This window comes from Undibacterium sp. Ji42W (genome assembly GCF_049340405.1).
Taxonomy (GTDB): domain Bacteria; phylum Pseudomonadota; class Gammaproteobacteria; order Burkholderiales; family Burkholderiaceae_D; genus Undibacterium.
In genome coordinates this window covers 1-57,326 of the sequence record NZ_JBMPOV010000021.1, presented here as the reverse complement: position 1 = coordinate 57,326, position 57,326 = coordinate 1, and the positions used below count along the sequence as shown (strand labels likewise).

The 57,326-nt window shown below is 51.0% G+C and carries 57 protein-coding genes and 1 pseudogene; 23 read left to right on the top strand and 35 right to left on the bottom strand.

The features are described 5' to 3' along the window. The 4 genes from ACO0LG_RS28540 to ACO0LG_RS28525 all read right to left on the bottom strand — a co-directional run. Window positions 1–445: hypothetical protein (locus ACO0LG_RS28540; RefSeq protein WP_423031873.1), on the bottom strand; the 445-nt coding region annotated here is incomplete at its 3' end. 132 nt (window positions 446–577) lie between these two features. Then, window positions 578–1,192 (bottom strand): DUF4337 domain-containing protein, encoded by a 615-nt coding sequence (locus ACO0LG_RS28535; RefSeq protein ID WP_423031871.1) that lies wholly within the window; start codon window positions 1,190–1,192, stop codon window positions 578–580. 66 nt (window positions 1,193–1,258) lie between these two features. Continuing rightward, entirely contained in the window at window positions 1,259–2,233 is a 975-nt protein-coding gene (locus tag ACO0LG_RS28530) for a hypothetical protein (protein ID WP_423031869.1), read from the bottom strand. Then, window positions 2,230–2,565, bottom strand: coding sequence for a PadR family transcriptional regulator (locus ACO0LG_RS28525; RefSeq protein ID WP_423031867.1), 336 nt, complete (start codon window positions 2,563–2,565; stop codon window positions 2,230–2,232). Before ACO0LG_RS28525 ends, ACO0LG_RS28530 begins: the two co-directional genes overlap by 4 nt. 239 nt (window positions 2,566–2,804) lie before the next feature. On the opposite strand from ACO0LG_RS28525, the gene ACO0LG_RS28520 reads away from it, so the two are divergent. From ACO0LG_RS28520 to ACO0LG_RS28500, 5 genes are all read left to right on the top strand, one after another. After that, on the top strand, window positions 2,805–4,058 hold the full coding sequence (locus tag ACO0LG_RS28520; RefSeq protein WP_423031865.1) for a sensor histidine kinase: 1,254 nt from the start codon (window positions 2,805–2,807) through the stop codon (window positions 4,056–4,058). After that, window positions 4,051–4,821, top strand: a complete 771-nt coding sequence (locus tag ACO0LG_RS28515; protein WP_423031863.1) for a LytR/AlgR family response regulator transcription factor — start codon at window positions 4,051–4,053, stop codon at window positions 4,819–4,821. Before ACO0LG_RS28520 ends, ACO0LG_RS28515 begins: the two co-directional genes overlap by 8 nt. A 3-nt stretch (window positions 4,822–4,824) precedes the next feature. After that, complete coding sequence (locus ACO0LG_RS28510; RefSeq protein ID WP_423031861.1) at window positions 4,825–6,243, top strand: DUF4407 domain-containing protein; 1,419 nt, start codon at window positions 4,825–4,827, stop codon at window positions 6,241–6,243. Between the two features lie 50 nt (window positions 6,244–6,293). Continuing rightward, window positions 6,294–7,337, top strand: coding sequence for a WD40/YVTN/BNR-like repeat-containing protein (locus ACO0LG_RS28505; protein WP_423031859.1), 1,044 nt, complete (start codon window positions 6,294–6,296; stop codon window positions 7,335–7,337). A 206-nt stretch (window positions 7,338–7,543) separates the two neighbouring features. Further along, complete coding sequence (locus tag ACO0LG_RS28500) at window positions 7,544–7,867, top strand: hypothetical protein (protein WP_423031857.1); 324 nt, start codon at window positions 7,544–7,546, stop codon at window positions 7,865–7,867. 72 nt (window positions 7,868–7,939) lie between these two features. On the opposite strand, the gene pcp is transcribed toward ACO0LG_RS28500, so the two are convergent. The 11 genes from pcp to ACO0LG_RS28445 all read right to left on the bottom strand — a co-directional run bounded on the left by pcp (window position 7,940) and on the right by ACO0LG_RS28445 (window position 19,069). Further along, a complete protein-coding gene (pcp, locus tag ACO0LG_RS28495; RefSeq protein WP_423031855.1) occupies window positions 7,940–8,593 on the bottom strand; it encodes a pyroglutamyl-peptidase I in 654 nt (217 codons plus the stop codon). A gap of 17 nt (window positions 8,594–8,610) precedes the next feature. Beyond that, on the bottom strand, window positions 8,611–9,597 hold the full coding sequence (locus ACO0LG_RS28490; protein ID WP_423031853.1) for a DUF979 domain-containing protein: 987 nt from the start codon (window positions 9,595–9,597) through the stop codon (window positions 8,611–8,613). Further along, a complete protein-coding gene (locus ACO0LG_RS28485) occupies window positions 9,594–10,337 on the bottom strand; it encodes a DUF969 domain-containing protein (protein WP_423031851.1) in 744 nt (247 codons plus the stop codon). Before ACO0LG_RS28485 ends, ACO0LG_RS28490 begins: the two co-directional genes overlap by 4 nt. A gap of 159 nt (window positions 10,338–10,496) precedes the next feature. Continuing rightward, complete coding sequence (gene pssA, locus ACO0LG_RS28480; RefSeq protein WP_423031849.1) at window positions 10,497–11,846, bottom strand: CDP-diacylglycerol--serine O-phosphatidyltransferase; 1,350 nt, start codon at window positions 11,844–11,846, stop codon at window positions 10,497–10,499. A 103-nt stretch (window positions 11,847–11,949) separates the two neighbouring features. After that, window positions 11,950–12,972: a patatin-like phospholipase family protein gene (locus tag ACO0LG_RS28475; protein WP_423031847.1), complete on the bottom strand. Its 1,023-nt coding sequence runs from the start codon at window positions 12,970–12,972 to the stop codon at window positions 11,950–11,952. 286 nt (window positions 12,973–13,258) lie between these two features. Next, window positions 13,259–13,867: a methyltransferase domain-containing protein gene (locus ACO0LG_RS28470; RefSeq protein WP_423031845.1), complete on the bottom strand. Its 609-nt coding sequence runs from the start codon at window positions 13,865–13,867 to the stop codon at window positions 13,259–13,261. A gap of 21 nt (window positions 13,868–13,888) precedes the next feature. Continuing rightward, a complete protein-coding gene (gene ubiB, locus ACO0LG_RS28465) occupies window positions 13,889–15,454 on the bottom strand; it encodes a ubiquinone biosynthesis regulatory protein kinase UbiB (RefSeq protein WP_423031843.1) in 1,566 nt (521 codons plus the stop codon). Then, a complete protein-coding gene (locus ACO0LG_RS28460) occupies window positions 15,451–16,032 on the bottom strand; it encodes a ubiquinone biosynthesis accessory factor UbiJ (RefSeq protein WP_423031841.1) in 582 nt (193 codons plus the stop codon). Before ACO0LG_RS28460 ends, ubiB begins: the two co-directional genes overlap by 4 nt. 250 nt (window positions 16,033–16,282) lie before the next feature. Beyond that, complete coding sequence (locus ACO0LG_RS28455; protein ID WP_423031839.1) at window positions 16,283–17,194, bottom strand: Tim44 domain-containing protein; 912 nt, start codon at window positions 17,192–17,194, stop codon at window positions 16,283–16,285. Window positions 17,195–17,279: 85 nt separating this feature from the next. Then, window positions 17,280–18,014, bottom strand: a complete 735-nt coding sequence (gene ubiE / locus ACO0LG_RS28450; RefSeq protein WP_422954125.1) for a bifunctional demethylmenaquinone methyltransferase/2-methoxy-6-polyprenyl-1,4-benzoquinol methylase UbiE — start codon at window positions 18,012–18,014, stop codon at window positions 17,280–17,282. Between the two features lie 143 nt (window positions 18,015–18,157). Beyond that, on the bottom strand, window positions 18,158–19,069 hold the full coding sequence (locus ACO0LG_RS28445; RefSeq protein ID WP_423031837.1) for a LysR family transcriptional regulator: 912 nt from the start codon (window positions 19,067–19,069) through the stop codon (window positions 18,158–18,160). Between the two features lie 141 nt (window positions 19,070–19,210). Here ACO0LG_RS28445 and ACO0LG_RS28440 point away from each other — a divergent pair, with 141 nt between their 5' ends. Then, on the top strand, window positions 19,211–20,245 hold the full coding sequence (locus ACO0LG_RS28440) for an NADP-dependent oxidoreductase (RefSeq protein WP_423031835.1): 1,035 nt from the start codon (window positions 19,211–19,213) through the stop codon (window positions 20,243–20,245). 4 nt (window positions 20,246–20,249) lie between these two features. Further along, entirely contained in the window at window positions 20,250–20,945 is a 696-nt protein-coding gene (locus tag ACO0LG_RS28435) for a hypothetical protein (protein ID WP_423031833.1), read from the top strand. Window positions 20,946–21,613: 668 nt separating this feature from the next. Here ACO0LG_RS28435 and ACO0LG_RS28430 read toward each other — a convergent pair. The 9 genes from ACO0LG_RS28430 to ACO0LG_RS28390 all read right to left on the bottom strand — a co-directional run bounded on the left by ACO0LG_RS28430 (window position 21,614) and on the right by ACO0LG_RS28390 (window position 30,480). Continuing rightward, entirely contained in the window at window positions 21,614–22,033 is a 420-nt protein-coding gene (locus ACO0LG_RS28430; protein WP_423031831.1) for a gamma-butyrobetaine hydroxylase-like domain-containing protein, read from the bottom strand. After that, on the bottom strand, window positions 22,030–22,458 hold the full coding sequence (locus tag ACO0LG_RS28425; RefSeq protein ID WP_423031829.1) for an HIT family protein: 429 nt from the start codon (window positions 22,456–22,458) through the stop codon (window positions 22,030–22,032). Before ACO0LG_RS28425 ends, ACO0LG_RS28430 begins: the two co-directional genes overlap by 4 nt. Next, the gene (locus tag ACO0LG_RS28420) at window positions 22,458–26,432 is read right to left on the bottom strand and encodes a DUF3683 domain-containing protein (RefSeq protein ID WP_423031827.1); all 3,975 of its coding nucleotides are present in this window, start codon (window positions 26,430–26,432) and stop codon (window positions 22,458–22,460) included. Before ACO0LG_RS28420 ends, ACO0LG_RS28425 begins: the two co-directional genes overlap by 1 nt. 291 nt (window positions 26,433–26,723) lie before the next feature. Beyond that, on the bottom strand, window positions 26,724–27,035 hold the full coding sequence (locus ACO0LG_RS28415; protein WP_423031825.1) for a helix-turn-helix domain-containing protein: 312 nt from the start codon (window positions 27,033–27,035) through the stop codon (window positions 26,724–26,726). After that, window positions 27,022–27,408 (bottom strand): type II toxin-antitoxin system RelE/ParE family toxin, encoded by a 387-nt coding sequence (locus ACO0LG_RS28410; RefSeq protein WP_423031823.1) that lies wholly within the window; start codon window positions 27,406–27,408, stop codon window positions 27,022–27,024. The genes ACO0LG_RS28415 and ACO0LG_RS28410 overlap by 14 nt, the downstream gene beginning before the upstream one ends. Window positions 27,409–27,566: 158 nt before the next feature. Beyond that, window positions 27,567–28,868 carry an HAD family hydrolase gene (locus ACO0LG_RS28405; RefSeq protein WP_423031821.1) on the bottom strand — a complete coding sequence of 434 codons (1,302 nt, stop codon included), beginning with the start codon at window positions 28,866–28,868 and terminating at the stop codon, window positions 27,567–27,569. A gap of 213 nt (window positions 28,869–29,081) precedes the next feature. Further along, the gene (locus ACO0LG_RS28400; RefSeq protein WP_423031819.1) at window positions 29,082–29,453 is read right to left on the bottom strand and encodes a hypothetical protein; all 372 of its coding nucleotides are present in this window, start codon (window positions 29,451–29,453) and stop codon (window positions 29,082–29,084) included. After that, window positions 29,422–29,982, bottom strand: a complete 561-nt coding sequence (locus tag ACO0LG_RS28395; RefSeq protein ID WP_423031817.1) for a metallophosphoesterase — start codon at window positions 29,980–29,982, stop codon at window positions 29,422–29,424. The genes ACO0LG_RS28400 and ACO0LG_RS28395 overlap by 32 nt, the downstream gene beginning before the upstream one ends. Window positions 29,983–29,988: 6 nt before the next feature. Further along, window positions 29,989–30,480: a YqaA family protein gene (locus ACO0LG_RS28390; protein ID WP_423031815.1), complete on the bottom strand. Its 492-nt coding sequence runs from the start codon at window positions 30,478–30,480 to the stop codon at window positions 29,989–29,991. A 92-nt stretch (window positions 30,481–30,572) separates the two neighbouring features. Here ACO0LG_RS28390 and ilvA point away from each other — a divergent pair, with 92 nt between their 5' ends. The 7 genes from ilvA to rapZ all read left to right on the top strand — a co-directional run bounded on the left by ilvA (window position 30,573) and on the right by rapZ (window position 39,100). Further along, the gene (gene ilvA / locus ACO0LG_RS28385; protein WP_423031875.1) at window positions 30,573–32,162 is read left to right on the top strand and encodes a threonine ammonia-lyase, biosynthetic; all 1,590 of its coding nucleotides are present in this window, start codon (window positions 30,573–30,575) and stop codon (window positions 32,160–32,162) included. A gap of 69 nt (window positions 32,163–32,231) precedes the next feature. Then, complete coding sequence (gene queF, locus ACO0LG_RS28380) at window positions 32,232–33,077, top strand: NADPH-dependent 7-cyano-7-deazaguanine reductase QueF (protein ID WP_423031813.1); 846 nt, start codon at window positions 32,232–32,234, stop codon at window positions 33,075–33,077. A gap of 54 nt (window positions 33,078–33,131) precedes the next feature. Beyond that, a complete protein-coding gene (locus tag ACO0LG_RS28375; RefSeq protein WP_423031811.1) occupies window positions 33,132–33,725 on the top strand; it encodes a hypothetical protein in 594 nt (197 codons plus the stop codon). 179 nt (window positions 33,726–33,904) lie between these two features. Further along, window positions 33,905–36,583 (top strand): EAL domain-containing protein, encoded by a 2,679-nt coding sequence (locus ACO0LG_RS28370; RefSeq protein WP_423031809.1) that lies wholly within the window; start codon window positions 33,905–33,907, stop codon window positions 36,581–36,583. A 102-nt stretch (window positions 36,584–36,685) separates the two neighbouring features. Next, complete coding sequence (locus ACO0LG_RS28365; RefSeq protein WP_423031807.1) at window positions 36,686–37,159, top strand: PTS sugar transporter subunit IIA; 474 nt, start codon at window positions 36,686–36,688, stop codon at window positions 37,157–37,159. 117 nt (window positions 37,160–37,276) lie between these two features. Then, entirely contained in the window at window positions 37,277–38,218 is a 942-nt protein-coding gene (gene hprK / locus ACO0LG_RS28360) for an HPr(Ser) kinase/phosphatase (protein WP_422954109.1), read from the top strand. 18 nt (window positions 38,219–38,236) lie between these two features. Beyond that, window positions 38,237–39,100: an RNase adapter RapZ gene (gene rapZ, locus ACO0LG_RS28355; RefSeq protein WP_423031805.1), complete on the top strand. Its 864-nt coding sequence runs from the start codon at window positions 38,237–38,239 to the stop codon at window positions 39,098–39,100. A 50-nt stretch (window positions 39,101–39,150) separates the two neighbouring features. Here the strand turns inward: rapZ and ACO0LG_RS28350 are convergent, their stop codons facing one another. Further along, on the bottom strand, window positions 39,151–39,720 hold the full coding sequence (locus ACO0LG_RS28350; RefSeq protein ID WP_423031803.1) for a hypothetical protein: 570 nt from the start codon (window positions 39,718–39,720) through the stop codon (window positions 39,151–39,153). 83 nt (window positions 39,721–39,803) lie between these two features. Here ACO0LG_RS28350 and ACO0LG_RS28345 point away from each other — a divergent pair, with 83 nt between their 5' ends. Then, window positions 39,804–40,433 (top strand): hypothetical protein, encoded by a 630-nt coding sequence (locus ACO0LG_RS28345; RefSeq protein ID WP_423031801.1) that lies wholly within the window; start codon window positions 39,804–39,806, stop codon window positions 40,431–40,433. A gap of 234 nt (window positions 40,434–40,667) precedes the next feature. Then, a complete protein-coding gene (locus ACO0LG_RS28340; protein ID WP_423031799.1) occupies window positions 40,668–41,636 on the top strand; it encodes a phosphotransferase family protein in 969 nt (322 codons plus the stop codon). A 123-nt stretch (window positions 41,637–41,759) separates the two neighbouring features. On the opposite strand, the gene ACO0LG_RS28335 is transcribed toward ACO0LG_RS28340, so the two are convergent. Beyond that, window positions 41,760–42,872 (bottom strand): HAF repeat-containing protein, encoded by a 1,113-nt coding sequence (locus ACO0LG_RS28335; protein WP_423031797.1) that lies wholly within the window; start codon window positions 42,870–42,872, stop codon window positions 41,760–41,762. 582 nt (window positions 42,873–43,454) lie between these two features. Continuing rightward, on the bottom strand, window positions 43,455–44,498 hold the full coding sequence (gene purM / locus ACO0LG_RS28330; protein ID WP_423031795.1) for a phosphoribosylformylglycinamidine cyclo-ligase: 1,044 nt from the start codon (window positions 44,496–44,498) through the stop codon (window positions 43,455–43,457). Window positions 44,499–44,664: 166 nt separating this feature from the next. On the opposite strand from purM, the gene ACO0LG_RS28325 reads away from it, so the two are divergent. The 7 genes from ACO0LG_RS28325 to panB all read left to right on the top strand — a co-directional run bounded on the left by ACO0LG_RS28325 (window position 44,665) and on the right by panB (window position 50,430). After that, window positions 44,665–45,750 (top strand): AI-2E family transporter, encoded by a 1,086-nt coding sequence (locus ACO0LG_RS28325; protein WP_423031793.1) that lies wholly within the window; start codon window positions 44,665–44,667, stop codon window positions 45,748–45,750. Further along, complete coding sequence (gene hda / locus ACO0LG_RS28320) at window positions 45,747–46,442, top strand: DnaA regulatory inactivator Hda (protein WP_423031791.1); 696 nt, start codon at window positions 45,747–45,749, stop codon at window positions 46,440–46,442. Before ACO0LG_RS28325 ends, hda begins: the two co-directional genes overlap by 4 nt. A 10-nt stretch (window positions 46,443–46,452) precedes the next feature. Then, complete coding sequence (locus ACO0LG_RS28315; protein ID WP_423031789.1) at window positions 46,453–47,142, top strand: HAD family hydrolase; 690 nt, start codon at window positions 46,453–46,455, stop codon at window positions 47,140–47,142. Then, window positions 47,139–48,494, top strand: coding sequence for a polynucleotide adenylyltransferase PcnB (gene pcnB, locus ACO0LG_RS28310; RefSeq protein ID WP_423031787.1), 1,356 nt, complete (start codon window positions 47,139–47,141; stop codon window positions 48,492–48,494). The genes ACO0LG_RS28315 and pcnB overlap by 4 nt, the downstream gene beginning before the upstream one ends. After that, window positions 48,491–48,988: a 2-amino-4-hydroxy-6-hydroxymethyldihydropteridine diphosphokinase gene (folK, locus tag ACO0LG_RS28305; protein WP_423031785.1), complete on the top strand. Its 498-nt coding sequence runs from the start codon at window positions 48,491–48,493 to the stop codon at window positions 48,986–48,988. The genes pcnB and folK overlap by 4 nt, the downstream gene beginning before the upstream one ends. A gap of 28 nt (window positions 48,989–49,016) precedes the next feature. Next, a complete protein-coding gene (locus ACO0LG_RS28300) occupies window positions 49,017–49,364 on the top strand; it encodes a DMT family protein (RefSeq protein WP_423031784.1) in 348 nt (115 codons plus the stop codon). Between the two features lie 253 nt (window positions 49,365–49,617). After that, window positions 49,618–50,430 (top strand): 3-methyl-2-oxobutanoate hydroxymethyltransferase, encoded by an 813-nt coding sequence (gene panB, locus ACO0LG_RS28295; RefSeq protein ID WP_423031782.1) that lies wholly within the window; start codon window positions 49,618–49,620, stop codon window positions 50,428–50,430. Between the two features lie 140 nt (window positions 50,431–50,570). On the opposite strand, the gene ACO0LG_RS28290 is transcribed toward panB, so the two are convergent. From ACO0LG_RS28290 to ACO0LG_RS28255, 8 genes and pseudogenes are all read right to left on the bottom strand, one after another. Beyond that, window positions 50,571–51,104 carry a hypothetical protein gene (locus ACO0LG_RS28290; protein WP_423031780.1) on the bottom strand — a complete coding sequence of 178 codons (534 nt, stop codon included), beginning with the start codon at window positions 51,102–51,104 and terminating at the stop codon, window positions 50,571–50,573. A gap of 624 nt (window positions 51,105–51,728) precedes the next feature. Next, on the bottom strand, window positions 51,729–52,271 hold the full coding sequence (locus tag ACO0LG_RS28285; RefSeq protein WP_423031778.1) for a leucine-rich repeat domain-containing protein: 543 nt from the start codon (window positions 52,269–52,271) through the stop codon (window positions 51,729–51,731). 168 nt (window positions 52,272–52,439) lie between these two features. Next, complete coding sequence (locus tag ACO0LG_RS28280; RefSeq protein WP_423031776.1) at window positions 52,440–52,745, bottom strand: hypothetical protein; 306 nt, start codon at window positions 52,743–52,745, stop codon at window positions 52,440–52,442. 29 nt (window positions 52,746–52,774) lie between these two features. Further along, complete coding sequence (locus ACO0LG_RS28275) at window positions 52,775–53,329, bottom strand: hypothetical protein (RefSeq protein ID WP_423031774.1); 555 nt, start codon at window positions 53,327–53,329, stop codon at window positions 52,775–52,777. 615 nt (window positions 53,330–53,944) lie between these two features. Then, entirely contained in the window at window positions 53,945–54,253 is a 309-nt protein-coding gene (locus ACO0LG_RS28270; protein ID WP_423031772.1) for a hypothetical protein, read from the bottom strand. A 129-nt stretch (window positions 54,254–54,382) separates the two neighbouring features. Next, a pseudogene (locus ACO0LG_RS28265) lies at window positions 54,383–55,510 on the bottom strand (IS3 family transposase). A gap of 131 nt (window positions 55,511–55,641) precedes the next feature. Beyond that, window positions 55,642–56,073, bottom strand: coding sequence for a hypothetical protein (locus ACO0LG_RS28260; RefSeq protein WP_423031770.1), 432 nt, complete (start codon window positions 56,071–56,073; stop codon window positions 55,642–55,644). 3 nt (window positions 56,074–56,076) lie between these two features. After that, window positions 56,077–57,326 (bottom strand): RHS repeat-associated core domain-containing protein (locus ACO0LG_RS28255; protein WP_423031768.1); only part of this gene is annotated, 1,250 nt, incomplete at its 5' end.

Genomic DNA, 57,326 nt, shown 5'->3' with positions numbered 1-57,326 from the left:
CCTTCAAGGTGACAGGAAACTGGGCAAGTTTTATCGGTGCACGCTCAGACTTGCTATACATACCGATGATGCCTTTTCCATCTGGCGATAATATCAAACTCCAGTCTGCCTGCAAGGTGATGGGGTCAAGGTATAGTTGACGTATATGGCGCCGCGGCATGGGGTAACGCGGGTCGCGCAACAGGTCATTGAGTGTGGCCGGAGCGCGCAGCGCGCCGGGTGGTGATGCACTGGCATAGCTTAACAAGGCTTGCTGGTATTGTTGCCCGATAAAAAGCAAGTCATCTTCTGCAGCACGTCTTTGCATAAGACTGTGTACTTGCATGGTGGCGAGCGCAGCGATCGACAATAAGGCCACATTCAATAGCAAACCAAGATAAGCCATGCCATTTTGATGGCACGGCGTGTCGTGTGTGTTGATACTGATGTTGATATGCTTTTGCACGCGCATGTACTCAAAGAGATTGATAAGCAGGATGCATGAAATACCCGCCAACAAACCTCAAAGACAATAGCATAATATCAACTTTAAAAATTGAAATTTACTCGTCTGGCTCCCGCGTCTTTCCCAGATATTTCAAGACAACAAAGCCACCAGCGCGGTTGGGTGAATATGCCACCCCATCAACCCGGCGAGCCCCATCAGCACACCAAACCCGGTAGGCACCAGCGTCACAAAATACAGCCAGCGCTGTTTGGTCAGGGCAGTCACTGCCAACAAGGAGATGGCAATCGCCAGCAAGGCATCTGACAAGTCGAACTGGTCATCTTTGTAATTGGCGTTATCATAATCAACCTGGTCTTGCTCTGCCTGCTTTTTCAATTCTTCCTTTTTGTCATGCTGCTCTTTGCCGAGCTTCACATAACTGTCTATTGCCGCCTGATATTCTGCCTTCTGCTCAACAGGCACATTTTTGGAGGCCAGGCGCAATTGCAATTCTGTTGATTTAGCCAGTTCTTCCCGCATATTCCTGGCCTGGTAAAACGCCCAATGATCTATCTTGTTGGCCTGCGATTGCTGCATGGCCTGGACGATATTGTCGTCCTTGACCTTGCATATGCCCATAAAGGTTGCCAGCAAAGCGACCGTGATGGCAACCCAGATGTTCAACTGGTTGGTCGCCTTGTTTTGTTTGGCTTCTTCCTGTTGCTCGGTTAATTGCTCTACGGTTTCCACGGGATCAATATCCATATATTGCTTTCTGAAGTTACTCTAAAAAATTAAAAACCAAAAATTTATCAGGTTTATTTACCATGCTTACTCAGTCGGACTGACATCGGTCGACCTGTTGCCGAGTTGCAGAAAACGGCGTCCATCGCGAACACACTCATACAGCAAGTACAAGGCATAAGCAAGACAAGCCAGGCGTATGCCACGATCCAGCCTTTGCAAATCCAGGATGGCTGGCCAACCTATGTTATGTATCACCGCATCAAGCTGGCTGAACAAGAAAAACAAGGCAGCATACAAGACGTTTTGCACTATATTCAATTGCAATTTCAGTTTACTCCATACAGGCTGGACCGCGCACCAGATGCAAAATGCGATGGAAAATAATAGCAGTACGCTCATCCATGGCAAGTAGCTTGCCATGGATGGCGAAAAATCTACCCGCAGTTGTTGCAGGCTGGCTTCAGACATCCATGATGCATGCCAGATCAGCAGCAAGATAAAACCACATGAAGATAAATCCGTGAGGACGTCACTGCCACGTATATTTTGCCAGTCATACTCTTGCTCAGACAAGTCCTGTGCCCGCCAGTTCCTGTTGTTGCCCCAAATAGGCAACATACCGCTTTTGGAAACCAGATAAAACGCAATTGTCACTGAGGTAAAAATCATCGTTGCCTGATCAAAAAATCCGGCAATTAATTGCATCAATGCCTGCCATATCTTGTCATGCTCTGCCTGTAAAAACACAGTGCCACTTTTCAATGTTTGCAACAACAGCGCAATCCCCAATGCATAGTTGGTGACCAGCTTGTAGGAGGGCATCAACTCACTGCTGACCAGAGGTGTGACAGGTATATAACGCGCTGCAACCTGTGCAGGATGACCCAGCTTTTCCAATATGCGGGCGACTTCTTGTTCGGTTGCCTCCCTGCCGGTTTGCTCCTGGAGGGCATCAAGCTGATCAAGAATGTTGGCCTGCAATTCACGACCTATGTCTTCTCTTTGGGCCAGCGGCAATACTTGTTTCACCGCATGTATGTATTTTTGCAGCAGAGTCATTGTCCTGTCTCCAAAATAGTCGTCAGCGTACCATTCAAGGCTTGCCATTCCTGCGTAAGTTTTTGCAGCAATTCAGTACCTTCTTGCGACAGCGTGTAATAACGCCTCTCGCGGCCCTCACCCTGCTGCCACTCACTGTCCAGCAAACCCTGGTCAGCGAGCCGCCGGACCAGGGGATACAAAGTGCCCTCATCTATATCCAGCCCATGATCGAGCAAGGCTTTGCGCAGGGAATAGCCATACTGCGCCTGTCGCAATGACCCCAGCACAGCCAGCACCAGCGCCCCGCGCCGCAATTCCAGTCGCATTTTGTCCAGCCTGTCTTCAGACATGTCTTTTATTCCTTTGTTGCCAATACTGTGTCACACACAGCATAATACTATGCGCCACACAGTAAAAATACAAGCACTATTTATGGCCTTTGCGATCAACCCTGCGACCACGCTGCGCCAGCTTTGATCCAGTGTTTCCCGTATTCATCAGATTTTTTTTGCTTTCGTCGGAAAATGCGAGACGAAAGCCGCGCAGGCAATTATTCTTGGCAGCAATCGCAAATAAGAAGGAAATAATCATGTTCACGACTATCTGGTTTATCTTACGTGCCAGTTTTGGCTGGGGACTGCTGATCCTGTTCACGACGATCTTGATCGTGAATGGCATTTTCAGGAACCACATGCCGGGAGAGTTTATCCTCATCCCTTTCAGCCTTGTGGCCCTGGTCATGGGCATCAGTTTCTCGCATGTGCGCCGGGTGCGCTTGATTGCCAGCAAGGTCGATACCAATACGCTGGCCAACCGTCAGCGCCGACAGATAGAAATCCCGCTGGAAGCCAGTGAAGCTTTTGAACTGGTCGATGCCGCCATCCGCGAACTGCCAGGTGCCGAAGATACCGAGAGCGCTAGGGACAGCCTGCAAATACGCGCCAAGATCAAGCGCATAGACCCTTACCAGGCTAACTTCATTGATGAATTGAAGGTACTCGATTTTCTGACGACCAAGCGCAACCAGATACTCGCCACCATAGCGCCTGGTGATGGCATAGGCAGCCTGACCCTGATTTGTGAACCTGAACGCCCAGCCTGGACAGATTTTTTCCTGGTCGATAATGGCACCAACCTGGAAAATGCAGAAGCCATCACCCGCGCCATCACCCGCCGTATTGCAGAACGCAGGCGAAAGGAAAAAGCCAGCGCAGCGCAATCTGTGACCGAAAAAGAATTGACGGTCGCCAAACTGAACTTGCTGCACGCCCAGGTAGAACCGCACTTCCTGTACAACACCCTGGCCAGCGCGCAATTATTGACACGCGCTGATCCGGCAGCGGCTGACCAGATGCTGGGGAACCTGATTACCTACTTGCGCCACTCCCTGCCACGGACCGAAGATACTGCCTCTACCGTAGGTGAAGAACTGGAAAGATCCATCGCGTATCTCGACATCATGAAAATACGCATGGGCACACGCTTGAACATACAAATACAAGTGCCGCCAGAATTGAAGGCCCTGCCTTTCCCTATGATGATGTTGCAAACCCTGGTCGAAAACGCCATCAAACACGGCTTGGAACCCAAAACTGGAGGCGGCACGATATGGATCATCGCCAGACAGCATGAAGGCAATGTCGCCGTCACTGTGGCTGATGATGGTAATGGCCTGGGGGCAGAAATTGGCGGCACAGGCATAGGCTTGAAGAATGTGCGTGAACGCCTGCGCCTGGCGCATGGCAATGCGGCAAGTTTTGTGCTGGTCGGTAATTTCCCCAGCGGAGTTGCTGCGACCATCACAGTACCTGTCGTCGTCAACAAAGGAGAACAACATGCCTAAGTGCGTTGTCGCCGAAGATGAGAGTTTGTTGCGTGAAGCCTTGTTGCAACAACTGAGCCTGGCCTGGCCAGATCTGGAAATCGCCGCTGCCTGCGATGATGGCGGCAGTGCGCTGGAAGCCATTGCCATGCACCAGCCAGATGTGGTGTTCCTCGATATACGTATGCCGGGTCTGAGTGGCCTGGAAGTGGCAGCCGCCATGACAGAAGTCAGTCCTCAAAGCCAGATCGTATTTGTCACTGCCTATAACCAGTATGCGATTGATGCCTTTGAAAAAGGTGCAGTCGATTACCTGCTGAAGCCGATTACCCAGGACAGGTTGCTCGCCACAGTCAAACGTCTGCAGATGCGTGCACTGACTGGCACGGCTGATTTGCAGGCCATCAGCACACTGGTACGCCAGCTCAGCGGCGGACCGGCAGACATGCCCAAACCTGCGCCGCTGGTGTGGATCACCGCCAGCGTGGGTAATGAAACCCGGCTCATCATGGTCGATGATATTGCCTACTTCCAGGCTGACAGCAAATACACGGTGGTCATGACCGCTGAGGGTGAATCACTGCTGCGAAAACCCATACGCGAATTGCTGCAGGTGCTGGACAACAGCATGTTCAAACAGATACACCGCTCCACCATTGTCAACCTGCGTGCGATTGCGTCCATCAGCCGCGACGATAGTGGTAAAGGCCTGGTCAAACTCAAGACCAGACCAGAAATGCTGAGTGTCAGCCAGCCATTCATGGTCTTGTTCAGGAATATGTAAAACATGCGCACTCTCAATGAACATACTTTTATGGCGGCGTTGGCACATGCACTGGTAAACGCAGCCAAGTCCTTGCTAGCTCTGTCGGCCGCAGTTAGCCTCAAGGTGCTGGATGCACAAGACAGCAATGGCAATTACCTGTATGCGCGTGGCCGCCACAAGTACTTTGGCATGGGTGCGCTGGTGATTTTCTTTGCCGTGTTTGCCGGTTATGGCATGGCGCACATGCTGGCCAGTATGGTAAATGTCAGCAGCACCGGTGCCATTATCGCTGGTTGCCTGTGGGCGGTATTCCAGTGGTGCCTGGAGCGGCAGATGATCATGTCGATACAATCAGATGCCGGTTGGCGGGCAAAGAGCATGGGCCTGTTCTGGCGCAGCCTGCTGGCACTCTTATCTGCAATTACCATGGTCTACCCTTTTTTTGTCGATAGCAACCGGGCTGAGATCACAGTAAAGACTGGCGAACTGGAACGCACTCGTCTGATCCAAAACCTGCAAAGCGCGCAACTCGCAACCGGCTTGCCCACGCTTCAACAGGACGTGGCAGCGCTGGATGACAAACTGCAAAAGGCAGAAGATAAACTGCACAGCGAACCACCGCACATGGCAGAGATGCGCCAGCAATTGCAGACCCTGCGTGAGCAGGCAAAAACCGAGGAACGCCGCACCAACGGTCAGATTGCCAACTGGCGCAAAGCCATGACGATAGCTTTGCCTGAGCAGACCGTCCTGCTGGAACAAAAAATCAGCGCCGCACAAAACCGCATCAACGCTGCCAAAGCCAGATGCCTGCGGCAAGAGCAAGACATCAACACGACGTTGATCGCCTGGCGTAAAGAAAAACTGGTCGAGAAGGCGCAAGTCGCAGAAGAACGTCATGAGGCCAATGCCATCGCCAGCAAAGCCAGGGCCGACGCGCAATCACTGGAAAAAATCCAGACTGAGCATATACAGGCAGCATCCCATGCAGGTTTTGCTGCCGACTTCGCTGCCACCTGGGACATGCTGCAAAACGACATGCACAGGCGTCTGCAATTCATCTGGTGGCTGTTGTGGTTTTTGACGATAGAGCTGGTCGCCATTATCGTCAAGTTCACCAGCCATACCGATGTCGACGCCAGGCTGAACGCGGATGAACATTTGCTCAAGGTTGACATCAGCAGCAACTTCACTTTGCGCCGGGAGCAAATTGAAGTGGGGCAATTGCGCGAGATGACGGCACTCAAGGGTGAACGTGCGGCCCTGCAAGCGGACGATGGCATCACTGCAGCTGCACTGGCGACCATAAGGCAAATGCGGCAACTGGAGCAACAGGCAGAGCTGAGTTCCAGCAATGTCCCATCAGGCTTGCGGTCTTTGTTGCAAGAAACCCTGAACACCATGAATGCGAATTTTTTACGCCTGCTGGCGAATAAATAAGGAATGCAAGGATTACAATAGCGTCACGATTATTCCTGGTTCATCTCCTCATGAAACTTGCTCGTATCAGCTATGCAATCCTGTTCAGTATATTAAATACCGCCTATGCAGCCAATGCTGCCGATGCCTGGGTGCCACAAACCAGTGGCACTGAAGTTGAATTGCGCGGCCTGTCTGTCGTCAGCCCCAAGATCGCCTGGGCCAGCGGTGCCAAGGCCACAGTCCTGCGCACTACCGATGGTGAACACTGGCACGCGATAGAGGTAGCAGGCGCAGAAGGCCTGGACTTTCGTGACATCCATGCTTTTGATGCCAAACATGCGATCATTATGAGCGCAGGGCCAGGTGCCCTGTCGCGCCTATATGAAACCAGAGATGGTGGCAACAGTTGGCAATTGCTGAAAACCAATGAAGCCAAGACCGGCTTCTGGGATGCCATCTCCTTTTCTGACGCCAAACAGGGCATCTTGTTTGGCGACCCTGTCGATGGCCTGTTCCAGATCATGGTGACGTCAGACGGCGGCCTGAACTGGCAGGAAAACAAACACCCCGGCTTGACTGCACTCCCCAACGAAGGCGCATTTGCCGCCAGCGGCACCTGTGTGGCCACTTATGGCAACCAGCATGCCTGGATAGTCACGGGCGGTGCCAGCCAGGCGCGGGCATTTGCCAGTGCAGATGGTGGCATCAGCTGGTCAGCCGCAACTTTACCCTTGCCTGCCAATGCAGCCAGCAAAGGTGCGTTCTCGGTGGCTTTTCTGGATGAAAAAAATGGCATGGCAGTAGGTGGGGATTACAAACTCCCGCAACTTAATAGCCTCAACGGTACACGTACTGAGGACGGCGGCCAGACCTGGCAGCCAGCCCAGGTATTGCCGCAAGGCTTCATGTCTGTCATCGTCACTGTTCCAGGTTCCGCAAAAACCTATGTCGCAGCAGGCCTGGCAGGTTCGGGTATCTCACATGATGCTGGCAAGACCTGGAAGGTGCTGGATAAAACTCCGGTCAATGCCGTGGCCTTTGCCAACGCCAAAAACGGCTGGGCAGTCGGACCCAAAGGTTTGCTCATGAAATTTAATTACGTGTCAAAATAATATTGATTAATAAATACCAAAGTGTCCGCAGTGTCCGGTGTGTCCGGGTAGTGTGCAATAGCGGACAGTCTGCTGCTGAATTTGCAGCACATGCCATACTGAAATTGGCATTCGTATTGGCTTTATGCGCTGGCACGTTCTTTGCAATTGATTCTGCCAGACTGTCGTTCTGCAAAAGCTGCGCTGTCGTAAAAAGGGATATAAAAATGAAAACGAGACTGAACTTGCTGATCAAACTGTGCCTCACCGTTTGCATGCTGGGTATGATGCTATCGGCCAGCGCTGCACCTTTGGCTGTATCCAATCTGGATGCGCAACTGATTTCCTACTTCCGCCCTTACGCACCTGCGGCTGAAGTGCTGGTCAAAAAAGTAGAGAAAAACTTGCCAGCCGAGAAGACCGATTCTACGGCCAAGTCCAGAAACAAAACAGTCAATGACACGCAAGTGTGTGTTGATAGTGAGGCCGACAAGAATCTGGAAGCAGAAGGCTTACAAGGCAAACGGTCTGACATGCCGAAATTGCGTTAAGGCATTTCCCTCTTTTTAGTACCAGGCTAGAAAACGCCAAGTTACACCGCCGTTGGAGCTTCGCGGCAAGTCCTAATGAGTCGCTCCACCGGCGATACGTAAATCCTTGTCCGTTTTCAACACACTTTCCAGCACTTTCAAGACCGCTGTCTTCAGCATTTCCAGCGGCATGCTGGCTGCTCCTGCATGCGCCACTGCCTGCTCAGGCAAATAGGGGATGTGGATGAAGCCTGCTCTTTGTATGCCGCTGTTCGTCCCGCTTGCTATGTGCATGAGGCCATAAAACACATGGTTGCAGACAAAGGTGCCAGCAGTCTGTGATACGGATGCGGGTATGCCGCTCAGGTGTAATTCTTGCGCTATTGCCTTGATGGGCAGACTGGTGAAATAGGCGGCAGGGCCGCCTTCTATGACAGGCACGTCCACAGGTTGCACACCGACATTGTCGGGTATGCGGGCATCATCAACATTGATGGCGATGCGTTCGAGGCTGATGTCGGCACGACCACCGGCCTGACCTACACCAATCACGATAGCGGGATGATGTTGCCTGACAGCGGCCTCCAGTATCTGCAATGAATTCACAAATTCGCAGGGCAAACGCGCGCTGACAATCTGATGGTTGTCGCCGATGAGCAAGCCATCCAACCTGCGCACCACTTCCCATGAGGGATTGCTTTGCTCGCCGCCAAAGGGATCAAAGCCCGTTAGTAAAATGCGTTTCATGCCAGCCTCCAGGCCATTCAAGGAAAGACAAAGAAATATATCAATACGATATTGCAGGTCAGCACCAGCAGGGCTGTCGGTATCTGCACTTTAATCACTTGATACTTGTCTTGCAACTCCAATAAGGCCGCAGGGACGATATTGAAGTTGGCGGCCATCGGTGTCATCAGCGTGCCGCAGTAGCCAGAGAACATGCCTATCGCCACCAGAGCCGCCGGGTTGGCATGATGCTGGTTGATCAGGAATGGCAGAGCGATACCAGCAGTCATGACGGGGAAGGCTGCAAAAGCATTGCCCATGATCATAGTGAACAAGGCCATACCTGTGCAATACATGATGACCAGGGTCAGGCGGCTGTCGGGGTTGATAAAGAGTGTGACGATGTCCTGTATCGACTGCCCCGTCTTGGCAGCAACAAACACGCCACCCAGCATAGCCAGCATTTGTGGAAGGATCAGCGCCCAGCCTATCGTATCCACCAGACGCCGCGACTCACGTACGGCTTGCAGTGGCGTGTCACGGGTGTACAGGCAAGCCAGGCACAGCGCGCAGAGACAGGCTATGCAAAGCGCAGTCAGGGTCAGGTTTTTTTGATCCAGCAAAAACCAACCACCAAATTGGAAGTCTTTCACGACTACTGTCAATATGACCGTAACAATGGGGATCGCCAGCGCAGGGATAAAGATGCGGTTGCCCAGCTTGCTGGCGATTTGCAGGCGCGCTGGCCTGTCATGATCCACATGGTTGCCCATGCCCAGCAAATTCGCGCCCGCCAGTGCTGCCATCAACAAAACCGTGATGCCAACGATACGGTAAGTCAACGGCTTGCCCAGCGTTGCCAGCATGAGGTCACCAAACAAAAAGCTGAAGCCGAACAGGAACCAGAACAAGGCCGTGGTGATACGGCGCGGGTTACTGGTATCGCGCAGCGTCATGAAAGCCACCAGCATGACGATGACGCCGATGAGATAAAGAACCAGATTAATGCTGACCAGGGTGTTCATGCGTTCACCGCGGCATTGGTCTGGTCTTCCTGATTTGCCTGAGTAGTCTTCTGCCAGGCCGCAACGTCTTTGGCAATGCTGGCATCCAGCCGCGACAGGCGAAACAGGTGTATCAGCAAGGCACACAATGCCGTTGGTATGCCCCAGATACCTATCGCCAGTGGTTCAATGCCATTGATACCATTCTCCTTGAGGAAGGCAGTCATCAGCAGCACGGCACCAAAGGCGATGAAGATATCCTCCCCAAAGAACAGGGCGACGTTATCGCATGCCGCAGCATGGGCAGCGATGCGGTCGCGTATCGCAGGTGGAAAGTCGCCATGCAAATTGCTGGCGGCACCTTCGGCCATTGGCGACAGCAAAGGCCGCACAGTCTGCGCCTGCCCGCCCAGGCTCAGCAAACCCATGGCGGCGCTGGCTTCACGTACGACAAAGTACAGCATGAGGATACGGCCCGTCGTTGCGCTGCGTATGCTCGCCACCCATTGCTGGGCGCGTTCACGCAAGCCAAAGTGTTCCAGCAAACCGATGATGGGTAGTATCAATAATGAACTGGTGAGTTGCCTGCTATTGAGAAATTTTTCACCGAAGGTTTCCAGCAGGCTCATGACATCCATGCCGACAGCAAAGCCTGTGCCGAGACCGGCGACGGTAACAACGAGCAAGGGATTGAAGCGCAGCGCAAAGCCGATGACGACCAGAGGTATGCCTATCAGTGGCAGTAATAATGCCAGGTTCATGCGGTCTCCTGTTTTGTTTTTTTATAGTATCTGGCCGAACATATTCCCTTGATAAAAACTGCTAAGACCTCTCAACACAGAGACACGGAGACACAGAGATGTCACAGAGGAGAACAAAGAGAATAAAAGAACCCGGCGCGTATCTTTAAATAAATTTTTCTACAAAACCCTGTAAGCCAACCTGTCCAGCCGCGTGCCACTAAGCCGTCCCAGCAACTTGCGCACGGGATCAGGATAATCCGTATTCTTTTCCAGCTCACGGTAATGTGAAATGACTGTCGTCTTCTCCATGATGCTGCTCAACTCGTCCTGTCTTTGCTGCTGCAATTCATGTTGCGGATCATGAATCAGCAAGGCATTTTCCAGGTCAAGGCGGAAGGCGCGCGGGTTCAGGTTATTGCCTGTCATAAGCGCATAATCCTGGTCTATCCACATACCTTTCAGGTGATACGTATTGTCGTCATCCTTCCACAGACGCAGTTGCAATTGCTGGCTGGTGATTTCTGCCTGGTGGGATTTGGCAAAGCGGCGCAAGTTAACCTCGTACAGATAAGGCAGGGCAGCAATGACTTTAAAAGGCTCCTCTGGAAGGATAAAGAAGTCATTGGCAGTTTTGTCGCCAACGATGATGCAGATACGCACGCCGCGCTTCAGCGCGCGATTGATTTCACGCGTGACAGCGAGCGGGAAATTAAAATAAGGCGTGCAGATGGTGATCTGCGTCTTGCTGGCGGCCAACAATTGGCAAATGACTTTATTCAAAGGATTATTTTTACCTACGCCCACCAGCGGCGTCACGCTCAGGCCATGCCTGTCATGTTCTTGTTCCACTACATTGCAGTCATAGCGGGCGCTTTTCAGCTTACTCCTGAATAGCTTGATTTCACGGCGTATGCTGCGGGTAGCGGGTATCTCCGGCATATCCAGCCGGTGCACGGCGGCGGCAGATAATAAATGCTCGCGGATAAATTGCACCATGCTGTTGGCCAGCACTTTGTTGTGGATCAGCAGATAGCGGTCATGACGGTATTTATCTTGCTTGTGCAGATACACATTATTCAGGCTGGCACCGCTGTAGATGACTTCATCATCGATGACAAAGCCCTTGAGGTGCAGCACGCCAAAGAGTTCACGCGTCTGCACGGGTATGCCATACAGCGGCACAGTATAGGCATTGGCCTTGCTGATCTCTTGATACCAGGCTGCATTGCCGCCACTTTTTGCGGCACCAATCAAGCCGCGTTGTGCACGGTGCCAGTCCACCATCACCGCAATGTCGAGCTCAGGGCGGGCAGCCTTGGCATCATAAAGTGCCTGCAAAATCTCTGCGCCAGCTTCATCATTTTGCAGGTACAGGCTGCATAAATAAATCCTGTGTTTTGCCTGGGCAATTCTGGTCAGCAAGGTGATCCGGTAATCTGCTGCGGTATGTAGCGTATAGACGTCATCTGCCTGCAGGGGAATGCCATTTAGATGCGTAAGGTCGGAAGCGGACTTGAATAGGCGCATGTCTGTCTAATGAATACCAGTGAAAACCTGATGATGGTAACACTAGTCCATAGCCAGATACAAAAAACCCGCTAACGAGGCAGCAGCGAAGTATTAACAGACGCTAACGAAACAACTGCGCCATCCTGAAGCTGGATTGTTGCCCCAGTTGCTCAAAATGCTGATCCAGCCAGACTTGCGCCCTGGCCCGCCCTTCTGCATGCAGGCTATGCAAAAATGTTGCCTGTGCATTCAGTTTGCTATGGCTGCTCAACTGGCTCATGAGTTCAGGTGCGGCAATCACATGCAGGTTAAGCTTGCGCAGGCGGCGTTCCAGCCGGCCCCAGGTCAGCCAGCCACGGTCGGCTTCACGCTTGGCCAGTAGCAAGCCCTGCAATTTAGTATGGAAGGTAGAACTGAAACCCATCTCGGTCAGGCGTTGCCAGATTTCATTGGAGGATGTAGGCACTTGCGCCCTGGGCTGGGCATGCAACAGAATGGCAATGATGTCGCGGGCATTGCATTTATGTACCAAGGGGAATAAAGGCGGGTTGGCAGTCAGGCCGCCATCCCAGTATGCCTCCCCCTCTATTTCCACCGCCCTGTGCACCATGGGCAGACAGGCAGACGCCAGCAAGACATCCAGGCTCATCTGGCGGTTGCGGAACAGTTTCAATGTACCGGTACTGACTTGCGTAGTGGCAATAAAAAGTTCTATGCCCGGTTGCTCGCGCAATCGCTGGAAATCGATCTGCGCCGCCAAAATGTCGCGCAAGGGGTTGATGTCAAAAGGATTGAGCTGGCTGGGTGAAAAGAACCGTGTCCAGGCAAACAGATGTTTCATGGCGGCTGGCAGTTCAGACTGCGCTGCGATATCTGCCGTCAGCGCATATTCGTCAAGAGGCGCGCTGAACGGAGAACTGCTGGCGACGCTATCCCAGAATTTTTTCAACGCCTGCCTGGCACCATCAGCCCCGCCATCAAGATAACCATGCGCCAGCGCCACGGCATTCATGGCGCCAGCACTTGCACCACTGATTGCCTCTATGCTGACACGTCCATCTTCGAGCAAGCGATCCAGCACGCCCCAGGTCAGTGCGCCATGCGAACCACCGCCTTGCAATGCCAGTGTGACTGTTTTATTCATTGATTCCCTTTCAAGAGGCAGATGCCATGAGGGAGAGTGAAGCATAGAGGTGACCGGCTTATGACGTGGTCAGTGTGAGGGAATGGCAAGCAAGGGGTGTGCCTGTGAGTATTGAGCGCGTTAACTTCGTAGGTTGGGCCGGGCCTCGCTAGGCTACGGGGTATCAGCCCAACACTCGGTATTTAAATCACGTAAACATTTGCAAAGGCCGAGTGTTGGGCTGATGAAGCGTAGCCCAACCTACACCCTAGCCCAACCTACGATTAACCCAAACGCGATTACGATATTACAGGCGCCGCCAAACCTGCCACTTCTCCTTACCCGCAAACACGGGTATGGAATCAATGACAGTACGCTCTTCGAGCAAGTCAAAATACGGCGACATCAATTCACGAAATGCAGCACTGTGTACGGTAAACGGCGGCCCCTTGAGCGAGGCGTCTGGCGCATCATCAAAGAAAAAATACCCGGCCAGCAAAGTGCCTGTGGGTAACAGTGCAGCCCAGCGTTTGACAATATCGGTCCGCATCGCAGGTGGTAATGCGCAAAAGAAGGCGCGTTCATAAATCAGGCCTAGCGGCTGCGCTGGCGTGTAGGCAAAAAAATCGGCCTCGATAACATGCTTGCCCCACTCGCCTATCGCTGCCTGCGCACTGCGCACGGCAGCAGGCGAAAAATCGATGGCGACCACAGGCCAGCCTGCCTCCGCCAGAAAGGCGGCTTCATAGCCGTTGCCACAACCTGGAATCAGCGTATTCATGGCCTGAGGCGCAGCCAGCATAAAAACCTGCAATTCAGCGGGCGCATTGCCCTTATCCCAAGGAATGAAGTTTTTTTCAAAACGCTCGTCCCAGAATTGCGGATTGCGCGGGTCACGGTTTATGAAATCAGCCATGCTTCTGTATGAATTAACACGTCAGATTTTGAAATAAAAATGTAACAGTAATTGCGCCACCACCACGCCAGAGAACAAACCCGCTCCAAAATACACGATAGTGCGTAACAGGCGGTTGGTGCGTCTTTGCTCTGACAATAGCGCCATCAACATCTCATCGCTATGCCGGGGTTCAGCAGCGCGTGTCAGGGCCTGATGTGCAAGGCGCGGCAATTGCGGGAAGATATGGCTGTAGCGCGGTGCTTCAGCCTTGAGTTTTTCTATCAGGCCGCGCCAGCCTACCTGCTCGCTCATCCAGCGCTCCAGATAAGGTTTGGCGGTTTTCCACAAATCCAGGTCAGGATCCAACTGACGGCCCAGGCCTTCAATATTCAGCAAGGTTTTTTGCAGCAGCACCAGTTGCGGTTGTACTTCCACATTGAAACGGCGTGAAGTCTGAAACAGGCGCAGCAAGACCTGGCCGAAGGAAATATCTTTCAATGGGCGGTCAAAGATGGGTTCACAACAGGCGCGTACTGCTGCCTCAAGCTCATCGACACGCGTCTCTTTGGGTGCCCAGCCTGATTCTATATGCGCCTCTGCCACGCGCTTATAGTCGCGCTGGAAGAAAGCCAAAAAGTTTTGCGACAGATAATCCTTGTCGAAATCATTGAGCGTACCGACGATACCAAAGTCCAGCGCGATATAACGACCAAGAGTCGCTGGCGCGGTCGATACCAGGATATTACCGGGGTGCATATCGGCATGGAAAAAACCATCGCGAAATACCTGAGTAAAGAAAATGGTCACACCATCGCGCGACAGCTTTTGCAAATCAACCCCGGCTTCACGCAGTTTATCCAGTTGTGAAATCGGTATGCCCTGCATGCGTTCCATGACAATGACCGAGGACGAGCAATAATCCCAGTGCATCTCTGGCACCATCAGCAAATCCGAGTCGGCAAAATTGCGGCGCAACTGGCTGCCATTGGCGGCTTCGCGCATGAGGTCAAGTTCATCGTGCAGATACTTGTCAAACTCGGCCACGACTTCCTTGGCTTTGAGACGTTTGCCATCTGCCCACAGCGCCTCCAGCCAGCCAGCAGCAATCTGCATGAGAGCCACGTCATCATCAATGGCTTCTTTCATGCCAGGGCGCAGCACCTTGACGGCAACTTCGCGGCCATCTTTTAATGTGGCGAAATGCACCTGCGCGATAGACGCAGAAGCGACTGGCACGCGCTCAAAACTGGCGAATAACTGATCAGGGTGCGAGCCCAGGGATTTCTTGATCTGTGCGATTGCCAGGTCAGGGTCGAATGAAGGGACGCGGTCTTGCAGGTGCGTCAGTTCATCCGCAATATCGGGCGGCATGAGGTCACGCCGGGTTGATAATACCTGGCCAAACTTGACGAAGATGGGGCCCAGTTCTTCCAGCGCTTTACGCAGGCGTTCACCACGGGGTGCCGAGATATCGCGCCAGAATATGACGGTATCGATCAGACGTGCCGTACGTGGCACGGACAGACCGGAAATCGCGATTTCGTCGATGCCATACTTAATGGCGATACGTATGATCTTCGCCAGCCTGAGAAACTTCAATATCATCCGCGCATCCTTTCCAGTTTTTCGATGCGCTTGACAAGACGCTCGACATCATCCCGCGTCTTGTTGACTTCGGTACTAAAGCCCTGCAGGGCCTGGGGCCGGACCAGCATGGGATTTTCTTCTAAAAAATATTCAGCCAGGTTTTCCTGGATTTTTTGATGGGTTTCCAATGCAGTCTTATGCAGGCCTTTGGCAAAGCCAACCATGCGTACTGCTGCGACATCACCAAACAGCTTGCTCAAATCTTCTTCTGCTTCCCAGCGCAGGTTCTGGCTAAGGTTGGAAATGGTATTGGCAAAGTCTGCATCGCCTTCTATTTTGACATACGAAAAGGCACGCTCACGGTTTTGTGCGATCAGCGGCAAGTCGCTAAGTTTGACGTAAATGGTGACTTGCGCCACCTCATCGGCGGTGGCGTTTTCGAGCAAGCCATCTGGCGCCACTTTGAGGCGCAACTGCATGGTTTGCAAGTCTATACAGGCAATTTTACCGGCATGTGGCAAAAGCTTGTTTTTAGCCCAGCTTTCTTGCGCCAGCAGGTGATTGATAAAAGTTACGAAAGGTGCGATGGGGATCATGATCAAATCAGGGCAATTGCAAAACACCTGGGCATCTCAACACGCATGCCAAAATAGTCCTGCAAATAAAAAACCGCCCAGCAATTGCAGGGCGGTTCCAGTTTAACAGCTTATCGCAACGAGCATCGCTGCGCGGCATCAAAACTTTAGCAGTCTCGCAAAATTGTTCCAGCAATCTTGCAGCGCCGACGACAGTACAATTGTACGGCTAGGCGCTGTAAGGCCGCTGGAGCGGTTTTGCGTGAGTCCGTCATGACATTTGCTGGATACCAGCCAATACCCAACCACCCTGACCATTGACTGGCTTGGACAAATTCCATACTTCATTGAAGGCTTCTGCCGGTGCCGTGGCAGATTCCTTGATCATGCCTGTGAACTTGATACTTGCCAGATAATCAGCGCCTACGGTTTCCACACCCAGCATATCTGCATTCAAAGTCACGACATCGGTGACATTGGAAGATGCACCGCGTTCCTGAATTTGCAATTTCAGTTCTGCATACATTTCTGCTGTCGTGAATTCACGCAAATCATTGATGTCAGCCTTGTCCCAAGCAGCTTGCAGGCGGATGAAATAGCTTTTTGCATTACGCAGGAAGCCTGGCACATCAAAGTCAGCCGGAATAGTCCAGGTGGCATTGTTGTCAGCATTGCCGCCTGAAGAAGCCGGCGCATTGTTTTGGAAAGCCATAGGTTGCGGTGTTACTGGCGAAAGTGGTGCTGCACCGGCAAACGCTGGCTGATTAAAACTATTGCCCGTGTTTTGACCATTCTTGTTACGGAACAGACGGATCACGAAGAAAATCGCAAAGCCGATCAGGGCAAAGGTCAGCAAGCTACCCAGCATGCTGGCAGCAGCACCACCCAGGCCAAAATGCGACAAGGCTGCACCCAGCAATGCACCGCCGATCAAACCACCGGCAATACCCTTCCAGGGGATGCCTGGTTTAGGTGCAGCTACCGCAGGCGCACCAGCAGCAGGCGCAGGTGCTGCGGCCGGCCTGGCAGCATTGCCTGGTGCAGGCGGTGTCGCCTGGCGCGTTACATTATTGGATTGACGACCGATAGAGCCGCCACCACCGAGACGCTTGGCTTCTGCGTCAAACACTGTCATTGTCATCGTACTGGCTACGACGAGCATGGCGATCAGAAACTTTTTCATCATTCGACTCCTGTTTGTTTCAAGGTTTGCTACAAAACTCATTTACTTCATCACTTACTTCATCACTTACTTCAGTATCAAGTTTTCAGTACTTGATACCAGTGTGTAAAGCGGCCACACCTGCCGTCAAATTAAAATATTGCACGCTATCGAGCCCTGCTGTTTCCATCATCGTTTTCAGGGTTTCCTGATCAGGATGCATGCGTATCGATTCAGCCAGGTACTTGTAGCTGTCAGCATCGCCAGCTATCTTTTGCCCCATCCAGGGCAAGACCTTGAAAGAATACAGGTCATAAGGTTTTTGCAGGATTTCTGGTACCTTGGAAAATTCCAGCACCAGCAATTTGCCACCCGGCTTCAGTACACGCTGCATTTCTGCCAGTGCCTGATCCTTGTGTGTCATATTGCGCAAACCAAACGCCACGGTCACTCTGTCAAAGTAATTATCCTGGAAGGGTAATTTTTCTGCGTCGCATAACAAGGTGGGGGTGATCAGGCCCTTATTCAAGAGGCGGTCACGCCCTACCCTGAGCATGGATTCATTAATATCGGTATGCCAGACCTCACCGGTCTTGCCCGCCTGGCGCACGAATTCCTTAGTCAGATCACCCGTACCACCGGCAATATCGAGTACCTTGAAGCCAGGGCGCACACCCGCCTGGGCGACCGTGAAAATCTTCCATACCCTGTGCAAGCCAGCCGACATCATGTCATTCATGACATCATATTTGGCGGCGACGGAATGAAAAACCTCGGCAACCTTATGGACCTTTTGGTCTTCTTCTACGGTGGTGTAACCAAAATGGGTGGTATTGCTCATGGTATCTGCCCTGTTTTCTTCAAGAATCCTGAATTATCACGGTTTTCTGACGGTTGTAGAAATTTCCGTTGGCTGACATTCATCCTGTTATGTAACGGATTGTATCTCAACCACTGCAAATTTCCCGACCCGCTTTAAAAAAATCACGCGCCCCCTGTCAGCACCCTTACCACCGCCTGCTGCCACTGCGCCGCATTTCTGGTATTCCAGACCAGGTGCACTTCTTCCACGCATTGGAAACCGCAGTCCGTCACCTCCAGGCGAACCAGGTCAGCATCGTCAAGGGCAAAGTCAGGCAGGTACGCCAGCGCCTTGCCAGACCTGACCATGGCCAGCAGCAATTGCAAATCATCTATCCAGTAAGCGATGCGGCGCGGGAACTGGTCATCACGCCAGCCATCAGAATGCTTGCCACGTTGTTTGCCACAAAACAAGGAGCGCGCCGGGCTGACAAAATCATGGACCAGCACCTGTGAACTGGTGAAACTCTGCTCTTGCTGGCCAACAGCATCGGCCAGCAAGGGATGCTGCCTGCCCGCCAGCAGTTGCAGCTTTAACATACCCAGCGAAGCACTGGCCAAGTCCGCCGACCAGTGCGCAGTGCGGCCATGCAAGACTTCGCTGGTGACCAGGGCATGACTGGCCTCGCCTCTGGCTAATGCTGCGAGGGCATCTTCTTCATACATGCTGAGCAAATGCATGTCTGCCGCCGGGTAAGCTGCCATGGCTTGTGCCAGTTGCTCTGCATGCCTCCACAGCAATATGGCCGGGCCAACCACGCGGCAACTGATGCTGGCATCGTCACCACGCACATCAGCCTTGGCCTGGTCAGCCATGGACAGCATATTGCGTGCAAAGTCCAGCATGCGCTTGCCGCTGGCATTCAGGCTGAGTTGCTTCGCAGAACGATCAAACAAGACCGTATCCAGATCGCCCTCCAGCCTGCGCAAGGCCTTGGAAATGGCAGAAGGCGTCAGGTGCAATTCCAGCGCCGCTGCTCCCAGCGATGGCTGTCTTGCTACGCAGGCAAAGATTTTGATGTCGATGAGGTTCATCTTATGTAGGCTTCTGTAGGCTTTTCGTTTAAATTTCCAATTTGGACATTAAAAGTGAATTTATATTGCTTTACGAGACATTTTATCAGTTCTAAGATGTAAGCATCTTTTTCCTCATCTACTTATATCTCCGATATCACCATGACCAACATTGAAAATGTCGTACACCAGCAATGGATATACAGCCGCCATCCCACAGGTATCGTCAGCGATGAACACTATGCATTGCGCAGCCAGCCCCTCGATACCTCCCTGGACCGCGACGAAGTATTAATTGCTGCCCGCTACATCAGCGTAGATCCTTACATGCGCATCAACCAGTCATCCAAACCCACCTATAACCCGGAACCACACCCGCTCAACACCGTGCAGGCCGCTGGCGTGGTTGGCCAGGTGCTGGCATCGAATGCCGCCAGCCTCAAAGCCGGTGACTGGGTATTCGGCATGACAGGCTGGCAAAGCCATGCGCGCGTGCATGTCAGCGCACTGACCAAAATCGACCCTACCATTGCCCCAGTCTCCACAGCGCTGGGCGTACTCGGCATGCCGGGCCGCACCGCCTGGTTTGGCCTGACCGAGGCAGGCAAGCCACATGCAGGTGAAGTCGTCGTCGTGTCTGGCGCAGCTGGTGCAGTAGGCTCACTGGTGGTGCAATTCGCCAAACGCCATGGCGCCAAAGTATTGGGCATCGCCGGTGGTGCAGAAAAATGCGCTTGGCTGAAGGACAAGCTGGGCGCTGACTGGGCGCTTGATTACAAAAGCTTCAGCAATGACGAAACACTGAGCCAGGAGATATTCAAACTCACAGGCGGTGTCGATGTGTATTTCGACAATGTAGGCGGCATGGTCACCGACGCCATCCTTCCCATCATCAAACGCCGCGCCCGCATCATCATCTGCGGCCAGATCAGCCAGTACAACGGCGGCCTCGACGTGCCGGAAATGGGCCCGCGCCTGCTGCAACACGTGCTCTACCAGCGCGCCACCATACAGGGCATACTGGCGCGCGATTACCTGCATCGCATGGATGAAATGCTGGCCATCGTCTCCCCCTGGGTCAAGGCGGGTGAGCTGGTATTTGAAGAAACCATCATTGATGGCTTTGAGCAATTACCGAAGGCATTGAATTCATTATTCACAGGCGAGCATCGCGGCAAATTGCTGGTGAAGGTATAAAACAATGAGACGCCTGCTATCTTTATTCCTGCTCAGCTTTTGTTGCATCTTCAGCGCTCATGCCGAAAGCAAGCACGGCCCCACCTTGGGCGTGCACGGCATGCTCCTGTTCGGCAACAGCGAAGGCATGTATGTCTCGCACCTGCCGATGTTCCATGCACCGCATGATTACCAGGTCGTCCTGCAGATACGCTGCCTTGATCAACAACTGGATAAGGCCATCAAAGCCAGACTGGAACAAAAACTGGTCTTGTGGACCATGGACCCAGAACAATTCGAGATCGCCAGGCTGGCCGCAGACAGCAAGCTGCCACTGAAACAGTTCAAAGCGAATATCGTGCTTGGGCATTTTGAACAGGGTGGTAAAACCGAATACAAGAATGTGCGGGTAGTCGTAGAAAAAACCCTGATCTTCCGCCAGCTATCGCCGCAAATGCGTGAGAGCAGGCAGGTTGTTTATCATCAGATAGGCAATGGCTCGCAACGCTTCATGTTGAAGGAAATCGATAGCAGGCCTGACTTTGATCATGTGCTGGCGATCAGTGTGCCTGCGGCTGCGACGATGGCGGATGTGATGGTGAAGAAGACGGGATTGCAGGCTGCGACAGATGCGGAGTTTTTGCAGGTCTTGCAGGCTAAGGTGGATAAGCGGGCTGGGGTGAAAGGGACTATTTATCTTGATAAGGCGGATTTGGAGTAAGTTGTCAGCTCTGTATGCGCGAACAATTACGTAGAAACTAAAATTTCACAAAAACAGTAATCTTATTAACAGCGATTTTGAAGTTGGGGTTGATTTTGAATTTTGCAGTTCCTATGTGTCAATGCCTTTGCTGCAAGGCAGAAAATGGAAAAAGAAGAGCCGCTGTCTGAGCGAAGCGAGTTTCGGATCTTCCCATTTTTTGACTTGCTGCAAAGGGGCCCCCCTTCAGGGGGCAGCGACGCCTGGGTCGCCTTTTTGGCATACCTTTTTGGCGAAGCAAAAAGGTATGTAGCCGCAGGTCTACCACCGGCCTGCAATCTTAAATAGTGTATGCAGGTAGTTAAAAAACGAATTCAGAAATATCGTTTCGTTTTTTAGGAATACGTTGATCGGAGGCTGAGTGTTGGACTGGTGAAGCGTAGCCCAACCTACGAATTTTCCCCGGCGTGCAATCGTATATTAACGAATGCAATCATCATAAAATCAGCTCACAAAATGTCACGGTTCTGATATTAGTAAACTACACAACATGCTACAAACGCCGCTGGATTCCAGCTAAAAGCACGCTGGAATGACGTTAATGTGTGTACGGCATATCAAAAGATCGCGGTGCTGGTCTATACCTTAGACGTGAAATCTGAGAATTGAGATCTAAGATAGATGCACACTCAATGCTTAGTCCCACAACTCCCCCCACCCTTCACCTGCATGGGTGCATCCCGCCCCGTCTCCCCGGCAAACCCCGCCGCCTGCAATTTCTCCAGATATTCCTGCCAGACCTGGGCCTGGTTTTCACCCAGCCAATACAGATAATCCCAGGTAAAAATCCCGGAACTATGCTGGTCAGAAAAGATAGGCTTGATCGCATAATTACCGACTGGCTCTATGCCCACAATACCGACATCGCGCTTGCCGGTTTGCAGCGTCTCCTGCCCCGGCCCGTGACCACGCACTTCGGCAGAAGGCGAAGACACGCGCAGTAATTCAAATGGCAAAGAAAACGCCTTGCCATCATCAAAGGCGACTTCAAGTACCCGCGATTGGGTGCGGGCATTCAGGGAAGTGGGTTGTGGATTACCTATGCTCATGATGCGAAATTCGAAATAATGGTTTGCCTTAATTGCGGCAACAAGTTGCGACGTGCGTCCAGTGCAGGCTGCTCAGCCGCATCACTACGCGCAGCCGCCCAGATCGGGTTAGGGAAATGCGCATCATCGGTATACCGCGGGATCAGATGCCAGTGCAGATGCGGCACCATATTACCGAGGCTGGCAACATTCATCTTGTGCGGTTGCATGACTGTGCGTATCGCCGCTTCCAGCTTCCAGACAGATTGCATGAACACCGTCCTGTCTGCCTCTGGCAGGTCAGTCATTTCTTTGACATGCGCATTCCAGATGACGCGGCAAAAGCCAGGGTAGTTGGCGTCATCAACGAGGAGGATGCGTAACTGATCTGTGCTGACGATAATATCGCCAGCACGGGCATCACATAATTCACAAGCAATGGCCATTACACCAGCACCCTTTCTATACCACCGTTATTGGCTTTGGCGACATACTCTGGCATCCAGTTTGGCCCCAGGATATGCTTGGCCATTTCGACGACGATGTAGTCGGCTGTCGTGCCAGAGTCTTCATCATAGCGTGTCAAGCCTTGCAAGCAGGCCGGGCAGGATGTCAGGATTTTAACGTCGCCAGTAAAGCCATCAGCGCGCAGTTTGTCTGCGCCCTTGTTCATTTCTTCTTCCTTGCGGAAGCGTATCTGGGTAGAGATATCAGGCCGTGATACGGCCAGCGTACCTGCCTCGCCACAACAGCGGTCATTCTTTTCGATTTTTACATCATCGACCGTCGTGATCAATGCATTCACCGTTTTTAATGGGTCTTGCAATTTCATCGGTGTATGGCAAGGGTCATGGTACATATAACGTGTGCCATTCACCGCGGCCAGCTTGACATCTTTTTCCAGCAAAAATTCATGGATGTCGATGATGCGACAGCCAGGGAATATCTTGTCGAATTCATAGCCCTGTATCTGGTCATAACAGGTGCCGCAAGAAACGACGACGGTTTTGATATCCAGATAGTTCAGGGTATTGGCCATGCGATGGAATAGCACGCGGTTATCAGTGATCATCTTCTCGGCTTTGTCGAACTGGCCGGCACTGCGTTGCGGGTAACCGCAACACAGGTAACCCGGAGGCAGCACGGTTTGCACGCCGACATTCCACAACATTGCCTGGGTTGCCAGACCAACTTGAGAGAAGAGCCTTTCTGAACCGCAGCCGGGGAAGTAAAACACGGCCTCAGTATCTGCTGTCGTGGTTTGCGGATTACGGATGATGGGGACCATCTTGTCATCTTCAATATCCAGCAGGGCACGCGCGGTCTTCTTGGGCAAATTGCCCGGCATTTTCTTGTTGATGAAATGAATCACCTGCTCGCGCATGGCAGGCTTGCCCAGGCTCGCCGGTGGTGCCTTGGTCTGCTTCTTGGCGAGCTTTTTCAATACCGTATTACCGAGGCGCTGTGCCGCCACACCCCAGCCGAAAATCACCTGGCGCGCCGCCTTGATGGTGGCCGGATCTTTGGCGTTCAAGAAGAACATGGCTGATGCGGTGCCGGGGTTGAACGACTTTTTGTCCATCTTGCGCAAGAGGTTGCGCATATTCATCGACACATCACCAAAGTCGATATCGACCGGACAGGGCGTCACGCATTTATGGCAAACCGTACAGTGGTCGGCCACATCTTCAAACTCTTCCCAGTGCTTGATGGAGATGCCACGGCGGGTCTGCTCTTCATACAAAAAGGCTTCGACCAGCAACGAGGTCGCCAGAATCTTGTTACGTGGCGAATACAGCAAATTGGCGCTTGGCACATGGGTCGCACAGACAGGTTTGCACTTGCCGCAGCGCAGGCAGTCCTTGACGCTGTTCGCAATTGCTCCGATATCACTTTGCTGCATGATCAGCGACTCATGCCCCATCAGGCCAAAGGATGGCGTGTAGGCATTGCGCAGGTCGGCAGCAAAGTCTGGCAGGTTCAGCAGCTTGCCCTTGTTGAAGCGGCCTTCTGGATCGATGCGCAATTTATACGAACGGAAATCCTTGATCTCATCTTCAGTCAAAAACTCCAGCTTGGTGATGCCTATGCCATGCTCGCCAGAGATGACGCCATTCAGCGAACGCGCCAGCACCATGATGCGGGCAACGGCATGGTGCGCCACTTGCAGCATTTCATAATCGTCAGAATTGACAGGCAAGTTGGTATGCACATTGCCATCACCGGCATGCATGTGCAAGGCGACGAAGACGCGACTGCGCAAGACCTTTTTGTGCACCGCCACGCATTCATCGAGTATCAGCTTGAAGGCCGAGCCGCTGAAAATCTGGCGCAATTGTGCACGGATTTCTGTCTTCCAGGATACCCGCACTGTCCTGTCCTGAACGATGGAAAACACCGTCACATCAGGCTGTGTTTTTAATCTTTCTTCGAAGACAAATTCCAGCTTGTCCAGGCCCAGTTCCAGCAATTCTGCCTTGGCTTCGCTCAGTGGTTTGTCGAGATTATTGAGCAGATATGTCCAGCGTGCTTCTGCTGCCTGCAACAAGACATTCGCTTCATTGACACGGTCTTCCAGCAATTCAGATGCAGGGATATCATCGCCGGCGGCATCTTCACTCTTGCCCAGCGGCAGATTGCGCTTGGCGAAGAAAGCTTTCAAGGCATCGAGCAAGGCCAGCTTGTTTTGTATCGATAATTCTATGTTGATGCGCTCTATACCATCGGTGTACTCACCCATGCGGTTCAGCGGTATCACCACATCTTCATTGATCTTGAAGGCATTGGTGTGTTTGGAAATCGCTGCGGTCTTGGCGCGGTCCAGCCAGAATTTCTTGCGCGCTTCAGGGCTGACGGCCACAAAGCCTTCACCGACGCGGGTATTGGCAATGCGTATGACTTCAGACGCGGCCTGGGCCACGGCGTTTTCATCATCGCCGACGATGTCGCCGAACAAGGCCATCTTGGGCAAGACACCGCGCTTGGATTTGGTCGTATAGCCAACGGCGCGCAGATAGCGCTCATCCAGATGTTCGAGGCCAGCCAGAATAGCGCCGCCCTTGCGGGTTTCGTTATCGAGGTAATCCTTGATTTCAACGATACTAGGTATGGCATCACGCGCCTGGCCAAAAAATTCTAGGCAGACGGTGCGGGCAAACTTGGGCATCTTGTGCAAGATCCAGCGTGCCGAGGTAATCAAACCATCGCAACCTTCTTTTTGCACACCTGGTAAACCCGCGAGGAACTTGTCGGTCACATCCTTACCCAGGCCTTCTTTGCGGAATACGCGGCCCTTGATATCGAGTTGTTCAGTCTTGAACGGCTGCTTCTCGCCCGGGTGTGTCCATTCGAGCTTGAACTTGGCGATTTCCACATCATGGATTTTGCCGAGGTTATGCTCAAGGCGTGTCACTTCCAGCCAGTCACCATTTGGATCGACCATGCGCCATGAAGCCAGGTTGTCGAGTGCAGTACCCCACAATACTGCCTTCTTGCCCCCTGCATTCATGGCGACATTGCCGCCTATGCATGAGGCTTCAGCCGAGGTGGGGTCTACGGCAAATACAAAGCCTGCTTTTTCAGCCGCATCCGAGACGCGTTTGGTGACGACACCAGCACCGGAATAGATAACCGCATAATCGCGATCAACACCGGGTAGGCGTGTCATTTCGACTGCGCCTAGTTGTTCCAGTTTTTCAGTATTGATGACTGCCGACAAAGGCGTCAGCGGTATCGCGCCGCCGGTATAACCCGTGCCACCGCCACGCGGGATGATGGTCAGGCCCAGTTCTATACAGCTTTTGACCAGACCAGCCATTTCATCTTCAGTATCCGGCGTCAGCACGACAAAGGGATACTCGACACGCCAGTCTGTCGCGTCAGTCACATGCGAGACGCGGCTCAGGCCATCAAACTTGATGTTGTCTTTTGCAGTAAAACGCGCCAGCAACTTGCTGGCCTTCTTGCGCAAATCATAGGTGTCGCGGAAATCCTTGGAAAATGCTGCCACCGCCTTGCGGGCAGCCTGCACCAGTGTTTCCACGCTATTGCTGCGCTCTGCATCATCGTCATTGGCGGTACTCAGGCGGCGCTTCTCCACCTCAGCCAGCCGGTGGTTCAACGCATCAATCAAATCCTGACGGCGCTTGGGATTATCCAGCATGTCGTCTTGCAAATAGGGATTGCGCTGCACGACCCAGATATCACCCAGCACTTCATACAACATGCGCGCAGATCGCCCGGTCTGGCGTTTGCCACGCAATTGATCGAGCAATTGCCATGCATCTTCACCTAGCAGGCGGATGACGATTTCTCGGTCAGAAAACGACGTGTAGTTATACGGAATTTCCCGCACGCGGGTCGGTGTGGCGCCTTGGGGTGCATCTGCGAGCAAGGCCTGTATCTGGGCTGGAGCGTTCATCAGTGACGTGGTTGGACGGATTTTTAAAAGTCCATTCTAACTTATTGCGATGCACCACGCGGCAACAGCCTTGAAGTTTATACGGTAATGAATGGTGATTGTGGCAATTTTCCGAATGGAATTTGGCAAAAACCGACAGAAATGTCGTAAAGGTGGATAAATTGCAAAATCATCACGATTAGCACTGCACAAAAATCAGGCGGGCAAATTTGATTTACATCGTTTGTCGTATTTTACACCTGCCTGCAGACCAGACAGTGATCGTTTGAGACAAAATAGAAAGGATGGAATTTAAGCCAACACGTCCAGTCCCTTGCGATCCACCAAATTCAGCAGCTTTAGTGACGGGCCGTTCGGATGTTTTTGCCCCTGCTCCCACTTTTGCACTGTCGAAGGACTGGTGTTGAGGTAAGCAGCAAAGACAGCTTGGCTAGCCTTGACGCGCAAGCGCAGATGTTTGATCTGTTCAGCCGTGTACTCTTGCACCGGCGGCAGGCAGAGAGCATCAAACTCGCGCATGGTGGTTGCATCCATAACTCCTGCAGCATGCAAGCCTTGCGCTGTACCTTGCAACACATCGAGTAATTTGTCATGTTTGCTCATTTTTTCCTTCTTTCAGCTCTATGAGCTCTTGCGCCTGTATCGCTCTATCCAGCGCCTTGCGATCATATTTCATCAATTCAGATGCCAACATTGTTAAGGCTTGTAGTTCCTTGTCGTCAATGTTGTCGCGTTGATTTTTGGCAAATCCGTACAGGAAAAAGGCCTTCTCTTTGAGCTTAAAGCCCAGGATTGTCCGTACGTCACCACTTTTACCACGCCCATTTAAGGCGACCCGTTTCTTGACGACATATCCTCCAAGATAAGCATCAATTAAACCTTGTTCCATTTCAGCTACTGCGACACATAATGCCTGCTCAGGCAAACCTTCTTTGATTGCCCAGCGGGCAAACCATTTCGTCAGGAAGATTTGCATATCACAGGATATCGTATTGACGAAGACACAAATATAGCACCTAGTACTATATATCGCAATAAATCAGGCCATTCAACACATGAAATATATTGCATTTATTGCAATTTTCAGATAAAAAAATGGGCAGCCTCAGCCGCCCATTCTTCATGCAGAAAAAATCAACCCAGCAATGCAGGCGCAGTCTTGCCGTATTTCAGTGTTGTTTCCACTGGCAACCAGTTACCTGTGGATTCCTGACGGCCTTGCAGCAGGAAGCGTGGGTTTGCTTCTTTGGCAGCGTCAGCAGCGGCTTTGGACAATTCACCGATCTTGCCTTTTTTGAGGCGGTTCACGACCAGGCCGATTTCTGTTTCTTTGAAATCACGCAGCATATCGTAGTCACCATCACTATCACCAGCGACAAATACCGGGCCATAGCCTTTTTTGGCAACCAGTTCGCGTTTGATGACGACAGTCTTGCCTGGGCCCCAGTTCAAAGGCCAGTCTTTGCGGTAGGCGTTTTTGTATACATCGCCGTTTTGTTCCAGGCGCAAGCCCAGAACATTTTCACGTTGTACGTGGTAGCCATATTTTGGATTGGTCGCGAATACGGCAACCACATCTTCCAGTGAAGCCGTGCTGACATACACGTCAAAGCCGTTTTGACGGAAAGTGTTCATCAAAGTCGCTACTTCTGTACACAGGCGAATGCCGTGGAAGTGGGCAGTCGAGATGACGCCGGCCACACCTGGCAGGGATGCCGGGCTGGTGTACTTGGTCTTGGTCAGGCCCATGCCCAGGTTGGCGTCATTCGATGCTTCTGCCAGTGCGCTGACTTCAGCAACTGTCATATTGGCGAAGAAGTAGATGACCCATGGATAACCAACGTTCACGCCATGTGTGTCATTGACCGCTTCGTACAGGAAGTAGAGCTTGGCGCGGAAGTCCTGGAACTGTGCTGTCTCCATGATTTCTTCCAGGCTGCGGCTACCGGCCATGCCTTTGTAGTTGGCGTGCAGGTAAGCGTAGTCACTGTCGAGGTCAGTACAAACGCTTTCCAGGTCCAGTTGTTTGCCAGCGGCATTTTTGTAGTCAGCAGTGAAATTGCCAACTGGTACATTTTGACGGATGGTCGCAGAGAATTCTTGCGGGCTCAGCTTGAATGCCAGATGATTGATCTGGTACATCAGCAAGGCTTCTTCGCAGTCATTCATGATACTGGTGTTGTCCCAGTCAAACACGGCGTAAGGCTTGCGCTTTGCAGAATAGCTTTTGCTGGTATTGCCATGTTTGGCGATCAAGGCCGCTACCAGGTCACGATTGCGCGGTGACCATTTGGCGGCATCGAGGAATACTGCCGGTGCTGCTGCGGCCGGTTTTGCCAGCGCAGGCGCTGCCAGAGTGGCACCAGCTGCAGTTGCAACCAAGCCTTGCAAAAAGCCGCGGCGTGGCTGTTGATTGGTTTGTTTAGTATCTTGCATTTAATTTCCTTGTTGAGCGCATGACATGCCATTTGCCGGGCATGCTTCTTTATTAAAAAACTAGAGTGAGCGTATGAAATTTGCATTGTGCTTGCACAGTATCATCGTGCGGATACCGCTTTTCTGACTACTTTCCGGCAAGCATTATAGTCAAACATTGTGACATCCCGACAAAAGGCACAAAATTTTTAAGCAAATTTGTCTATACATTAACTACCAGACCAGCTGACCCGGTTTGGTTTGGCTGCCATTCTGTTCTACTACATCCAGCGAAGAATACAAATGGCATAAATGCACTTCGGAAGGGGCAAACAGACGCACCGGCAAATCACTCATGCCTATGCCCTGGCTGGTCAGCAATTGCCGCCCGTCTGGCAAGGTAAATAAACCCCGGGCATAACGGCGCTCACCTGAACCAGGCGGCAAGACCAGTGGCTTGCCGCCGGGCGTGGCGATTTGCCCGCCATGGGTATGGCCGCAAAAAGCAAGCTGGAAATCATGCCCAGCCACAAGCTTGAGACCCAGCGGCGAATGCATGAGCAACACACGCACCTCACTTGCTCCGGCAAAAAGTCTGGTCAGCATCAGGCATGCCGACACCGGGTTCATCCAGGCCGCAAATGGAAATTGCATCAAAGGGGGCGGGCAAGCGTGTGTTTTGATTGACCAGGACCTCGACACCTGCCGCCTTGAGGCAATTTGCAATATGCACATCATCCAGCCACAAGTCATGATTACCCATGACAGCAAACTTGAGAGTAGCAGGATTGAGCAAAGCCAGAGGCTTCATCAGATGCTGCATATGTCTGGCATGCAGCGAGACGAAGTCGCCACCAAACAGGATGACATCCGGTGCAAAATCGGCAATAGCGGCAAATGCCTGTTCCAGCAAACGCACATCCGTCAGCGGGCCTGCATGCAAGTCTGAAATGAAGGCCAGTTTGCAATGAAAGCCCTCTGGCACGGGCAGGTAAAAATCACGCCTGTCTATATGCAAGCCACCTTGCAGCTTCAATGCATGGGCAATGCGTGCTGCCCAGGTTTCTTGGTAGAAGGCGGCTTCCAGCCCCTCGCCCGCACGCCGCCACCAGCCATAGTATTTGCCTCTGCCCATGTCTGATCAGAAGATGAAGTTGGCGATCTTGGACCAGACACCTTCTGGCACTTTCAACAACAGCCAGGTGATGACGATGTAACGCAAGAACTTGCCGACCGCCATGTAAAACACACTGGGCCAGAAAGGCATACGCAACCAGCCCGCCAGGGTACAGATGGGGTCACCAATGCCAGGTAACCAGGCCAGCAGCATGGTCTTGGGGCCAAAATGCTGTAGCCAGCGGTACCAGTAGCTTTCACGCTCACGGTCAAAGGCCTGCTTGGCGGCATAACCCATACCGTAATCCACCACCCCACCGAGGGTATTGCCTATGGTGGCGACGATGATCACTTGCCAAAAAATCGCCGGGTTGGCCTTGATGACGGCAAATACGGCAGGTTCTGAGCCTAATGGCAACAACGTGGCGGAGATAAAGCTGATGAGGAATACCGAACTCAAACCGACTTCAGGTACGGCCAGGACACTCAATAACCAATGAACTACGGCTTCTATCATCGTGGTTTGATATGGCTGTAAAAGGCATACATTATAATGGCGGCTGCAATTTCTAATCAGCAAGTAATCAACAAGTAAGTATTTAGGCCTGAATTAGCTTTAGATCAGCCCCAAATAAGCCATTTTTAACTAACAATAAGACATCCATGAGCACCGATTATCTGAAGAAGATCCTGACAGCACGCGTCTATGACGTCGCATTTGAAACCCCGCTGGAATATGCCACCAGTCTGTCGGCTCGCATGGATAACCGAATTTATTTCAAACGCGAAGACATGCAAAGCGTGTTCAGCTTCAAGCTACGTGGTGCTTATAACAAGATTGCCCATCTCACGCCAGCGCAACTCAAGCGCGGTGTTATCTGCGCCTCTGCCGGCAACCATGCCCAAGGCGTGGCCCTAAGTGCCAGCAAAAAAGGGTGCAAGGCAGTCATCGTCATGCCAACGACCACGCCGCCAGTCAAAATCGATGCAGTGCGCGCCCATGGTGGTGACCTGGTCGAAATCATCCTGTTTGGTGATTCATATACAGATGCCTACGGCCATGCGCTGGAACTGGAAAAGAAACGCAAGCTGACTTTCGTTCATCCATTTGACGACCCGGATGTTATCGCCGGCCAGGGTACGGTGGGTATGGAGATTTTGCGCCAGCATGCCGAGCCTATTCATGCGATATTTGTCGCCATAGGCGGTGGCGGCCTGATCTCTGGCGTGGCTGCTTATGTCAAGGCAGTGCGACCTGATATCAAGATCATCGGCGTGCAAACGACGGACTCTGATGCCATGGCGCGCAGCCTCAAGGCTGGCAAACGCGTGACCCTGACTGATGTGGGCCTTTTCTCTGATGGTACCGCCGTCAAGCTGGTAGGTGAAGAAACCTTCCGCCTTGCCAAGCTGTATGTCGATGAAGTGATTACGGTGGATACCGATGCAGTGTGCGCTGCCATCAAGGATGTGTTCCAGGATACCCGCAGCATACTGGAACCTGCCGGGGCCCTGGCAGTGGCTGGTTGCAAGGCTTATGTAGAACGCGCCAAGGCTGACAAGAAACCACTGAAGAATGAAACCCTGGTCACCATCGCCTGCGGTGCCAACATGAATTTTGACCGCTTGCGCTTTGTTGCCGAGCGTGCCGAAGTAGGTGAAGCGCGAGAAGCGGTTTTCGCCGTGACCATACCGGAAGAACGCGGAAGCTTCCGCCGCTTTTGTGAACTGGTGGGCGAGCGCAATGTCACAGAATTTAATTACCGCATCAGCGACGAAAAAGCTGCGCATATTTTTGTGGGCATACAAACGCACGACAGGCTGGAATCTGGCAAAATTGCCAAGAATTTTGAAAAGCATGGATTTCCCACCCTGGATTTGACGCATGACGAGCTGGCGAAATTACATATTCGCCATTTGGTCGGCGGCAAGAGCAGCCTGGCCAAGGACGAATTGCTGTACCGTTTTGAATTCCCTGAGCGCCCGGGTGCACTGATGCGCTTTTTGAACAGCATGGCACCAAACTGGAACATCAGTTTGTTCCATTATCGTAACCATGGTGCAGATTACGGCAGAACTTTAGTTGGTTTACAAGTTCCAAAGAAAGAAATGAAGGCTTTCCGCGAATTTTTGGCGACCCTGGGTTACCGTTACTGGGATGAAAGCAAGAATCCCGTTTATCAATTATTTTTGGGCTAATGTGGTCTGATTTAGCCTGAGTCAGCAAGCGACAATGAGTAGTAACGAGTAAATAAAGAGTAAGACACTATGACAGATTCCGCACCAAATACGCCTGAGCATTCTTTACTGGGCAAGCCAGCGACCTACAAGTCCGAATATGATGCCAGCCTGCTGTTCCCTATTTCCCGCAGCGGAAAAAGGGAAGAGATAGGCCTGGGCAGCAGCCTGCCTTTCTTTGGTGTGGATATCTGGAATGCCTATGAAATATCCTGGCTGAACATGCGCGGCAAACCGCAGGTGGCGATTGCTTCGATTACCGTACCGGCAGATTCACCGAATATCATCGAATCCAAGTCTTTCAAGCTTTATCTGAATTCTTTCAACCAGACTCGCCTGGCCGATACGGATGCGTTGGTCAGCCTGTTGCAGGCAGATTTGTCCTCCGGCTTTGGCGCGGCAGTGCAGGTAAAACTGACCACACCAGACCAGTTTGGCAAGCTCGCCATGCATGAATTGCAAGGCCAGTTGCTGGACAGGCTTGATATTGAAGTGGACAGCTATACACCCAATCCCTCACTGCTGACAGCCAGCTTTGACCAGTCGCCTGTAGAAGAAACCCTGATTTCGCATTTGCTCAAGTCCAATTGCCTGGTCACTGGTCAGCCAGACTGGGGCAGCGTACAAATCCATTATGTAGGCCCACAAATCAACCAGGAAGGCCTGTTGCAATATTTGATAGGCTTTCGCGACCACAATGAATTCCACGAGCAATGTGTGGAACGCATCTTTGTCGACATCATGCGCCACTGCAAACCGCAGAAGTTGTCAGTCTATGCACGGTATACCCGTCGCGGCGGGCTGGACATCAACCCATGGCGCAGCAATTTCAGTACGGGCCAGGGCCCGGACAACCGCCGGAATGCGCGTCAATAAGCAATTTGGCATTCCCTCCATTACTATTTTTTGTATCTATTTGTAAGCAATATTATGTTGAAATTCAAAAATTTCTCCCTTCGTGCTGCCTTGTGCATCTCCAGTTTCATGCTGTGCGCAGCATCCCAGGCGCAAACCACGAGTGCCTCGGTACAGGAAGATATGGGCTGGTGGGATAGCGCCAAAGCCAAAGCCAATAAAATCCTTGATGAAGGTGACTTGTCGCTGATGCTAGCTGGCCATACCCATCATGGGCGTGGCACTTACACCAGGGAAAGAATTGCAGAGCTAAATGAAAACACCTGGGGACTGGGATTTAGCAAAGCCATACGCACCAAGGAAGACAATGAAGAATCCGTCTATGCCATGATGATTTCTGATTCACACTTTAAGCCACAACCTATGGCAGGCTATGTCTATCAATGGATGAAGCCTTTGGGTGACAAGATCGAAGTTGGTGGTGGCCTGACTGGCTCGTTAATTAGCCGCACCGATTACTTTGGTGGCATACCCTTTCCAGTCATTTTGCCAGTAGCGTCGATAGGCACGCGCAACACCAAGCTGATGGCGACTTATGTACCGCGCTTTTCCAAGAACAAGGGTAATGGTGATGTCCTGTTCATGTTTGTCCGCTTTGACTTGAAATAAAAACGTAGCAGACGACTCAACACCAGGCGTCCAGAGCGTATTTTCCCGCCAATGACAACGGGGCAGTTTTCATCTGCCCTGGGTCATATGTTTTTAGTATGCTAGCTAATTACCATCATTGTCCTTAGAACTTGCTTGATGTAAAGTAGCCAGACTTATTTGTTTTATAGATTGTCGTCGTGATAATTCCGGTCCCGTTTTCAAGTACTAGCACACGCGAGCCTGTCGCCAGTCAAGACTGGCATATGGCCTTGCTGGAACATAACCCGGACGCGATGTATGTGCTGATCGACGACAACCTCGTGTATGCCAATCCGGCAGGTGCAGAACTTATGCATGCCGGAGACTCGCAGCAATTGATTGGCCTCAAGCCAGAAGCCTTCTTGCATGGACGGCATCATGAAGGTGCCAAAACCATATTGCAAAAATTGCGGCAGGATGGTGCGCAAAGCAAGCATACCTGCCAGTGCATACGTCTTGATGGTCAGTTGCTTGATATAGAAGTCCGCGCTACCCAATTCAATTTCAATGAACAAACCGCCATCTTGCTGACGGCGCGAGAAATCACGCCTCGCAACAGTTCCCGTTCCAGCGCTACCGTTACCGCCCTGCCCCTGATCGATCAAGTCCGTTACAAATCCAGCCGCGTCCATGAGGCCCTGCATCACGAGAAAGAAATTCTCGAGATGATCGCGCTCGACAAACCGCTGAGCGATATCCTGGAAGACGTTTGTGACCGCATGGAGAGGCTGCTCGACAATGGTGCCTTGTGCGCAATCACGCTGTTTGACGCCAGTAGCCAGCAGCTGAGTTTTGGGGCCGGCCCTTCGCTGCCAGATGGTTTTTGCGCCTTGCTCGGTAATCTGCCTGTCGATACCACTTCAGGTTCAGCCTCGGCGGCGATTTATTATCAGCGCACCACGATAGTCCAGGATATTGCGGTCAGCCCTCTGTGGAAGAATTTGCGCGAACCGGCGCTGCGCTACGGCTTGCGCTCATGCTGGTCCTTGCCCATTACGACAGCCTTCAACACGCTGCTGGGCACGGTTGATGTGTATCACCAGATGGTGCACAGCCCGAATGAAGATGAGCAGGCCATGATGATGGATGCCTGTGACCTCATCGGCCTGGCCATCGATAAAAAGAACATGGAACAAAGCCTGGAGGAAAGCGAAGAACGCTATCGCTCCGTGGTCACCAATCTCAGTGAAGGCATCATGGTGATAGGCCCGGATGGCCAGATACTGACCTGCAACCCCAGCGCCCAACGCATCTTGAAGATAGACGACATCACCACCGTAGGCAGGCGCCATCGCTACTTCAAGAACATACTCGGTGACGAGGGACAATCGATACGCATGGGCGATGATCCGGCCTCTGTCGTGTTCCGTACCAGAACACCGATACTGAATTTGTCGATGGGCGTGGAGCTGCGCGATGGCTCCATCGTCTGGCTGCTGGTGAATGTACTGCCTATCAACAAGAAAAGCAGTGCCAGTGTTTCTGCCGTACTGATTTCATTCACCGACACCACAGAAGTGCGCGAGACGCAAAGGCAATTGCATTTCATGGCATCTTACGATGCCCTGACCGGCTTGCCGAACCGCCATCAACTGAACCAGCGCCTGGTCAAGGCACTGGCCGGTGCCAGACGTACCCAGCACCGCCTGGCCTTGCTCTTCCTTGACCTCGACAGATTCAAGAACGTCAATGACACCGCTGGACATGCTGCTGGCGATACGCTCTTGCGTGATGTATCTTCGCGCCTGAGTTCCTGCATACGCACGACCGACATGTTGGCCCGCCTCGGCGGTGATGAATTTGTCATCGTTGCCGAAGCCTTTGAAGATGCCATGCAACTCAAGGACCTGGCTGAGCGTGTACTGGCCCGCATGCGCGATCCTTTCGTCATTGATGGCAATGAATATCACCTCGGTACCTCGATAGGCATTGCGGTTTATCCTCATGATGGTGAAGACGGCCCCACACTGATGCGTTGCGCTGATTCAGCCATGTACCATGCCAAAGAATCTGGCCGCAATAATTACCAGTTCTTCACTACAGAACTCAATGTCCGTGCCCAGCACCGCTATGCGCTGGAAACCAATCTGCGCCGCGCCCTGACTGACAATGAATTCCTGGTGTATTACCAGCCCAAGATTAGTCTCAGCACCTCGCAGATCGTTGGTGCAGAAGCGCTGATACGCTGGCAAATGCCAGACGTTGGCCTGGTGCCGCCTAACGAATTTATCCCTATTTCAGAAGAAATCGGCCTCATCCTGCCACTAGGCCGCTGGATCTTGCGCCAGGCTTGCCTGCAAACCCAGCTATGGCGTGAACAGTATTCGCCAGACATGGTCATCAGCGTGAATATCTCGCCCAAGCAATTCCAGGACCCTGGCCTGCCCAAATATATAGAGCAAATCCTGCAAGAAATAGGCTTGCCACCGTCTGCCCTGCAGTTGGAGATTACCGAAGGCTTGCTGATGGGTGATATCGACTTGCTGCTACCGGTCTTTGATGCGATCAAAAAACTGGGCATCAGTATTTCCCTTGATGATTTTGGCACAGGCTTTTCTTCACTATCTTATTTGCAACGTTTCCCTATTGACAACCTCAAGATAGACCGTTCTTTCATCCGCGATATCCCGGGCAACCCGGATTCTGTTGTACTCACGCACGCCATCATCGCCATGGCAAATGCGCTGGGCATGAGTGTCACTGCCGAAGGAGTGGAAAAAGCCGACCAGATGTTCTTCCTGGCTGACTCTGGCTGCCAGGAGATGCAGGGCTTTTATTTCAGCCAGCCACTGCCTGTTGATAAATTTGAAAAATTACTGAGAGACAACGTTCGTTAAAAGTGTTGTCAAGTTTTGCGCAAATCAACCAAAAGAAGCCTATAATTTGTCAAAACCTAATTTTGTGCATCGCACCATTTCGCTGTAAAACGATCTTGCACCATGACGAATATTGCAAAAATCCTGCCCCTCAACAACGTACTTCTGGATCTGGAAGTCTCCAGCAAAAAAAGAGCATTTGAACAGGCTGGGCTGTTATTCGAAAATAATTGCAGCATAGCGCGCTCGGTTGTCTCTGATAACCTGTTTGCCCGCGAACGTCTGGGCTCCACTGGTCTGGGCCATGGCGTTGCCATCCCGCATGGCCGCATTAAGGGCCTAAAGGCACCGATTGCCGCCCTTGTCAGGCTCAAAGAAGCTATTCCCTTTGAATCGCCAGACAGCCAGCCGGTCAGCCTGTTGATCTTTTTACTCATGCCTGACAATGTCACGCAACAGCATCTGGAAATTTTGTCTGAAGTGGCAGAGATGCTGTCGAATGAAACTTTCCGCGATACGCTCAATACTGAAGCCAGCGCCGCCGCGATTTATGAAAAGATCATGGCATGGCGCCCCAACCTGCCGGGCACAGCGTGATAGTTCTTGCTGAGACTGCCAAGTTTGCAGGCATCCAGTAACGCTCAGGCTTTTCCCGTAATCTCCTGATCCCCCAGCCAGACAACCAAGACATCGTCAGATTCGACCAAAATAGCCATGCCATCATTGACAGAACTCACGGTACAAAAAATCTACGACGATAACCGCGACACCATGCAACTGGGCTGGTTTGCCGGTTTTGCTGGTGCCGACAAGCAAATCACGGGCGACGCTGCCTCCTCAGCCGACCAGGTCGGGCATTTGAACCTCATCCACCCTGGCCGCATACAAGTGTTGGGGCATCAGGAACTCTCGTATTACAACCGCCTGTCGAATGCTTCGCGCAACAACCTCATGCGCGAACTCGTCGCTGGTGCACCGCCTGCCCTGATCGTGGCACAAGGCCTGGAATCGCCACCTGCATTCTTGACGACCTGCGATGACAATAATATCCCGCTGTTTTCCACGCCTTATCCATCCGCGCAGGTCATTGATTATTTACGCGTCTATCTGTCGAAAAAACTCGCGCAAAAAATCACCATGCATGGCGTCTTCATGGACGTGTTGGGTGTGGGTGTTTTGATCACTGGCGAATCCGGTCTGGGCAAGAGTGAGCTGGGGCTGGAACTGATTTCACGCAGCCATGGCCTGGTGGCCGATGATGCCGTCGAATTTTCGCGCATCGCCCCGAATATGATAGAAGGCCGCTGCCACGAACTCTTGCAAAACCTGCTCGAAGTACGCGGCCTGGGCCTGCTTGATATCAAGACCATCTTTGGTGAAACCGCAGTACGCCGCAAGATGCGTTTGAAACTCATCGTGCATCTGGTACGCCGCAGCACCCTTGAAGAAAATTACGAACGCCTGCCCATCGATTCGCAAACCGAAGAAGTGCTGGGCCTGCCCATCAGGAAAGTCGTGATCCCGGTTGCTGCAGGCCGCAATATCGCGGTTCTGCTGGAAGCAGCTGTGCGTAACACCATCCTGCAATTACGTGGTATTAATACGCTGGAAGACTTCATGGAACGGCAGCGCCGCGCCATGGAAAACGGTGACTAAATACCTGCTAAGTACCCTATGGAAATCCTGCTCATCTCTGGTATATCCGGCTCCGGTAAATCGGTCGCCTTGAATGTGGTTGAAGATGCAGGCTACTATTGCGTCGACAACCTGCCGCCCAGCTTGCTGGCCGACCTGGTCAATACCCTGACCAAAGAAGGCATACCCAGCGCTGCCATCGCCATCGACAGCCGCAGCGCCCATCAGCTCACGCATTTGCCCGACTCCATACGCACGCTGCGTGCAGAAGGCCACGATGTCAAAGTCCTGTTCCTGACCGCCAGCACAGAATCCCTGGTCGCCCGCTTTTCAGAAACCCGCCGCAGCCACCCCTTGTCACACCGCCTGGGCCTGGACAAAGAACCCGGCGACAGGCTCAGTCTGACTGAATGCATACAGGAAGAACGCGAAATCCTCTCAGGCATACAACTGGTCGCCCACGTCATCGACACCAGCGATCTTAGTGCCAACAAACTGCGCGCCTGGGTCAAGGATGTCATCGAGATAGGCCACACGCCGCTGACCCTGATGTTTGAATCCTTCGCCTTCAAGATAGGCGTACCGCTGGATGCTGATTTTGTCTTCGACGTCCGCATGCTGCCCAATCCCCACTACGACCCTATCATGCGCCCGCTGTCTGGCCGCGACGAACCCGTCATCCAGTTCCTCAAAGAGCAGCCCATGGCCGATGACATGTTTGCCGACATCGAGCAATTCATCACCAAATGGCTGCCCGCCTTCAAACGCGACAACCGCAGCTACCTGACTGTCGCCATAGGCTGCACCGGTGGTCAGCATCGCTCAGTGTATATGGTCGAAAAACTCGCTGCGCATTTCAAGGCGCAGGAACAGGTGCTGGTCAGGCACAGGCGTTTGAGTTAGGGCAGTTTTAGACGCTAAATTTATGGTCTCGTTGAGCCGAAGTACCAATTCTATTTATTGATAGCTTTTTTAAAGTCCTGATCAGAGAAAAGCGTCTTTAACAACTTTTGAACCATATATTTATATTCAGATATAGCTCTTGATATCGCCACATCGCCACTGAAGGCAGATTCAAAATTATGCTTGACGCTTTTTACCTTATCAAATTTAACAAGCCCATCTGATTTGACAATAAACTGAACTTCCATGATACCAAGGCCTGGGTCAAAGACTGGGATTGTCATATCATTTTTTCTCAAAATCCCAGATATTTCAATCGCACTTTTCTGATCAAGTTGATTTGACGCTGTCAATTCGGTTTTTAATGCTTCTTCCAGATAGGTACTAAAAGACTCTTGATATGGGGAGTGCATTCTGCCCCCTCTTAACGCTACAGGGTTTGCATTTTCAGTATATTTAGCGTTACCGAATTCACCAACTTTGACTTTACTGGCACCCGCGTCTTCCAATAATTGCGCATTAACTTGCGATGAAGTGTAAGGCGGAGCCACCAAGGCACAACCAGACAAGACAATGCTGGCTAAAAAAAGAGAAAAATATTTCATTTGCTTGATAATCATAAGTCAATTAAAGGAATTTAATTGGTGCGATAATAGCATTGATTATCTATCCAGCCGACATAGATCCACGCTGTTACGACCAAATGAAAACGTCAAATAAAATTACTCAATTCAAATTTCTATCAACAATCTTTTTTTCATTTTTCTTGCTGAGTGGATGCAGCACAACTTATGAATTTAAAACAACGCACCTTGAACAACAAGTAAACATCAGAGGAAAAAAATTGTATGTTTATTCTTTTCTCGATGTAAGGGAAAATGATTTAGGCATGAATTTAATAGCTCATTTTGACTCTGGTTTAATCAAAGAACTGGCTATTCATGAAGTGAGTGCAAAAGTATTACCATTTCGAAGTAGCCGGATCGGCAGTGATTATTCATTTACGCAAAGAGGTATGAAGATACCTGTCAATGAATCAATCCAGGACAATGTCCGGGACGAGAGCCGATTCCAACCTAACTACAGGCTAGTTGTCTTTCCAGCTCAGGTTACTACTGCCGTCACCTATGCAGCATCCTCTCAAGTTCAGTCGTCGCAAATCACTTGGCAATTATTTGATGCTACGACAAATACTCTTATTTGGTCCGGTACATTAACCGAAAGTTCGGCAATGAGCGGGAGAGGACGATCAGATGACTCAACTGGAAAAGAAAGAGCAGCAGATATCATCACCAAGTTTATCAACGCCCTGAAAAAAGATAATCTGCTTTAACTAATGGAAGATGTGCCGTTAGCTAAAATGCCGTACTTATCCTCTTTGACAAATTAAAATTAGCTTTGCGTAATCACTCGTATGTCGTGCATTAAATAACAACTGTTGTCTAAACGCATCATGCAATGGGGATAATGTACGGCTATTGGCATCAGTACGATTACGCCGTGTCAATCATTCAGTAATATCAATGTCATTTACTGCGACTAAGAAATTCTCTTTACATAGGATTCAATGTCAACCGTCCTCAATTGCTTGCCACAAAATCTCGACAATGCTGCCTGTAACAACTTCATAGCCGATACTCCTTTAACAGCCTGGATACCTGTGCTGGAGCATCTGCAAAAAGCATTCGACCTGCCTGCTAGCCCGTGGGAGAAAATCCCATTGGGTGCCAATGCTCTGTTCGGGCTGGGCAAAGACGTGATAGTCAAACTCGTGCCACCCAACTGGCGGCGACAGGGTGACAAAGAAATTCTGGTGGCGCCTCTACTGGAGGGCAAGCTGTCATTGCAGACACCCCGGCTTATCGCCAGCGGTGAAATCGACAACTGGGTATTTGTGATCTTCAGTCGTTTGCAAGGCACTTTGCTTGCGGACATCTGGCCATCGCTGGATATCGAACAAAAGCAATCCATCATGCTGCAGACTGGCCAGCTCGTGCGTGAGCTCGGCAGCGTAAAGTTTGATGCAGATATCGCCATCAAGGTCGATTGGCCAAACTATATACAGAACCTGATTACCGATTGCATGGCCAGGCACAAGCGCAGGAAAATGCCGGAAGCATTGCTGGCACAAGTCATGCCCTATATCGAAGCTGCCGGAGACTTTGCCAAAGCAGGCGACTTGCGATTTATCCATATGGATATCCACCCGTGGAACCTGATGGCAAAGCAGGAACAGAGTCAATGGCGGCTCTCGGGCCTGCTGGATTTTGGTGATGCCATCGTTGGCAATAGCGACAGGTTTGAACTCCTGACACCCATGATTTTCATGGCACAAGGCAATCCCTTGCTGCTTCAGGCGCTATTACAGTCTTATGGTGAAGTCGATGAGATCAACGCATCCACACTGCAACACCAATTGACTGCGTATATGCTGATCCGGCCTGACTCTGATGTGACATTTTGCATGCAACAAGTGCCTGCTGACGGGCCGCGCAATAGCTGGGAACAAGTTGCTGCTCACATGTTTCCGCTGTAAGAACTAAGCAAACTGTGCTCTTGCGATAAAACAGGCCCGGCTATTCGGACCGGTGTTACTTATAGGTCTTGCTTACCTGTCTTGCTTATTTCAGGCAGATAAGCCCATCTGCCTGCTGTAATCTCAAGCCCCAACAAACAGTTTGTCCTCAAAGAACAAACCTTTGAGCCGTTTGCGGAAGATGGCGATGGTCATTGCCAGCAAGACCATGACGACATTAAAGCCCAGGATTTTATTGCCGCCCATATCGACGAATGGAATGGCATTCGAAGGCATGGTGGCGGCATAAAGGCCGCGGTCATAACTGGCACCGATGACGTGACCAGCATCGTTGATCGCATTAGTCAGGTACAGGCTTTTACCAGCTGGATGCAGCGTCATTTTATTGTCGCGCCAGACGAAGGACAAACGCATGTCCAGCGTATCAACCACACCGACGACATGGCCTTCGTTATTGATGCCGGTGGCGAAGCTGTCACCAAAACCAATTTTTGCACCCAGGTCTATCATCTGCTTGCCGTCGTGCATGAAGGCATGCCAGCGGCGGTCTTTCATTTCTGATGCGCCCACGACCACACCATGGTCGTTGATGGCAGTGGCCGAACTGGCGCGGCCACCCAAAGTACCCATATCCTTCATGCCAGTTGCTGCATCGTAGATGAATGCACGACGCGAACCGTCCGCGATCATGGCAGAGCCAACTACCTGTCCATGATTATTGATGCCGCTCGCATAGCTGACCCTGCCACCGAGCGTACCCAGATCTTTCATTGGTTCACCAGGGGTGTAGAGAAAAGCATGCCAGTCACGTTGAGGTGTATCTGAAAACCCGGCAGCCTGGCCAGTATTATTCAGGGCCGCACCATAACTATTCGGGCCACCCAGGGTACCCAGATCGCGTGTACCGTGATCGCGGGTGCGGATGAATGCACTCCAGGAATCCCCTTTTTTTGAAGAGCCGACGATCTCGCCCTTGTCATTGATGCGCTTGGCTTCGCTTTCGGTTTCGCCTGGCAACTCCAGTTTGATGAGCTTGCCCTTTTCAAAGAACACGGCATGAGGCGTGCCATCTTTTTCCTTGATGACAGCAGCGACCTGCCCTGCTGCATTCATGTCATAGGCAATCGACTCGCCATATTGTTTGCGTTCTATACCCAAAGAATGACTCGTCGAGGCCGCAGCATGGCCACCGATCAGAGCCAGCAGAAACAAAGAACTACGCAATGCAGGGTGCATACAGGTATCCTTTCTGGAGGGAGGTCGTACGGGGAATTTGCAAGCAAATATACAGGATTATTATTTGGCAATAAAGATAAATGATTATTATGTGCCACCATCGATTGATGGGCTGGCGAGTTTTTTGAAATTCACCAAGACGCGTGGCACAGGCCAGCTTGCCCGCATTCGAACGTCGATAAAAAGTGCTTGCCAGATGCAAGGGCACTAAGTAGCGCGCGTAAAGTCATGCATAAACAAATGGCAAAGAAGGTGCAAGCCCAGGCAGTAAAGCGCATTAATTCGCCGTGAACGCTTAAATGAAGCATCGCTAAAGTATGCCTGGGCTGCCTGGGAATTCTAACAGTGAGCACAATGCGCGCTAAGCTGTTTTAACAAGCAAGTATATGAATGATATGACTATGCCTGCCCCGACATGCCTATACTGAAATCGGTACGTTAAGATGTTCCCAGCGGCTCAGCGTCGGGCAAGGTCAAATACCTACACTGAACACAACAAATAAAAACCCCAGTCAAACATGACTGGGGTTTTGTACATTCTCAAAGCGGCTGCATCAACTCACACGGCTCAGACTCGCGCCATCAAACAACGATAGTCTGATGCTCATTACCTTCACGGGCACGTATCTCACCAATCTTATAGACAGACTCACCAGCAGCAGTCAGTTGTACCAGGGCCGCATCAGCCAGTTCAGCAGCAACAATGACCACCATACCTATACCGCAGTTGAAGACGCGGTGCATTTCTGCATCTGCCACGCCGCCGTGTTGTTGCAACCAGGTGAACAGGGGTGGCAGTGTCCACGCGTCTTTATGCAAGACGGCAGTCAGTTTGTCACCCAGTACACGCGGGACGTTTTCTACCAGGCCGCCACCGGTGATGTGGGCCATGCCTTTGACTTCCAGGGATTCCATCAATGCCAGCAAAGGTTTGACGTAGATGCGGGTTGGTGCCATCAGGGCGTCACCGAGGCTGCGGCCATGGAAATCGGCGCTCAGGTCTGGCTTGGCGACTTCGATAATCTTGCGTACCAGCGAGAAACCATTGGAATGGATGCCGGACGATGCCAGGCCGAGGATGACGTCGCCCGGTTTTATCTTGCTGCCATCAATGATCTTGGATTTTTCGACTGCGCCAACAGCAAAGCCAGCCAGGTCGTATTCGCCATTTGGGTACATGGATGGCATTTCAGCGGTTTCACCGCCGATCAGGGCGCAACCGGCTTGTTCGCAACCAAAGGCCACGCCCTTGATAACGTCGGTGGCAGTTGCTACGTCAAGCTTGCCACAGGCAAAATAATCAAGGAAGAACAAAGGCTCTGCGCCCTGTACCAGGATGTCATTGACACTCATGGCGACCAGGTCGATACCAACGGTGTCATGTTTATTGAGGTGGAAAGCCAGTTTCAGCTTGGTACCCACGCCATCGGTGCCGGAGACCAGGACAGGTTCCTTGTATTTTTTGCTGACTTCAAACATGGCGCCAAAACCGCCTATGCCAGCCATGACACCTTCGCGCATGGTGCGTTTGGCAAAGGGTTTGATGGCATCAACCAGCGCATCGCCGGCAACCATATCGACACCAGCGTCGGCGTAAGAGAGAGAAACAGGGGTAGAAGTGCTCATGATATTCGGCAATAGGGGCAGGAGGCGGTAAAATAGAGAAATTGCCAGAAAAGTCCGGCAAAAGCGCTATTTTAACAAATTGACCGCGTATATTGACCGCAAATACGCTGTATTTTGGGCCAGGCAGCAAATTCGATAATATCTTGACTACTATTTAGCCAAAAACATGCCATTTTCTTTTACGTCGGAGCAAAAACAATCCATGCTGTGGCTGGCCGTAGCAATTGGGCTACTGAGCTTGCTGTCGCTGCTGGGCCCGGTGCTGATGCCTTTTATTGTCGCCGGTATATTGGCCTATGTGCTAACACCCTGGGTCGATAAGCTGTGCGCCCTGCGTATCAAGAAATTTGGCCTGCCGCGCTCGGTTGCTGCCACCCTGGTCATTGTGATTTTGATAGCAGCTGTGCTGGCGATGTTACTGATCATGATCCCCATTTTGCAAAAAGAATTGCCGCAATTGCAAGATCAGATACCGCGCTTCTTTAATAAGCTCGATGAAATGCTGTCGCCCTTGCTCAATGAATTTGGTATCAAGGTACGTCTCGACAGCAATGGCATCAAGACTTTGCTGACGGAGCAAATATCGACCAGTGGAGAAGCCATCGGCAAGGCCGTGCTTAATTCAGTCCGCGTCGGTGGCACTGCCGTTCTGGGCATGGTTGCCAATTTGTTGCTAATCCCTATCGTCTTGTTTTATCTGTTGATGGACTGGCACTCACTGATCAAGCGCCTGAGCCACTTTATCCCGCGCCGCTTTGTCCATAACGTGGCCCATGCTGTTGAAGAAGTCGATGATATCCTGGCGCAATACCTGCGCGGGCAAATCCTGGTGATGATCGTGCTGGCTGTGTATTACTCGGTAGCACTCAGCATCGCCCGCTTTGACCTGGCTTTGCCAGTGGGCATTATCACTGGCTTTTTGGTGTTCATTCCTTATCTGGGTTTTGGATTGGGACTGGTATTGGCAGTGATTGGTGCTATTCTGCAATTTGATGGATTTAGTGGCCTGATGTCAGTCGCCATCATCTACGGCATAGGCCAGGTTGTAGAATCGTTTTACCTGACACCACGCCTGGTGGGCGAGCGCATAGGCCTGCACCCGTTGACCGTGATTTTCGCCTTGATGGCATTCGGAGAGTTGTTTGGTTTTATCGGCATCCTGATTGCGCTGCCCGCATCCGCCGTTATCTCGGTCGCCGTCAAACATATACGCACGTCTTACCTGAACAGTCCTTTTTATAGCCAGACATGAGGCAATTATTACTCGACCTGGACGCGCAAAAGCTGCCGTCCCTCGCCACCTTTGTGGTGGGGCAAAATGCTGAGCTGGCGCAATTGCTGGGCATGTTTGCAGAACGTATCACCAGCCAGTATGGCGAACGCTCAGTCTATATCTGGGGCGAGCCAGGTGCCGGCAAGACACATTTGCTGCATGCACTGGCAGCAGATGCCACAGCCCGCTATATCCCGGCAGATGCACCGGAAAGCGCCTTTGACTTTACTGAAGGTGTCAGCCTTTACCTGCTGGATGACTGCGACCAGTTGTCGCCACTGAACCAGATTGCCGCTTTTAATCTGTTCAATGAAGCGCGCGCGCGGGGTGGTTTTTTGATTGGCGCAGGCAACCGCCCACCGATGATTTTGAATGTACGTGACGACTTGCGCACCCGTTTTGGCTGGGGACTGATCTACCAGGTGCATGGTCTGACTGACGAAGACAAGATAGCTGCGCTGGAGCGCGCCGCCCATGCGCGGGGCATACAACTGTCACCTGGCGTGTTACCCTATCTGATTACCCATTACCGCCGTGATATGAGTTCACTGACCGATGTCCTGGATCAGCTCGACCATTATTCACTGGAAACCAAGCGTCCTATTACCCTGCCACTGCTGCGCGAACTGATGTTGCAGCAACAGCCGGGCCTGGACACTACGAACGATTAGCAGACCAAGCATGCGCAATATCGCCCTATTTGATCTTGATCACACCCTGATCCCCATCGATTCTGATTTTGAATGGGGCCAGTTCCTGTGTCGCGTTGGCGCCGTCGATGCCAATGAATTTGCCCGCCGCAATGCAGAGTTTTTTGCCCAATATCAGGCTGGCACGCTGGACCCGGTGGAGTACCTGGAATTTGCCCTTGGTACATTGGCACAGTTCCCGCGTAGCAGGCTTGACGAGTTGCATGCGCAATTCATGCAAGAAGTCATACAGCCTGCCCTGTTGCCAGCGGCTTATGATTTAATCAAGAAGCATCAGGACCAAGGCGACCTGATTGCCATCATCACTGCCACCAACCGTTTTGTAACAGCCCCCATCGCCGTTGCGCTGGGTGTACAGCATTTGATGGCCGCAGAGCCTGAGCTGGATGCCACTGGCAATATCACCGGCAAGCTGTTGGGTGTGCCCAGCTCAGGCGCGGGCAAGGTCGTACATCTGCAAGACTGGCTGGTAAAGCAAGACGTGACACCGCTAAGGCAGCTCAGCGACTTTCACCATAGTTATTTTTACAGCGATTCGCAAAACGATATACCGCTGCTGGAACGCGTCAGCCATCCTGTCGCAACCAATCCCAATGCCAAATTAAGTGCCCATGCACTGGCAAAAGGTTGGCCTCAACTTCACCTGTTCGACAAGCAATGATCAAGAAATTTATTCGCAAAATACTCGGCGTAAAAAACAAGAGCGATGACGCCAGCGCCAACCAAAAGCCAACTGTGCTCAGTCATAAAGACCATGGCATAGACCCGCAAATGGTGTCCGCGAACGCCATACGCATCACCCAGACCCTGCAAGAGAATGGCTTCAAGGCCTTCGTGGTGGGCGGTGCGGTGCGTGACTTGCTGACCGGTGTTAAACCCAAGGACTTTGACATTGCCACCAATGCCACGCCTGAGCAGGTCAAACGCCTGTTTCGCCGCGCCTTTATCATCGGCCGCCGCTTCCAGATCGTGCATGTCATGTTCGGGCAGGATCTGCTTGAAGTGACCACCTTCCGTGGATCTGCCACCGATGGCGCGCCCAAGGATGAACATGGCCGCGTGCTGCGCGACAATACCTTTGGCGAACAATATGAAGATGCTGCCCGCCGCGACTTCACCGTCAATGCCATGTACTACGACCCGGCATCCCAAATCGTGCTCGACTATCACGGCGGCATGAAAGACATCAAAAAGAAAACCCTGCGCATCATCGGCGTGCCAGAAGCCCGCTACCGCGAAGACCCGGTGCGCATGCTGCGCGTGGTGCGCTTTGCCGCAAAACTGAACTTCACGATAGATGCCGCGACGCGCGCACCCATCGCCATCATGGCACCGTTGATCAACAATGTACCAGCCGCCCGCGTCTTTGATGAAACCCTGAAGCTGCTGACTAGCGGCCATGCCATGGCCTGCCTGCAGCAACTGCGCAAAGAAGGCCTGCACCATGGCCTGATGCCCTTACTGGACGTGGTGCTGGAGCAACCCCTGGGCGAAAAATTTGTCACCCTGGCACTGGCCAATACCGATGAACGCGTACAACAAGGCAAGCCAGTTTCACCAGGATTTTTGTTTGCATCCCTGTTATGGCACCAGGTCGTAGAAAAATGGGAGGCCTATAAAGCCGCAGGCGAATTTCCCATCCCTGCCCTGCACCTGGCAGCCGATGATGTCTTGAATACACAAACCGATGCCCTGGCGATACAACGCAAGATAGGCTCCGACATGCGCGACATCTGGGCGATGCAACCGCGCTTTGAAAAACGCGCTGGCAAAACCCCCTACAAAGTGCTGGAACATCCGCGCCTGCGCGCTGGTTATGACTTCTTGCTGCTGCGTTGCGCCTCCGGTGAAATCGATGAAGAAATCGGTGAATGGTGGACAGACTTCATGGAAGGCGACAGCGCCGAACGTGAACAACTCATCAACAGCAAACCCAAGACAGCCGAAGCCGGCGCAAAAAAACGCAAGCCCCGCCGCCGCGCCCCACGCAAGGCAGCCGCTGCAGCCGAATGAGCATGCAAGTAAATTTGCAGGTTTTTATCGGCATAGGTGCCAACCTCGGTGACGCCGCGGCCACCGTCAGTAAAGCGATCGCCGCGCTGGCGCATTTGCCAGCTACCACACTCGTGGCGCAGTCTGCCCTGTTCGGCAGCGCGCCCATCGATTCGACTGGCGATGATTACGTCAATGCAGTCGCTGAACTCTCGACCAGGTTGCGTGCCGCCGACTTGCTGCAACACCTGCAAGCCATAGAACTGGCACATGGCCGTGAGCGCCCCTACCGCAATGCACCGCGTACCCTGGACCTGGATTTGCTTTTATATGGTGCGGAAGAAATCAATACAACCGACTTGCAAGTCCCCCATCCGCGCATGACAGAACGCGCTTTTGTCTTGCTACCCCTGCTGCAACTCTCTGCCGATATCAGCATCCCCGGCAAAGGCTTGGCACGAGCATATGTCGCTGCGGTGGCTAAGCAGCGCATACAAGAATTACCCATTACCTGACAGCCTGAGAAGGCGATAAGCGAGGCCCATGCAAATCCCCATCATTCTACAAACCACAGGCTTGTTGATACTCTCCAACGTCTTCATGACGGTGGCCTGGTACGGCCATCTGAAAAGCCTGTCCAACAAAGCCTGGTGGGTAGCCGCCTTTATCAGTTGGGGCATTGCCCTGTTCGAATACCTGCTGCAAGTGCCCGCCAACAGAATAGGCTACACTGCCTACAGCCTGGCCCAGTTAAAGATATTACAGGAAGCCCTCACCCTGATCGTCTTCGTGCCCTTTGCCATGCTTTACATGGGGCAACCGTTCAAGCTGGATTATGTGTGGGCGGGCTTGTGTCTGGTTGGAGCAGTTTATTTTATTTTCAGAAGTTAATAAGCGCTGTCCAAGCTACTGCGCGGCGCAATTTTTGAGCCTGCGATGCTAGTAATAATTGAGTACTTGAATACGAAGCGCTTCTTAACTCAAACTTGCGCCGCTCGCTACGCTTATGCAGCACTAACCTATACAAGTAAATCAAACCCAAGACAAGGTTAAGAATACAAAAAAATAAAGTTGAGGATGTAGGTGGAGACAAAATCGCTGTCACACAAAAAACCAATGACAGCATCACCTCTGGAGAAAAAGAATGGCTGAATATTTGCAAGACCGTAAAGCAGTAAGCATTCCCGGCTTAATCGCACTACGTGAAAAAGGTGAAAAAATCACCATGCTCACCTGCTACGATGCCAGCTTCGCATCCCTCATGGACCGTTGCGGCGTAGAGATTTTACTCATCGGTGATTCCCTGGGTATGGTTTGCCAGGGATATGATTCCACCCTGCCAGTGACACTGCAAGACGTGGCCTACCACACCGCCGCCGTCGCCCGTGGCAACCAGAAAGCCCTGGTCGTTGCCGATATGCCCTTTGGCACGTATGCGACACCGGAAGCCGCTTTCAACAACGCCGTGCAACTGGTGCAGGCCGGTGCGCATATGGTCAAGCTAGAAGGCGGCACCTGGCTGCTGCCCACCATCAAGTTCCTGACCGAACGCGCGATACCCGTTTGCGCCCATCTGGGCCTGACACCACAATCCGTGCACCAACTCGGCGGCTACAAGGTACAAGGCAAGACTGATGCATCAGCCAACCTGTTGAAAGCCGAAGCCCTGGCAGTACAGGAAGCCGGTGCCACCCTGCTGGTGCTCGAAGCCATCCCCGCCAGCCTGGGCAGAGAAGTCACAGATTCCCTGCACATCCCCACCATAGGTATAGGCGCAGGCGTTGATTGCTCAGGCCAGGTACTCGTCATGCACGATTTGCTGGGCGTATTCCCGGGCCGCAAAGCCCGCTTCGTGAAAAATTTCATGGAAGGCCAGACCAGCATTGATGCGGCAGTACAGGCTTATGTGGCAGCGGTAAAGGATAAATCTTTCCCGGCGCTTGAACATAGTTTCTAAATTTTCTTGGTTTGTAATTGGACTTTGGCATTGCCGCTTTAAAAGGACAACTGCCAAAGCCATCTATCCTGTTGGCCGGCACTCCAATCAGTAGGGTGCGTTACAACGCACCACCTATTGCATAAGAATTATGCATACAGTTAAGCGCAATAATTTTTAATCAGTGAGTTCAAAACCTCATAACCGACTGTCTCTACCAAAGAGACATCATGGTCCGTCTTCCGTGAAATCCAATTCCTTATATCTGCACAAGAAAAAAAGTAGTCACATATATCAGACACAAATTTTTCAATTTCCATCTGACTATTAAAAGCGAATATCCCCATATCGACAGGACGGGGCTGAAACAAAGCCCACTGTTTGCGGGTATCCAGCAAAATTAGCCCGCCATAGTCTCCGGCATTTCTTAAGTATTTTTCGCAGCTCGTGATAGCTTGCACCCAGTCATCAGCAGCACTAAACAGATTCAGGCTCTCATACGCTGAAGCAGAATACACCTCCACTGTCCCATCTAACTCAAAAACCGCACGCACCAATTTTTGCACCATATGCATTAACTCACGGGAAGTGCAAATATCTATATCAAAGAACAAATATCTATTGAAGCTATGATGAAATATCTGTGCAGGCAGGAGTGCACCAGGGATCAGTATTTCCTTGAGATTACGGGTCATGTTCAAAATGGCGCGATGGCACTATTTATCATGTTTTGTTTCTTCGTAAAATTCACCATCGGATATTTTCCATATATAACCCTCAATCCCATCTTCATGATCTGCGTGAAATATTCCTGAAAGATAATTGGTCATTCCAAACTCTGAATGACTGACTTCTTTCGAGAGTGCTTTTAGCTGGACTTTTATGTAGCTGAGACGCTGAATTCGAATATCAGCCCCATAAAAAATGTAATGCGTCCAGTTGATATGCGTGTCTGGGATCACTCATCCCTGGTTATACATTTCTGCCCTAGCAACATTGAAGCCGTAATCCCCTGCTCTCTCAATGAAAGATGAAATGATTACCTCGATTTGCGGAATGCACTCTTCATCGCACGCTATCCAACCTCTTACGCTAATATATGCTCCCATGCCTTTTATTAACTTTGCCATATATGTTGGCGATGTTGATACCAAACGACTTGCTTCGTTCTGACATCGTACGTGCTATCCATGCAGATGAATCGGTGCAATTGCAAAAGGGCAGACGCTGCAAGTGCAGGTACTGAGTAGTCGATCCACGGTATTTATCGCGACCAGAATATCATTCAAAAAATAATCATCTAAGACAATATTCAAACATCATTCCTTCAAAAACGAGGGAGCAGGATTATATGAATCCACCACCCCGGTGGCCTGATAAAATCGTTCCACCTCAGCCAGCGGGTATTGTGAAAACCGTGCGCTTGCCAGACCTTTGCAATGCTCAATCTCTGCCAGAGATTTATCTGCAGTACAGACTCCAAATAATTCAAGATGCCGGAGGGATGATAATTTCGCGATTGGTTTCAGTGATTCAATCAGCGCAAACTTCCGCGCTGCATCCCAGCCAGGCGACGTAGCTAAAGACAAGCATTCAATACTCTCAAGTTCGGCCAGATCTTCAATACTAGATACCTTCGGCAGATGCAAAATACTTAAATACCGGAGTTTGGGTAATGACTTCAAAACATTCAGAGAATGATCAGGAAATGATGCAATCACCAGTTCCTCAAGATTCTGAAATTCAGCCAAGGATTCAAGTGTCGTGTATTTGCAGTGCCATATTCTTAGCGTGGTAATTTCCAGCTTACGGTCTGTTACTGGAAATTTTTTTGCCGGGTCTCTCATTAAATCAAGATGCATTTTTTTCTTTTACATAGAATTTACTGAGTAATGAAAACTTTTGCACTGCACTTTTACATCACAATCAAAATCATAAAGTGAAGTTGAGCTCCAAGTATTGATATAGCTAGCTCAACAATATTGCTCCATATCCAACCAGCACATTGTAAAGCATCAGGTTCCTATACTTCAAGGAACACCCAAAACTCCTTCCAAGATACTACACACCTCGACTATGAAAATCTCATAAGAAGCCAGGCCTCCCGTCACTTCCTCAACCCGCCTCTTTTGCCATTCAAGAAAACTTGGCAAATACCACGTCAGCGATACAAATCTTTTCGGGAGCAATGCATGGTCATCAACATGCATATTCTTAAGTACGTGTATGAAAGCCTCACCTTCGCTAACATCAAACCGCCCCACACGAATCAGCGCCAAGACGCCACCATCATCCCAGGCCTTCTCAAGAAACTCAGTCATTTGCTCAATATTCATTGCTTCTTTCAAATCCGTCGTTCATTAAGTCAAGGGACAACAGGCAAAAGATCCATCGGCACGTCCCGACCATAAGAAATAATCTCAATCATTCCTGTCATTGATTCTACATTGTCAGCATCGACTATATAAATAGAATAGCCAGCATCATCCTTGATACCAAAATCAATCAACGCACCTTGACGTTTTTCTTTAACCGACATCACAAAACCAGAAGCCAATTCTTTATCCATGAAATATACGCCCACCATTGACAGCTCCATCAGCGTCAGGAATACGTTTGGCAGCAGAGACAAATCTTCAATCCTTATCAAGCCCTCATAGCTTGCGATAAACCACGTCAGAAATGGTAACTTTCTGGGCAACAAGCTTCTAAAAAATTCCACATGAACGCCGTCCAGTTTTTGCATGGATTGATAAGTAGACCTGGGATGCGCACCCATACCATACACATAGCAAACCACTTCGTCTCTATCATCTTGAAACCGCGCGAGTTTGGTCAAGACAGCTTCAACTTCTGCATAACTGACATCGCGATCAAACTCCGCATGGGTATTTTTGCTTGCTTGAAATAAGCGTCTCATATGCTTGTTGATTGATATCTTGAACTCTTGTTTGCAAAGGTAAATTCACTAATACTTACTCGCAGCATTCTCAGCGCGAACAAAATTTCAAAAAAACGGAAACACAGTTGATTTTAACGACGCATGACTGTGCCAAGAACTGGACGAACCATGGCTGATTGATCTTTTTTTGATAAACCCTTGAGGGCGGGGATTGAAGTTTTGTTCCAATAAATAGTCATATTCGCCGTTTCAAAAAATACCTCTATGATTTTTTTGGAATACTTTTGTAAAAATAATTTAAGAGGCCACTGAAATTTTATGAATGCGCAAGACAGTTGCTCGGACGGAGAAATTGACCCTTCGGATTAGGATTTGGTGAACAACACTTTTTAAAAGTTATTTTTCCCTTTCCCTGTTATTCACCATACTTGATTGAGCTTTATACTGTGCTTGGCAAAAATTTTTCTCGAAGATTGTATGTGTTCACTCCATAGTCGCAGCAATTTCAGAAGTGCAAATCCCACACTGAAATTAAATCCGCCGCTATCCTAGACTATTTCAAAGACGAGACAAATCTAACCGATGGCAACTCTTACGATACGGCGGCTGATTGCGCAGCATGTTTTTTCAAATTTACAAACCTTCAGCTCGTCGATCCTCAATCCAATTCAGATATTCATGCCTTAATTTAACGAAGCTTTCAAAATCCCAATTGTCCTCAACCGGAATTGGCTTCAAGTCTCGAAGTAATTTCTTCTCAATCAAAAATTCATTCCAAGATAATTTCGACGACAATCTCTCATCAAACAACAATATATTATTTATGTTGTCCACAATATAAAACATTGCAGAGATATCCGCAACCGAGCCTAACATCCCAGGCTTGGCATTTAGAACATCATCAAACCACTTAATAAATTCAAGGCACTTTTGATTAGTCATGTCATTTATATAGCGCAAGGGTTAGAATATTTTGAATTATGAGGTTTCCTCGATATTTCGTCTTCCAACAGATGGATTCTATGTGGCCAGTTTCTGCTGACTTTGTTTACTTTCCCATTGTTCGAGGTACTAGATTGGTGAACGGTAACCAAGCGTTGAGTGCTGTCGTTGACGATGATAAAATACTTCGATGTAATCGAAGGCTGCATATTTCATTCATCATGGCTGGCGTATCGCACACCATGGTAACGCTTATTCTTGAAACTATTAAACCAGCTCTCAGTCGGGGCATTGTCCCAGCAATTTCCTTTTCGACTCATCGAGCAGGTCATGCCGAATTGCTGGAGTTTTTCCTGGAATGCATAGCTGGCATACTGACTGCCCCGGTTTGAATGATGCATGACTCCTGGTGCAGGCTTGCGCCGGAACCACGCCATGGTCAGAGTATCTGTTACGATATCCGTTGTCATGCGTGACCTGAGCGCCCAGCCAATCGCCTCCCGATTGAACAGATCCAGAACAATCGCCAGGTACAGCCAGCCTTCATCTGTCCACAAATACGTTATGTCCGACGTCCATACTTAATTAGGCGTGCTTGGCCTGAAGTTCCTGACAAGCAGGTTCTCGGCCACTGGCAAGCGGTGTTTCGAGTCTGTAGTGACCTTGTAGCGCCGTTTGTGGCGCGCTCGGATACTGTTCTCACGCATTAGTCTCTCAACGCGTTCCTTGCTGGCCTTGAGACCACGCAACCGAAGTTCCCGTACCATGCGCGGACTACCGTAGGCGCCCTTGATTTCAGCATGAATGGCGCGTATCAACGCCAGCATCTGATTGTCTGTCAAACGCTTACGGGCTGGTATGCCGCCACACTTCCACGCACGATAACCACTGATGCTGACTTCCAGAGTCTCACACATGTCGGATAGCGCAACCGACTTACCCTGCGCCTTATCCAGGCGTACTTTACAGAACATCCTTCGCGAAGTACGCCGCTGCCTTTTTTATGATGTCGTGCTCCCGTTTTAGACGGGCAACTTCAGCGCGCAGTCGAGATAATTCCATTTCTTCCGCAGTCACTACTCTGCTTCCAACACCGTTAAGTTTGCCAGAAGCAGCCGCCTTCACCCAGTTGTGTAAAGTCTGATCACTTAGTCCAAGTGCCTTGGCAGTTGCCGGAATGGATTCTCCTTCGGCTACCCGTTTGATAGCGAGTTCCTTGTATTCGACGGTATAAGCCTGTTTTGGTATCTTCTTCATTTCTTGTGCCTCCAAAGTAACGATATTTTACGCCATCTATGGAAGACTAAATTCCAGGGGAAGCTCACACCTATTTGAGTCACACATGCCAACATTATGACGAATAATAATTTTTCAATTATTAACACAGGCTACGGTTTTGACTTCTTCGTCGCGTTTAACTGATCTTCTAACTTCGTTGCTTTTTCTGGATCAATTTTCCGAATATCATCTATCAGTAATTTAATCTCTGCGGTAGCAGCGGGATTGTCCAAGTTACGCATCAGTATATTTACTAGATATTCTTTGGGGGCGATATCAGAACACTTAGCAGCAACACGAAGATACTTTGTGGCAGCATCTAAATCCAAAGCGCCGTAAAGGTAATACTGTGCTAATCGCGTTGACGCATCGCAATCTCCAAGAACTGCTTTGCGTTCAAGATCGGCCTTTTCATCTGTCGATACAGAATAAGGAAAATGACTAGCTGCAGGCTTTGAATCACTCCTGTAAAAATCCACAGCAAACCAGGTCGCAAAACAAAAAAGAGTGGCAATAAAACCCAATGATAGATACTTAATCATAGTTTAACGTCCTTTGGGATAGAATGTTTTCCATTGACCGGGTGAAGAAATCGGCCCGGGATCAGTTGCAGACGTTCCGATAATTCCTCGCGGTGTGTAATAAATGAACCCTGTTGGAGCTGTTACTGGAACTCCTAATTGATGAGCCAAGGTTTGTGCAAATGGTTCCCAGTTTTTACCACCATGGCCTTGAGGCCAACTTATACCTGTATTGCAAGAACCAAGTTTGACTGGTCTGTTCTTCCAATTTGGATCACTTTTAATCATATTTGCTAAATTTTCGGGCCAAAGTGGTTTCCATGGTGATGTTCCATTCCTATCATCTGACATATTCCCTGGATTCCCGTGACCAGCGACTGTATAGAATGCTGGTTCATTCCAAGCATTTCCACCAGGGTAATTACCAGTGAGGTCATGGCTACCCGGTTGTGGATTAAAAAGATTCAGGTCTGCGAGTCCAAGCGGATCAATATGCGTCACAGGATTTCCCCTGACATACCCATAAGTATTAATGCCCCCATTCAACCCAATCGGATCTTCCGAAATGAACCGATGCGTCGCTGGTGAATAGTACCTGGCACGGTAGTAATACAGCCCTGTCCCATCATTCTCCCGACCAGTGTACTGGAAAGAATTATTGATGACAGTATCTGCCTTGGTATTACCATAAGGATCGTAGCTGTAATCAACAACCTTGTCGCCTGCTGCATTAGTGAGCCGGATAGTGGAACCGAGTGCGTCTGTGAGGTAAGTCAGGTTTGTCGCTGATGCGCCAGCGCCACTCTGCTGTACAAATACCTGATCTACCCCAGCGCTGATGTAGTTGTTGATGGGGCTTGCACCATTGAGTTCTTGCACGATGTTGACACCGTCATACATAAACCCGGTGCTGACACCATTGATGGTTTTAGTTTGTCTTCTGCCCAGTGCGTCATAACTGAAGCTGGCGACTTCTGTGCCTGTGCTGTCCTTGATCTGGATGAGCTGGTTGCGGGCGTTCCAGATGTAGGTTTTGAGGCCATCGCTGGTGAGGTTGCCGTTAGCATCGTAATTGAGTATCTGGCTGCCCCAGGTGGCGAGGCGGTTGTTGGCATCATAGCTGGCTGTGTTGATGGTGTCTGGCAAGTCTGTTTTTGCCAGGCTGCCGCTGGTTTTGGTGCGGCGGCCATTGGCGTCATAGGTGTAAGCCAGGTCACCGATGAGGCTGTTGTCGGCTTTTTTGTAGGTGATGCCAGTCAACTGGCCTGCGTCAT

Coding starts and splice junctions, on each gene's coding strand:
- ACO0LG_RS28420 (WP_423031827.1), bottom strand. CDS start 26,432: ATGAACGCTCCAGCCCAGATACAGGCCTTGCTCGCAGATGCACCCCAA.
- ACO0LG_RS28460 (WP_423031841.1), bottom strand. CDS start 16,032: ATGATCCCCATCGCACCTTTCGTAACTTTTATCAATCACCTGCTGGCG.
- rapZ (WP_423031805.1), top strand. CDS start 38,237: ATGGAAATCCTGCTCATCTCTGGTATATCCGGCTCCGGTAAATCGGTC.
- ACO0LG_RS28410 (WP_423031823.1), bottom strand. CDS start 27,408: ATGCAAATCTTCCTGACGAAATGGTTTGCCCGCTGGGCAATCAAAGAA.
- ACO0LG_RS28525 (WP_423031867.1), bottom strand. CDS start 2,565: ATGTCTGAAGACAGGCTGGACAAAATGCGACTGGAATTGCGGCGCGGG.
- ACO0LG_RS28390 (WP_423031815.1), bottom strand. CDS start 30,480: ATGATAGAAGCCGTAGTTCATTGGTTATTGAGTGTCCTGGCCGTACCT.
- ACO0LG_RS28455 (WP_423031839.1), bottom strand. CDS start 17,194: ATGAAAAAGTTTCTGATCGCCATGCTCGTCGTAGCCAGTACGATGACA.
- pcp (WP_423031855.1), bottom strand. CDS start 8,593: ATGAAACGCATTTTACTAACGGGCTTTGATCCCTTTGGCGGCGAGCAA.
- ACO0LG_RS28395 (WP_423031817.1), bottom strand. CDS start 29,982: ATGGGCAGAGGCAAATACTATGGCTGGTGGCGGCGTGCGGGCGAGGGG.
- ACO0LG_RS28290 (WP_423031780.1), bottom strand. CDS start 51,104: ATGACCCGTAATCTCAAGGAAATACTGATCCCTGGTGCACTCCTGCCT.
- pcnB (WP_423031787.1), top strand. CDS start 47,139: ATGATCAAGAAATTTATTCGCAAAATACTCGGCGTAAAAAACAAGAGC.
- ACO0LG_RS28490 (WP_423031853.1), bottom strand. CDS start 9,597: ATGAACACCCTGGTCAGCATTAATCTGGTTCTTTATCTCATCGGCGTC.
- ACO0LG_RS28515 (WP_423031863.1), top strand. CDS start 4,051: ATGCCTAAGTGCGTTGTCGCCGAAGATGAGAGTTTGTTGCGTGAAGCC.
- ACO0LG_RS28300 (WP_423031784.1), top strand. CDS start 49,017: ATGCAAATCCCCATCATTCTACAAACCACAGGCTTGTTGATACTCTCC.
- ACO0LG_RS28375 (WP_423031811.1), top strand. CDS start 33,132: ATGTTGAAATTCAAAAATTTCTCCCTTCGTGCTGCCTTGTGCATCTCC.
- ACO0LG_RS28510 (WP_423031861.1), top strand. CDS start 4,825: ATGCGCACTCTCAATGAACATACTTTTATGGCGGCGTTGGCACATGCA.
- hprK (WP_422954109.1), top strand. CDS start 37,277: ATGCCATCATTGACAGAACTCACGGTACAAAAAATCTACGACGATAAC.
- ACO0LG_RS28270 (WP_423031772.1), bottom strand. CDS start 54,253: ATGACTAATCAAAAGTGCCTTGAATTTATTAAGTGGTTTGATGATGTT.
- hda (WP_423031791.1), top strand. CDS start 45,747: ATGAGGCAATTATTACTCGACCTGGACGCGCAAAAGCTGCCGTCCCTC.
- pssA (WP_423031849.1), bottom strand. CDS start 11,846: ATGCGCCTATTCAAGTCCGCTTCCGACCTTACGCATCTAAATGGCATT.
- ubiE (WP_422954125.1), bottom strand. CDS start 18,014: ATGAGCAATACCACCCATTTTGGTTACACCACCGTAGAAGAAGACCAA.
- ACO0LG_RS28405 (WP_423031821.1), bottom strand. CDS start 28,868: ATGCAAGATACTAAACAAACCAATCAACAGCCACGCCGCGGCTTTTTG.
- ACO0LG_RS28345 (WP_423031801.1), top strand. CDS start 39,804: ATGAAAACGTCAAATAAAATTACTCAATTCAAATTTCTATCAACAATC.
- ACO0LG_RS28350 (WP_423031803.1), bottom strand. CDS start 39,720: ATGATTATCAAGCAAATGAAATATTTTTCTCTTTTTTTAGCCAGCATT.
- ACO0LG_RS28435 (WP_423031833.1), top strand. CDS start 20,250: ATGAGACGCCTGCTATCTTTATTCCTGCTCAGCTTTTGTTGCATCTTC.
- ACO0LG_RS28485 (WP_423031851.1), bottom strand. CDS start 10,337: ATGAACCTGGCATTATTACTGCCACTGATAGGCATACCTCTGGTCGTC.
- ACO0LG_RS28475 (WP_423031847.1), bottom strand. CDS start 12,972: ATGAATAAAACAGTCACACTGGCATTGCAAGGCGGTGGTTCGCATGGC.
- ACO0LG_RS28500 (WP_423031857.1), top strand. CDS start 7,544: ATGAAAACGAGACTGAACTTGCTGATCAAACTGTGCCTCACCGTTTGC.
- ACO0LG_RS28505 (WP_423031859.1), top strand. CDS start 6,294: ATGAAACTTGCTCGTATCAGCTATGCAATCCTGTTCAGTATATTAAAT.
- ACO0LG_RS28335 (WP_423031797.1), bottom strand. CDS start 42,872: ATGCACCCTGCATTGCGTAGTTCTTTGTTTCTGCTGGCTCTGATCGGT.
- ubiB (WP_423031843.1), bottom strand. CDS start 15,454: ATGATATTGAAGTTTCTCAGGCTGGCGAAGATCATACGTATCGCCATT.
- ACO0LG_RS28260 (WP_423031770.1), bottom strand. CDS start 56,073: ATGATTAAGTATCTATCATTGGGTTTTATTGCCACTCTTTTTTGTTTT.
- ACO0LG_RS28535 (WP_423031871.1), bottom strand. CDS start 1,192: ATGGATATTGATCCCGTGGAAACCGTAGAGCAATTAACCGAGCAACAG.
- ACO0LG_RS28280 (WP_423031776.1), bottom strand. CDS start 52,745: ATGAATATTGAGCAAATGACTGAGTTTCTTGAGAAGGCCTGGGATGAT.
- ACO0LG_RS28415 (WP_423031825.1), bottom strand. CDS start 27,035: ATGAGCAAACATGACAAATTACTCGATGTGTTGCAAGGTACAGCGCAA.
- ACO0LG_RS28530 (WP_423031869.1), bottom strand. CDS start 2,233: ATGACTCTGCTGCAAAAATACATACATGCGGTGAAACAAGTATTGCCG.
- purM (WP_423031795.1), bottom strand. CDS start 44,498: ATGAGCACTTCTACCCCTGTTTCTCTCTCTTACGCCGACGCTGGTGTC.
- ACO0LG_RS28425 (WP_423031829.1), bottom strand. CDS start 22,458: ATGGCCATTGCTTGTGAATTATGTGATGCCCGTGCTGGCGATATTATC.
- ACO0LG_RS28325 (WP_423031793.1), top strand. CDS start 44,665: ATGCCATTTTCTTTTACGTCGGAGCAAAAACAATCCATGCTGTGGCTG.
- ACO0LG_RS28470 (WP_423031845.1), bottom strand. CDS start 13,867: ATGGCTGATTTCATAAACCGTGACCCGCGCAATCCGCAATTCTGGGAC.
- ACO0LG_RS28400 (WP_423031819.1), bottom strand. CDS start 29,453: ATGCTGACCAGACTTTTTGCCGGAGCAAGTGAGGTGCGTGTGTTGCTC.
- ACO0LG_RS28340 (WP_423031799.1), top strand. CDS start 40,668: ATGTCAACCGTCCTCAATTGCTTGCCACAAAATCTCGACAATGCTGCC.
- folK (WP_423031785.1), top strand. CDS start 48,491: ATGAGCATGCAAGTAAATTTGCAGGTTTTTATCGGCATAGGTGCCAAC.
- ACO0LG_RS28430 (WP_423031831.1), bottom strand. CDS start 22,033: ATGAGCATAGGTAATCCACAACCCACTTCCCTGAATGCCCGCACCCAA.
- queF (WP_423031813.1), top strand. CDS start 32,232: ATGACAGATTCCGCACCAAATACGCCTGAGCATTCTTTACTGGGCAAG.
- ACO0LG_RS28520 (WP_423031865.1), top strand. CDS start 2,805: ATGTTCACGACTATCTGGTTTATCTTACGTGCCAGTTTTGGCTGGGGA.
- ACO0LG_RS28315 (WP_423031789.1), top strand. CDS start 46,453: ATGCGCAATATCGCCCTATTTGATCTTGATCACACCCTGATCCCCATC.
- ACO0LG_RS28275 (WP_423031774.1), bottom strand. CDS start 53,329: ATGAGACGCTTATTTCAAGCAAGCAAAAATACCCATGCGGAGTTTGAT.
- ACO0LG_RS28365 (WP_423031807.1), top strand. CDS start 36,686: ATGACGAATATTGCAAAAATCCTGCCCCTCAACAACGTACTTCTGGAT.
- ACO0LG_RS28445 (WP_423031837.1), bottom strand. CDS start 19,069: ATGAACCTCATCGACATCAAAATCTTTGCCTGCGTAGCAAGACAGCCA.
- panB (WP_423031782.1), top strand. CDS start 49,618: ATGGCTGAATATTTGCAAGACCGTAAAGCAGTAAGCATTCCCGGCTTA.
- ACO0LG_RS28440 (WP_423031835.1), top strand. CDS start 19,211: ATGACCAACATTGAAAATGTCGTACACCAGCAATGGATATACAGCCGC.
- ACO0LG_RS28285 (WP_423031778.1), bottom strand. CDS start 52,271: ATGCATCTTGATTTAATGAGAGACCCGGCAAAAAAATTTCCAGTAACA.